At 67.2% G+C, this 50,276-nt stretch carries 43 protein-coding genes and 2 pseudogenes (1 of these 45 only partly in view); 33 read left to right on the forward strand and 12 right to left on the reverse strand.

Features of this window, described 5'->3' with window-relative positions; genetic code table 11:
- The 21 genes and pseudogenes from mraZ to D1832_RS06430 form a co-directional block, all read left to right on the forward strand.
- On the forward strand, window positions 1–256 hold the 3' portion of the coding sequence (gene mraZ / locus D1832_RS06330; protein ID WP_118913114.1) for a division/cell wall cluster transcriptional repressor MraZ. 176 nt of this gene lie to the left of the window's left edge; only the last 256 of its 432 coding nucleotides appear in the window; the start codon falls outside the window, past its left edge; the stop codon is at window positions 254–256.
- A 152-nt stretch (window positions 257–408) separates the two neighbouring features.
- Complete coding sequence (rsmH, locus tag D1832_RS06335; protein WP_225911182.1) at window positions 409–1,380, forward strand: 16S rRNA (cytosine(1402)-N(4))-methyltransferase RsmH; 972 nt, start codon at window positions 409–411, stop codon at window positions 1,378–1,380.
- Complete coding sequence (ftsL, locus tag D1832_RS15310; RefSeq protein WP_182434690.1) at window positions 1,377–2,081, forward strand: cell division protein FtsL; 705 nt, start codon at window positions 1,377–1,379, stop codon at window positions 2,079–2,081. Before rsmH ends, ftsL begins: the two co-directional genes overlap by 4 nt.
- Window positions 2,082–2,163: 82 nt before the next feature.
- Window positions 2,164–3,975 carry a peptidoglycan D,D-transpeptidase FtsI family protein gene (locus tag D1832_RS06345; protein WP_241510900.1) on the forward strand — a complete coding sequence of 604 codons (1,812 nt, stop codon included), beginning with the start codon at window positions 2,164–2,166 and terminating at the stop codon, window positions 3,973–3,975.
- Window positions 3,972–5,384: a UDP-N-acetylmuramoyl-tripeptide--D-alanyl-D-alanine ligase gene (locus D1832_RS06350; protein WP_118913116.1), complete on the forward strand. Its 1,413-nt coding sequence runs from the start codon at window positions 3,972–3,974 to the stop codon at window positions 5,382–5,384. The genes D1832_RS06345 and D1832_RS06350 overlap by 4 nt, the downstream gene beginning before the upstream one ends.
- Complete coding sequence (gene mraY, locus D1832_RS06355; RefSeq protein ID WP_047311435.1) at window positions 5,381–6,469, forward strand: phospho-N-acetylmuramoyl-pentapeptide-transferase; 1,089 nt, start codon at window positions 5,381–5,383, stop codon at window positions 6,467–6,469. Before D1832_RS06350 ends, mraY begins: the two co-directional genes overlap by 4 nt.
- Window positions 6,466–7,971: a UDP-N-acetylmuramoyl-L-alanine--D-glutamate ligase gene (gene murD, locus D1832_RS06360; RefSeq protein WP_415557195.1), complete on the forward strand. Its 1,506-nt coding sequence runs from the start codon at window positions 6,466–6,468 to the stop codon at window positions 7,969–7,971. The genes mraY and murD overlap by 4 nt, the downstream gene beginning before the upstream one ends.
- Window positions 7,968–9,233, forward strand: coding sequence for a putative lipid II flippase FtsW (gene ftsW, locus D1832_RS06365; protein WP_118913118.1), 1,266 nt, complete (start codon window positions 7,968–7,970; stop codon window positions 9,231–9,233). The genes murD and ftsW overlap by 4 nt, the downstream gene beginning before the upstream one ends.
- Window positions 9,230–10,333 carry an undecaprenyldiphospho-muramoylpentapeptide beta-N-acetylglucosaminyltransferase gene (gene murG, locus D1832_RS06370; RefSeq protein ID WP_118913119.1) on the forward strand — a complete coding sequence of 368 codons (1,104 nt, stop codon included), beginning with the start codon at window positions 9,230–9,232 and terminating at the stop codon, window positions 10,331–10,333. The genes ftsW and murG overlap by 4 nt, the downstream gene beginning before the upstream one ends.
- Window positions 10,330–11,772, forward strand: coding sequence for a UDP-N-acetylmuramate--L-alanine ligase (murC, locus tag D1832_RS06375; protein WP_241510896.1), 1,443 nt, complete (start codon window positions 10,330–10,332; stop codon window positions 11,770–11,772). The genes murG and murC overlap by 4 nt, the downstream gene beginning before the upstream one ends.
- Window positions 11,773–12,082: 310 nt before the next feature.
- Window positions 12,083–13,335, forward strand: a pseudogene (gene ftsZ, locus D1832_RS06380) (cell division protein FtsZ).
- 15 nt (window positions 13,336–13,350) lie between these two features.
- Entirely contained in the window at window positions 13,351–14,091 is a 741-nt protein-coding gene (gene pgeF / locus D1832_RS06385; protein WP_118913120.1) for a peptidoglycan editing factor PgeF, read from the forward strand.
- The gene (locus D1832_RS06390) at window positions 14,088–14,813 is read left to right on the forward strand and encodes a YggS family pyridoxal phosphate-dependent enzyme (RefSeq protein ID WP_182434692.1); all 726 of its coding nucleotides are present in this window, start codon (window positions 14,088–14,090) and stop codon (window positions 14,811–14,813) included. The genes pgeF and D1832_RS06390 overlap by 4 nt, the downstream gene beginning before the upstream one ends.
- A gap of 72 nt (window positions 14,814–14,885) precedes the next feature.
- On the forward strand, window positions 14,886–15,389 hold the full coding sequence (locus D1832_RS06395; RefSeq protein WP_118913122.1) for a cell division protein SepF: 504 nt from the start codon (window positions 14,886–14,888) through the stop codon (window positions 15,387–15,389).
- Between the two features lie 103 nt (window positions 15,390–15,492).
- On the forward strand, window positions 15,493–15,771 hold the full coding sequence (locus tag D1832_RS06400) for a YggT family protein (RefSeq protein ID WP_118913123.1): 279 nt from the start codon (window positions 15,493–15,495) through the stop codon (window positions 15,769–15,771).
- Between the two features lie 94 nt (window positions 15,772–15,865).
- Window positions 15,866–17,023, forward strand: coding sequence for a DivIVA domain-containing protein (locus D1832_RS06405; RefSeq protein WP_118913124.1), 1,158 nt, complete (start codon window positions 15,866–15,868; stop codon window positions 17,021–17,023).
- A 240-nt stretch (window positions 17,024–17,263) separates the two neighbouring features.
- Window positions 17,264–17,686: a TraR/DksA family transcriptional regulator gene (locus D1832_RS06410; RefSeq protein ID WP_118913125.1), complete on the forward strand. Its 423-nt coding sequence runs from the start codon at window positions 17,264–17,266 to the stop codon at window positions 17,684–17,686.
- The gene (lspA, locus tag D1832_RS06415; protein WP_206609361.1) at window positions 17,659–18,258 is read left to right on the forward strand and encodes a signal peptidase II; all 600 of its coding nucleotides are present in this window, start codon (window positions 17,659–17,661) and stop codon (window positions 18,256–18,258) included. The genes D1832_RS06410 and lspA overlap by 28 nt, the downstream gene beginning before the upstream one ends.
- A complete protein-coding gene (locus D1832_RS06420; RefSeq protein WP_118913127.1) occupies window positions 18,255–19,184 on the forward strand; it encodes an RluA family pseudouridine synthase in 930 nt (309 codons plus the stop codon). Before lspA ends, D1832_RS06420 begins: the two co-directional genes overlap by 4 nt.
- A 127-nt stretch (window positions 19,185–19,311) precedes the next feature.
- Window positions 19,312–22,860, forward strand: coding sequence for a DNA polymerase III subunit alpha (dnaE, locus tag D1832_RS06425; RefSeq protein WP_118913128.1), 3,549 nt, complete (start codon window positions 19,312–19,314; stop codon window positions 22,858–22,860).
- A 23-nt stretch (window positions 22,861–22,883) separates the two neighbouring features.
- Window positions 22,884–25,010 (forward strand): S9 family peptidase, encoded by a 2,127-nt coding sequence (locus D1832_RS06430; protein ID WP_118913129.1) that lies wholly within the window; start codon window positions 22,884–22,886, stop codon window positions 25,008–25,010.
- 9 nt (window positions 25,011–25,019) lie between these two features.
- Here the strand turns inward: D1832_RS06430 and D1832_RS06435 are convergent, their stop codons facing one another.
- The 4 genes and pseudogenes from D1832_RS06435 to glnA form a co-directional block, all read right to left on the reverse strand.
- Entirely contained in the window at window positions 25,020–25,823 is an 804-nt protein-coding gene (locus D1832_RS06435; protein ID WP_118913130.1) for an alpha/beta hydrolase, read from the reverse strand.
- Window positions 25,820–26,293, reverse strand: coding sequence for an SRPBCC family protein (locus D1832_RS06440; RefSeq protein ID WP_118913157.1), 474 nt, complete (start codon window positions 26,291–26,293; stop codon window positions 25,820–25,822). The genes D1832_RS06435 and D1832_RS06440 overlap by 4 nt, the downstream gene beginning before the upstream one ends.
- A gap of 46 nt (window positions 26,294–26,339) precedes the next feature.
- Entirely contained in the window at window positions 26,340–27,188 is an 849-nt protein-coding gene (locus D1832_RS06445; RefSeq protein WP_118913131.1) for an alpha/beta fold hydrolase, read from the reverse strand.
- Window positions 27,189–27,417: 229 nt separating this feature from the next.
- Window positions 27,418–28,841 (reverse strand): annotated as a pseudogene (gene glnA / locus D1832_RS06450) (type I glutamate--ammonia ligase).
- 251 nt (window positions 28,842–29,092) lie between these two features.
- Between glnA and D1832_RS06455 the strand changes: the two are divergent.
- Window positions 29,093–29,509, forward strand: a complete 417-nt coding sequence (locus tag D1832_RS06455) for an RDD family protein (RefSeq protein ID WP_118913132.1) — start codon at window positions 29,093–29,095, stop codon at window positions 29,507–29,509.
- Between the two features lie 78 nt (window positions 29,510–29,587).
- Here D1832_RS06455 and D1832_RS06460 read toward each other — a convergent pair whose 3' ends face one another.
- From D1832_RS06460 to lipB, 3 genes are all read right to left on the reverse strand, one after another.
- Window positions 29,588–30,364 (reverse strand): DUF4191 domain-containing protein, encoded by a 777-nt coding sequence (locus tag D1832_RS06460; protein WP_118913133.1) that lies wholly within the window; start codon window positions 30,362–30,364, stop codon window positions 29,588–29,590.
- A 5-nt stretch (window positions 30,365–30,369) separates the two neighbouring features.
- Window positions 30,370–31,395 carry a lipoyl synthase gene (gene lipA, locus D1832_RS06465; RefSeq protein WP_047311455.1) on the reverse strand — a complete coding sequence of 342 codons (1,026 nt, stop codon included), beginning with the start codon at window positions 31,393–31,395 and terminating at the stop codon, window positions 30,370–30,372.
- Window positions 31,396–31,483: 88 nt separating this feature from the next.
- Window positions 31,484–32,125, reverse strand: a complete 642-nt coding sequence (gene lipB, locus D1832_RS06470; RefSeq protein WP_118913134.1) for a lipoyl(octanoyl) transferase LipB — start codon at window positions 32,123–32,125, stop codon at window positions 31,484–31,486.
- A gap of 140 nt (window positions 32,126–32,265) precedes the next feature.
- On the opposite strand from lipB, the gene D1832_RS06475 reads away from it, so the two are divergent.
- Complete coding sequence (locus tag D1832_RS06475) at window positions 32,266–33,798, forward strand: serine/threonine-protein kinase (protein ID WP_182434693.1); 1,533 nt, start codon at window positions 32,266–32,268, stop codon at window positions 33,796–33,798.
- Here D1832_RS06475 and D1832_RS06480 read toward each other — a convergent pair.
- The 3 genes from D1832_RS06480 to D1832_RS06490 form a co-directional block, all read right to left on the reverse strand.
- The gene (locus tag D1832_RS06480) at window positions 33,776–34,699 is read right to left on the reverse strand and encodes a TIGR01777 family oxidoreductase (RefSeq protein WP_118913136.1); all 924 of its coding nucleotides are present in this window, start codon (window positions 34,697–34,699) and stop codon (window positions 33,776–33,778) included. The two genes, D1832_RS06475 and D1832_RS06480, sit on opposite strands and share 23 nt — an antisense overlap.
- Window positions 34,700–34,729: 30 nt before the next feature.
- Window positions 34,730–36,583 carry a 2-oxoglutarate dehydrogenase, E2 component, dihydrolipoamide succinyltransferase gene (sucB, locus tag D1832_RS06485; RefSeq protein ID WP_118913137.1) on the reverse strand — a complete coding sequence of 618 codons (1,854 nt, stop codon included), beginning with the start codon at window positions 36,581–36,583 and terminating at the stop codon, window positions 34,730–34,732.
- Window positions 36,584–36,784: 201 nt separating this feature from the next.
- Window positions 36,785–38,269, reverse strand: a complete 1,485-nt coding sequence (locus tag D1832_RS06490) for a leucyl aminopeptidase (RefSeq protein ID WP_118913138.1) — start codon at window positions 38,267–38,269, stop codon at window positions 36,785–36,787.
- A gap of 116 nt (window positions 38,270–38,385) precedes the next feature.
- Between D1832_RS06490 and gcvT the strand changes: the two genes are divergently transcribed.
- Window positions 38,386–39,489 (forward strand): glycine cleavage system aminomethyltransferase GcvT, encoded by a 1,104-nt coding sequence (gene gcvT, locus D1832_RS06495; protein WP_118913139.1) that lies wholly within the window; start codon window positions 38,386–38,388, stop codon window positions 39,487–39,489.
- 90 nt (window positions 39,490–39,579) lie between these two features.
- Here the strand turns inward: gcvT and D1832_RS06500 are convergent, their stop codons facing one another.
- Window positions 39,580–40,167: a DUF937 domain-containing protein gene (locus D1832_RS06500; RefSeq protein WP_118913140.1), complete on the reverse strand. Its 588-nt coding sequence runs from the start codon at window positions 40,165–40,167 to the stop codon at window positions 39,580–39,582.
- Between the two features lie 78 nt (window positions 40,168–40,245).
- Here D1832_RS06500 and D1832_RS06505 point away from each other — a divergent pair, with 78 nt between their 5' ends.
- Window positions 40,246–40,428 carry a hypothetical protein gene (locus D1832_RS06505; protein WP_118913141.1) on the forward strand — a complete coding sequence of 61 codons (183 nt, stop codon included), beginning with the start codon at window positions 40,246–40,248 and terminating at the stop codon, window positions 40,426–40,428.
- A 4-nt stretch (window positions 40,429–40,432) separates the two neighbouring features.
- Here D1832_RS06505 and D1832_RS06510 read toward each other — a convergent pair whose 3' ends face one another.
- The gene (locus D1832_RS06510) at window positions 40,433–41,038 is read right to left on the reverse strand and encodes a DUF3043 domain-containing protein (protein WP_182434694.1); all 606 of its coding nucleotides are present in this window, start codon (window positions 41,036–41,038) and stop codon (window positions 40,433–40,435) included.
- A gap of 72 nt (window positions 41,039–41,110) precedes the next feature.
- Here D1832_RS06510 and D1832_RS06515 point away from each other — a divergent pair, with 72 nt between their 5' ends.
- The 8 genes from D1832_RS06515 (at window position 41,111) to D1832_RS06550 (ending at window position 48,798) form a co-directional block, all read left to right on the forward strand.
- A complete protein-coding gene (locus D1832_RS06515) occupies window positions 41,111–42,478 on the forward strand; it encodes a dipeptidase (protein ID WP_274541952.1) in 1,368 nt (455 codons plus the stop codon).
- A gap of 14 nt (window positions 42,479–42,492) precedes the next feature.
- On the forward strand, window positions 42,493–43,188 hold the full coding sequence (locus tag D1832_RS06520) for a M50 family metallopeptidase (RefSeq protein ID WP_182434695.1): 696 nt from the start codon (window positions 42,493–42,495) through the stop codon (window positions 43,186–43,188).
- A gap of 115 nt (window positions 43,189–43,303) precedes the next feature.
- Complete coding sequence (gene erpA, locus D1832_RS06525; protein ID WP_118913144.1) at window positions 43,304–43,666, forward strand: iron-sulfur cluster insertion protein ErpA; 363 nt, start codon at window positions 43,304–43,306, stop codon at window positions 43,664–43,666.
- Window positions 43,667–43,994: 328 nt separating this feature from the next.
- Window positions 43,995–44,981 (forward strand): carbohydrate kinase family protein, encoded by a 987-nt coding sequence (locus D1832_RS06530; protein WP_241510897.1) that lies wholly within the window; start codon window positions 43,995–43,997, stop codon window positions 44,979–44,981.
- Window positions 44,978–45,670 carry a leucyl/phenylalanyl-tRNA--protein transferase gene (gene aat, locus D1832_RS06535; RefSeq protein ID WP_241510898.1) on the forward strand — a complete coding sequence of 231 codons (693 nt, stop codon included), beginning with the start codon at window positions 44,978–44,980 and terminating at the stop codon, window positions 45,668–45,670. The genes D1832_RS06530 and aat overlap by 4 nt, the downstream gene beginning before the upstream one ends.
- 100 nt (window positions 45,671–45,770) lie before the next feature.
- A complete protein-coding gene (ctaC, locus tag D1832_RS06540; protein WP_241510899.1) occupies window positions 45,771–46,676 on the forward strand; it encodes an aa3-type cytochrome oxidase subunit II in 906 nt (301 codons plus the stop codon).
- The gene (gene ctaD, locus D1832_RS06545) at window positions 46,676–48,400 is read left to right on the forward strand and encodes an aa3-type cytochrome oxidase subunit I (protein ID WP_118913146.1); all 1,725 of its coding nucleotides are present in this window, start codon (window positions 46,676–46,678) and stop codon (window positions 48,398–48,400) included. Before ctaC ends, ctaD begins: the two co-directional genes overlap by 1 nt.
- Window positions 48,397–48,798 (forward strand): cytochrome c oxidase subunit 4, encoded by a 402-nt coding sequence (locus D1832_RS06550; RefSeq protein ID WP_118913147.1) that lies wholly within the window; start codon window positions 48,397–48,399, stop codon window positions 48,796–48,798. The genes ctaD and D1832_RS06550 overlap by 4 nt, the downstream gene beginning before the upstream one ends.
- Window positions 48,799–50,276 lie beyond the last annotated feature (1,478 nt).

Genomic DNA, 50,276 nt, shown 5'->3' on the forward strand with positions numbered 1-50,276 from the left:
TGTCACCTCGCGTGCGGTGCGTGATTACCAGCGCGTCCTGCTCTCGGGGGCCTCCGACGAGATCCCTGACAAGCAAGGACGCGTGACGATCCCGCAGCTGCTTCGTGACTACGCAGGTCTGTCGAAGGAATGCACGGTGATCGGTGCGGGTAACCGCATCGAGATCTGGGACACGCAGGCGTGGAACGACTACCTCGCCGGCGCGGAACAGCCGTTCGCCGACCAGGCGGAAGAGGTCGTTCCGGGGTTGCTGTAGCCCTCTGCGTCCAGGTCTCCGGCCGCTGCTTTCCGGCACACCTTCCCCGGTGCCGGAGCGCAGCGGCGGGGGCCCTGGACGCAGAGTCGCAGCGGCCCGACCACCACGCACGAGGACCGACGTCCGACGACCCGAGCACTGAGGGAGTGAACATGCGAGACGAGTTCGCGCCCGCCGCCGATCGTCACGTTCCCGTCATGCTCGCCGAGATTCTCGACGTTCTCGCCCCGGCCCTCGAGCGTCCGGGAGCTCTGTACGTCGACGGCACGCTCGGGATGGGTGGCCACGCCGAAGCCGTCCTCGAACGCTTCCCCGAGGCAAGCGTCGTCGGAATCGACCGTGACGCGCAGGCCCTTGAACTCGCCGGCGAGCGTCTGGCTCGCTTCGGTGAGCGCTTCCGCGGCGTTCACGCCGTCAACACGGAGCTCGCAGACGTCCTCGACGGGCCGGCCGACGCGATGCTCTTCGACCTCGGCGTCTCCAGTTTCCAGCTCGACGAACTCGAGCGAGGCTTCTCCTACCGCGCTGACGCGCCCCTCGACATGAGGATGGACCAGTCGAGTGCGGGGCAGACGGCGGCCGACGTCCTCAACACCTACTCGCAGGACGAGCTCGAGCGCATCCTGCGCGTCTACGGCGAGGAACGCTATGCGCGCAAGATCGCTCACGCCGTCGTCAAGGAACGGGAGAAGCAGGCGTGGACCACCTCCGCGCGGCTCGTCGAGATGCTCCGCTCCGTCATTCCGTCTGCCTCGCAGCGTCAGAGCGGTCACCCCGCCAAGCGCACCTTCCAGGCTTTGCGCATCGAGGTCAACGACGAACTGCGTGGCTGGGAGAACACGGTCGACACCGCGCTCGACACCCTCGCCGTCGACGGTCGACTCGCCGTCCTGTCGTTCCACTCCCTCGAAGACCGCATCACCAAGCAGGCCTTCGCTCGGGCGTGCCGTTCCACCGCACCGGCAGGGCTTCCGGTGGAGCTGCCCGAGCACCTTCCCGAGTTCGAGCTGCTCCTGCGTGGCGCCTCGACTCCCTCGGCAACCGAACTGGAGCACAACTCGCGTTCCGCCTCGGTGAAACTCCGTGCCATCCGTCGTACCCGACCGAAAGGAAGCCAGTCATGAGCCAACTGGCCGCCCCCTCCCGCGCACCCCGTTCCACGCGCGCGAGTTCCCGACCGGCACGCACGACGAGGCGCCCGGCGCCCGCGTCTCGCGCGGCGGCCGTTCGTCCGGTGCGTGCCCGGACGGAGACCGTCGCGGGCAAGCGTCCGGTCTCGGGTTTCATGGCGCTCGTCTTCGTCTTCGCGTTCGTTTCGGCGCTGTCGTTGCTCCTGCTCAACACGATGCGCGCGGAGCAGTCCTTCACGCTCAACAAGCTGCGCAGTGATGTCGCGACGCTCGACGACCGTCAGCAGGGTCTCGACAGCGAGATTTCCGCGGTCTCCGCACCCGAGCACCTTGCGGTGAAGGCCGAGGAGTACGGCATGGTCCGGGCCGAGCAGGTGCGCTACGTGAACCGCACCACGGGCAAGCAGGTCGGCGTGGCGACTTCGGGCCAGGCAGGTCAGCGTCTTAGTGTGAACACGCTGTCGACGACCCCCGCGAGCAAGGCGGCGGCCGACGTGCTCGACAGCGGCACCATCGGACTGCACATCACGGATCCGGTGGCCAAGGCGAAGGCCGCGGCGGACGCGAAGGCCAAGGCCGACGCCGCCAAGGCGAAGGCTGAGGCGGATGCGAAGGCCAAGCAGGCCAAGTCCAAGGACGCCAAGGCGAAGGGCAGCGACGCGAAGTCCGACGCCACGAGCACGACCGGGAAGTAAGAGCAAGAGCTTTCGTCCGCGACGAGGGGAACCCGTGGAACAACGTCGCAGGCCGGCGCCCTCGAAGGCGCGTCCGGTGCGTATGTCGCGACCGGCCGAGGCGCGTCTGCGCGCCGTCGGTCACCCCCGTCGTCGTACCCGCACGATGCTGGCCGTCTTCGCCATCATCCTGTCGTTGTTCACCTGGCAGCTCGTCAAGGTTCAGTGGATCCAGGCGGACGAGATCGCGCAGAAGGCCACCAACAACCGTCTGACGACATCGAAGGTCCCCGCCGCCCGCGGTGAGATCACGGATTCCGCCGGGACGGTGCTCGCACGCAGCGTGGAGCGTCGCGACGTCGCCGGTGACCCGGTGGCCGCGAAGTCGTTCCGGGAGCGCTCGACCAACGGCAAGCCCAAGGGCATCGACGGCGTCTCCCAGGAATTGGCTCGCATCCTCGGGGGAGACGCAGCCGAGATCCGGGCCACGTTCGAGCGCGCCGATGCCCGCGACACTCGGTTCGTCTACCTCGCCAAGGACATCAGCCCCGCTCAGTGGAGCCAGATCCGGGCGCTCGACCTGCCCGGAATCACGTCCGAGCAGGTGCAGAAGCGCGAGTACCCGCAAGGCACGGCCCTCGCTCCGTTGCTCGGTTCGGTCAACGCACAGGACGTGCCCGGTGGCGGTATCGAGCAGATGCTCAACACGACCTTGCAGGGCAAGGCCGGCCTGCACCAGGTCGAGCGTGCACGCAACGGCTCCGAGATCGCGACGGGTGAGAACCTCGACCGCAAGCCGGTTGCGGGCCGTGGTGCCAAGCTGACGATCGACAGCGACCTGCAGTGGTTCGCGCAGAACGAACTCGCCGCACAGGTGAAGTCGTCGAAGGCGGTCTCGGGCGAGATCGTCGTCGCGGACAAGGCGGGGAACATTCTCGTGGCGGCGAGCTACCCGAGCTTCGACAACAACGACATGTCGACGGCCAAGTCCGAGAACCTGCAGAACCGTGCCTTCACGGACACCTTCGAGCCCGGCTCCACGCAGAAGATGGTGACTGCCGGCGCCGTCCTCGAGGAAGGCATCATGACGCCGAAGTCGCATGTCGAGGTGCCGCCGAGCCTGAAACGCGCGGGACGTCCTTTCCACGACTCGCACCCACACCCCACCGAGTACCTGACGTTTGCCGGTGTCATCGCGCAGTCCTCGAACATCGGCACGATCCTCGCGGGGGAGAAGCTGCCCAAGGAAAAGCTGTACACCTACATGAAGAAGTTCGGCCTCGGGGAGGCCACCGGGATCGGTTTCCCCGGCGAGTCCACGGGCATCGTGCCGAAGGTCTCGACCTGGAAGGGCGACACCTGGTACACGATCATGTTCGGTCAGGGGCTCGCGAGCAGCGCTGTGCAGCAGGTCGGGCTGTTCCAGGCGATCGCCAACGGTGGAGTGCGTGAGCCGCTCAAGCTCGTCTCCGAGGTTCAAGGCGGCGACGGTGCGATGCAGCCCTACACGGACGAGCGGAAGTCGACGCGCGTTTTCAGCGCGAAGACCTCGAAGGAACTCGTCGGCATGATGCAGGGTGTCGTGACGAAGGACGGCAGCGCGCCGAAGGCGGCCGTCCCGGGCTACGACGTCGCAGGCAAGACGTCGACGGCCGAGCGCTACGACTCGGTGAAGGGTGGCTACGACGGCGTGACCGCAGGTTTCATCGGTATGGCGCCGGCCAAGGATCCGCAGCTCATCGTGTCGGTGACGCTGCAGCGTCCGCAGGCGGGAACGTTCGGTGGTGACCTAGCGGCCCCCGTGTTTTCCAAGGTGATGGCCGAGGCGCTGCGCCAGCGTAAAATACCGCCGAACAAGAGCGACAAGCTTCCGTTCCCGATCAAATACCGCTCAGAGGAGTCGACGTCCAAGTGATCGAATTTTCGCTCGACGAGATCGCACGCATCACCGGAGGTCACCTCGTCGGTGCCGACGCCACGGTGAGCGCATCCGTCGTCACGGACTCCCGCGAGTGCGTGCCGGGCAGCCTGTACGTCGCTCGCGTCGGTGAGCACGCGGACGGGCACGATTACGCCTCGGCCGCACGGGACACCGGTGCCGTCGGCGTGCTCGGTGAGCGTGCTGTCGACATCCTGCCGACCGTCGTCGTCGAGAATTCGGAGCTTGCCTTCGCCAAACTGGCACGCGGCGTCGTGGATGCGATTGCCGACCTCGAGATCGTGGGCATCACGGGGTCGTCCGGCAAGACCTCGACCAAGGATCTCCTCGGGGCCGTCCTTGCCCGGTTCGGCCCGACGGTGGCACCTCACGGCTCGCTCAACTCGGAGGTCGGTGTTCCCCTCACGGTGTGCCGGCTCGGTTCGAACAGCCGTTACCTCGTGGCGGAGATGGGTGCCTCCGGCGTCGGTCACATCGAGTACCTGACGAAGATCGCCCCGCCGAAGGTGGGCATCGTCCTCAACGTCGGCAAGGCGCACATGGGTGAGTTCGGATCCGTCGACGCGATTGCGCAGACCAAGGGTGAACTCGTCGAAGCCCTGCCCGAGGACGGTTTCGCCGTGCTCAACGTCGACGACGAGCGCGTGCGCGCCATGGCGTCACGGACGAAGGCCACGGTGGTCCTCGTCGGTCTCGGAGAGGACGCCGACTACCGCGCGACGAACGTCGAGGTCGACACCTCAGGTCGCGCCTCCTACGACCTCACGTGCCCGGCCGGTACGGCGCGTGTGCGCCTTGCCGTGTTCGGTGAGCACCAGGTCGGCAACTCGCTCAGCGTCATTGCAGCGGCTGTCAGCCTGGGGCTCGATCTCGACACCGTGGTGGAGGCGCTGGCCGCCGCCGGAGCGACCTCTCGCTGGCGCATGGAGGTTCACGAACTGCCGGGCGACATCACGCTCGTCAACGACGCCTACAACGCCAACCCCGACTCGATGCGTGCCGCGATGCGCTCGCTGGCCCACATGGGACGCGAGCGTCACAGCATCGCCGTGCTCGGTGAGATGCGTGAGCTGGGGGAGAGCTCCTTCGACGAACACGCCGGTGTGGGTCGTGAGATCGCGGCCCTCGGGATCGACGAGGTCTACGTGATCGGCGCGGGTGCCGCGCCCATCGCCGTCGGGGCACGTGAGGCCGGAATGGCGGCCGAGCGCGTCCACGAGGTCGAGAACGCGGACGCGGCGCACGACGCACTCGTGCGCGATCTGAGCGCGGGCCGCATCCTGCTGCTGAAGTCGAGTCGTGACTCGGGTTTGCGTCTGCTGGGCGATAGGTTGGTCGAGGAAGCCGGAACGTCCGCGTTTCCCGCAACGGAGGTGACCGCATGAAGGGCGTCCTCATCGCGGCCATCGTGTCGCTCGTCGTCGGGCTTTTCGGCACCCCCATGTTCATCAAGTTCCTGGTGCGCAAGGGGTACGGCCAGTTCATTCGTGACGACGGCCCCACGACGCACCACACGAAGCGTGGAACGCCGACGATGGGTGGAGCGGTCATCATCGCCGCGAGCCTTCTCGCCTACGGAATGGCCCACCTCGTCACCATGACGCCCGTGACGGCCAGCGGCATGCTCGTGCTGTTCCTCATGACGGGCCTCGGGCTCGTCGGTTTTGCGGACGACGCGATCAAGATCACCAAGCAGCGATCTCTGGGTCTGACGTCCGTGCAGAAGCTGCTCGGCCAGACGCTCGTGGCGGTCATCTTCGCGGTGTTGGCCCTTCAGTTCCGCAACGACGCCGGCCTCACCCCCGCCAGCTACAACATCTCCTTCGCACGCGACTCGAACGTCTCGCTCGCCCTCGGCGGCACGGTCGTCAGTCTCATTCTGTTCGTCATCTGGGCGAACCTGCTCATCGCAGGGACGTCGAACGGCGTCAACCTCACGGACGGGCTGGACGGTCTGGCCACCGGCGCCAGCGTTATGGTGTTCGGCGCGTACGTGCTCATCGCGATCTGGCAGTTCAACCAGAACTGCCAGAACGGCCTCGCCTCCAACGCCGCCAAGTGTTACGACGTGCGTGATCCCCACGACCTCGCCGTCGTCGCCGCAGCCCTCATGGGTGCCTGTTTCGGCTTCCTGTGGTGGAACGCGACACCGGCCAAGATCTTCATGGGTGACACCGGCTCGCTCGCCCTCGGTGGCGCACTCGCCGGCCTGGCCATCACGACGCGCACCGAGTTCCTCGTCGTCATCCTGGCGGGCCTGTTCGTCCTCGAGACCCTCTCGGTCATCCTTCAGGTCGGGTCGTTCAAGTTGCGCCGCAAACGCATCTTCCGGATGGCGCCGTTGCACCACCACTTTGAGATGGTGGGCTGGAACGAGATCACGGTCGTCATCCGCTTCTGGATCATCGCCGGCCTGTGCGTGGCCTTCGGCCTCGGAATCTTCTACGCGGAATGGAACGTCAACCAGTGACCGACAACGAGCTGTGGCCGCTCGACCCGAGTTACGAACCGCTCGGGGGCGAGCGTGATCTGACGCATCGTGACGCCGACTGGTCCGGCCTCTCGGTCCTCGTCGTCGGACTCGGCGTCAGTGGCTTCGCCGCCGCCGATGCGCTGCTCGAACGAGGGGCGAACGTGCGCGTCGTCTCTCGCGACAAGACCGACGTCATGGCCGAACGGGCCCAGATACTCGAGGTGCTCGGCGCCGAGATCGCGTTCGGTGCGGAGTACATGACGAGTGCGCCCCAGGGCACGCAGCTCGTCGTCACCTCGCCCGGCGTCCCTCCCACCGATCCGCTCCTGACGGACGCCGCGGATCGCGGCATCCCCGTCTGGGGGGAGGTCGAGCTCGCGTGGCGCATGCGCCCGCGTGAGGGCGCGGCCCCGTGGATCACCATCACCGGGACGAACGGCAAGACGACCGCCGTCACGATGCTGGAGTCGATCCTGCAGGCCCAAGGTCTGCGCGCTGTGGCCGCGGGCAACGTCGGCATGCCGATCATGGAGGCCATCCTCGATCCGCAGCCGTTCGACGTCATCGCCGTCGAACTGTCGACGTTCCAGTTGCACTGGTCGCGCAGCGTCTCGCCGTTCGCGTCGTGCCTGCTCAACGTCGCGCCCGACCACGTCGACTGGCACGGCTCGTTCGAGGAGTACCGCCGGCAGAAGGGACGCGTTTTCGAGCGCACCCAGGCTGCCTGCGTCTACAACGTCGACGACCCGACGACGGAGGCGCTCCTCGAGGAAGCTGAGGTCGTCGAGGGCTGTCGTGCCATCGGCTTCACGCTCGGCACACCGGCTCCGTCGATGGTCGGAATCGTCGAGGACGTGCTCGCCGACCGCGCCTTCGTCGAGGAACGCCGCACGAGCGCGGCGGAACTGGCCGTCCTGCGTGATCTCGGCCCGAACGCGGCGGCGCCGCACTACGTCGCGGACGCACTGGCCGCAGCAGCGCTCGCCCGTAGTTACGGCGTCTCACCCGCCGCCGTGCGCAAGGGGCTCATGGACTACTCGCCGCAGCCGCACCGTATGGCGCTCGTCGCGACGCTCGACGGCGTGCGGTACGTCAACGACTCCAAGGCCACCAACCCGCCGGCCGCGGCCGCGTCGCTGACGGCGTACGAACCTGTCGTCTGGATCGCCGGCGGCCTGCTCAAGGGCGCCGATGTGAGCGAACTGGTCCGCGACAACGCGACGCGTCTTCGCGGGGCTGTGCTCATGGGACGTGACCGGGACGCCATCGCACGTGCTCTTGCCGAGCACGCCCCCGACGTTCCCGTGGCGATCGTCGAGGAGAGCGAACCCGAGGCCGCGATGACGCAGGCGCTCGAACACGCGCGAGGCATGGCACAGTCGGGGGACACCGTCCTGCTTGCCCCGGCTGCAGCTTCGTTGGACATGTACGCCTCCTACGGTGCGCGCGGTGACGCGTTCACCCGCATCGTCGAATCCCTGGGTGGCGCTGACGCATGACGACCCGCACACCCTGGCGTGAGGAGACCTCACAGGACGTGTGGGGTGAGCGACTGCGACGGCGACTGGGCTGGCTCGAGTCGCCTCTCGCGACGTACTACCTGCTGCTCGGCTCCACGTCGGTGCTCGTCGTGCTGGGCCTCGTCATGGTGCTGTCCGCCTCGAGCGTCCAGTCGTACATGCGCGGTGGATCGGTTTTCTCGCAGTTCACCAACCAGTTGATGTTCGCCGTCATCGGCCTCGTGGCTGCGGCGGTGTTCAGTCGGCTGCCGACACCGTTCCTCAAGAAGGTCGCCGGCATCTTCTTCCTGCTCGCCGCAGCGATGCAGGCCGCCGTGATGATTCCCGGCGTCGGAGTCGAGGTCCTGGGCAACCGGAACTGGCTTCAGGTCGGTGGGCTGCGAATCCAACCGTCGGAGATCGGCAAGATCGCCATGATCCTCGTCGTCGCCGTCATCCTCGACAACCGTCGGGCTCAGCTGTACGACTTCAAGAAGTCGGTGTTGCCGACGTTCTGGTTCGCAGGTCTGCTCGGCGGTCTCGTCATGGCCGGGCGCGACCTCGGCACGACGATGGTCTTCGCCGTCATCTACCTGGGGATGCTGTGGGCCGCGGGTGCCAGGGGATCCTGGTTCGCCTGGCTGGGCCTGGGTATCGCGGTGCTCCTTCCCGTCGCGGTCATGACGAGCGGTAACCGCACCTCGCGCATCGGTGCGTGGCTCGGTGGCTGTGACGCTCCGAGCGACATCGATGTCGCTGCCTGCTACCAGAAGATCCACGGCTCCTGGGCTCTGGCCGACGGTGGCCTGTGGGGCCTCGGCCCCGGCGCCTCGCGCGAGAAGTGGGGCTGGCTGCCGGAGGCGCACAACGACTTCATCTTCGCGATCATCGGCGAGGAGCTGGGCCTGCCTGGCACGCTCGCCGTCCTCGCGCTCTACCTCGTCTTCGCGTACGCCTGCTACCGCCTCATCGCGCAGTCCACCGACATGTTCGTGCGCGTCGCCACCGCAGGCATCATGATGTGGATCTGCTTCCAGGCCGTCGTCAACATCGGCTCCGTTCTCGGCCTCCTGCCGATCGTGGGTGTGCCGTTGCCCCTCGTCAGCGCCGGTGGTTCCGCTCTCGTCATGACGCTCGTGGGCATCGGGATCCTTCTGTCGTTCGCACGCCGCGAACCACGGGCTGCCGAAGCCCTGCGCGCCAAGCCCCGTCTCGTCCGCCGCACGATGGCGGTCCTGCCCAACCGAAAGGGTCGCTCATGACCACCCTCGATCGCGTTCTGCTCGCCGGTGGTGGCACCGCCGGTCACGTCTCTCCGTTGTTGGCCACCGCGGAGGAGATCACCCGCCGTCACCCCGATGCGGTCGTCACGGCTGTCGGCTCGCCAGGTGGGCTCGAGGAACGCCTCGTGCCCGAACGTGGATTCGCGCTCGCGTTCGTGCCGAAGGTGGCCTTCCCGCGCCGCCCGAACGGCGCAGCCCTTCGCTTCCCGGCCGCCTTCCGTGGCGCACTGCGCGAGGCCGATCGTCTCGTCGAGACGCACCGCCCCCAGGTGATCGTCGGGTTCGGCGGGTACGTCTCGACGCCGATGTACCTCGCGGCTCGCAAGGCCGGCGTGCCCTTCGTCATCCACGAGCAGAACGCCCGCCCGGGTCTGGCGAACAAGCTCGGCGCGCGCTGGGCCGAGCACGTCGCGATAACCTTCCCCTCGACGCCGATGAAGGACGCCGAGATCGTCGGTATGCCGCTGCGCCGAGAGATCACCGAGATCAAGCCGGCCATGTTGCGTGCGGAGGGTCTCGAGCACTTCGGCCTCGAGCCGGGCCGCCCGACCGTGCTCGTCACCGGTGGCTCGCTCGGTGCAGTGAGCCTCAACGAGGCCTTCCGCGCTCGTGTCGAGCAGCTCACCGACGCCGGCATCCAGATCCTCCACGTCACCGGACGGGGCAAGGGCTTCGGGGTTCCCGAAGAGACGGGCGGTGCCCGTTACGTCGTCGTCGAGTACGTCGACCGCATGGATCTCGCCTACAGCGCCGCCGATCTCGTCGTGACGCGCAGCGGCGCCGGCATGGTGAGCGAACTGACGACGGTCGGCCTGCCCGCCGTCTACGTGCCGCTTCCCATCGGCAACGGAGAGCAGAAGCTGAACAGCCGCGACGTCGTGGCGGCCGGCGGCGGCATCGTCGTCGACAACGACGACTTCACGCCGGCCTGGATCGACGAGAACCTCGTGCCGCTCGTGCGTAACGAGGAGCGCCTCGCGGCAATGCGCCGCGCAGCCGCCGGTCAGGGCCACGCCGATGCCGCGGGCAAGCTCGTCGACCTCGTCGAGGACGCCGCCTCGACGTCGAAGGGGGCATGAGCATGGGCAACGGTGTGAACGAGAGGTTCGATTTCTCCGAGTCCCTGCCCAACCTCGCCGACGTCCCGCACGTGCACATGATCGCCGTGGGCGGCTCAGGTATGTCCGGCGTTGCGAGGCTCTTCCTGGCTGATGGTGTGCAGCTCAGCGGATCCGACAACGTGGAGCTCCCGGTGCTCGACGACCTGCGTGCCCAGGGTGCTCGTATCGCTGTCGGGTACGCGGCAGCGAACGTCGCCGAGGTGCCGGACGGCGCCGTGGTCGTCGTCTCGAGCGCGATCAACGAATTGAACCCCGAACTCGTCGAGGTGCGCCGCCGCGGGCTGCGCGTCCTCCACCGTTCGCAGGGTCTGGCCATGCTCATGCAAGGCCGCCGAGGTCTCGCCGTCGCCGGCGCGAACGGCAAGACGACGACGAGTGGCATGGCCACCGCAGCGCTCGCCGCGCTCGGGGAGAAACCGTCGTTCGCAATCGGCGCCAACGTGGCCGGCCTCGGGGTCAACGCGGCACCGGGGGAGGGCGACGTGTTCGTCGTCGAGGCAGACGAGAGCGATGGTTCCTTCGTCGTCTATCACCCGGACGTCGCGATCGTGACGAACATCAAGGACGATCACCTCGACTTCTACGGCACGTCCGCGAACCTCGCGAAGGCGTACGAGATCTTCGCGGCAACCATCGCGACCGACGGTCTTCTCGTGGCCTGCGCCGACGACGACGGCAGCCGCGCGCTGGCGGACGAACGTCGCGAGGCGGGAGCGCGCGTGCTCACGTACGGGCGCAGCGACGACGCGGATGTGCGCATCGTGAGTGAACACGGTGCCGGATTCGCCTGGGGTGCTCGTGTGGCACTTCCCGGCGGGCGGGAGGTCGATCTTGCTCTCGAGGTGCCCGGCGCACACAACGTCCTCAACGCCACCGGCGTCCTCACGGCCCTCGTCGAGGGGCTGGGCATCGATGCCGAGCGCGCGGCGCACTCGCTCAGTGCCTTCCGCGGAACGTCGCGCCGCTTCGAGCCCCGCGGCGAGGCCGCGGGCGTGCGGGTCGTCGACGACTACGCCCACAATCCCGGCAAGCTCGAAGCGCTCGTGCGCACCGCTGACGCCCTCAAGGAGTCGGGCCGGCTCTTCGTCGTGTTCCAACCGCACCTGTACTCGCGGACGCAGAACGCCGCTCTCGGTCTCGCGGAGGCGCTCGACGGTGCCGACCGTGCTCTCGTCCTCGACGTGTACGGGGCTCGTGAGCAGCCGGTCGAGGGTGTCTCGGGTCGCCTCATCACCGATGCGATGACGTCGGGTGTCGCGACGTTCACGCCGACGGCCGACGATGCGCTCGCCGTGCTTCTGGAGGAAGTTCGCTCGGGCGACCTCGTCGTGACCGTCGGCGCCGGTGACATCACGAACTTGGGCCCACGCATCCTCGAGAGCCTCGAGCGGCGCTAACCCTCAACTTGATGATGACACCCTCTTTTCCCGTAGTGACGGGGAAAGAGGGTGTCTTCGTCGCGGATGTCCGGGGGAGGTGGCCTCGGCGGCGGATCGCGTTGGCCTGCGCGGGCGAACCGGTACTTCGCGGGTAACGTTCAACGGGATGTTGAAGTGTTCGCCAAGTGGTCGACGGTTCGCGTAGCATCGAGTTCGCATACCCGCACCCGCGTTCGAAAGGCCCCTCCCCGTGGCAACTCCCCAGAACTACCTGGCCGTCATCAAGGTCGTCGGTATCGGCGGCGGTGGCGTCAACGCCATCAACCGGATGATCGAAGTCGGGCTCAAGGGAGTCGAGTTCATCGCGATCAACACCGACGCCCAGGCGCTGCTCATGAGCGATGCAGACGTGAAGCTCGACGTGGGCCGCGAGCTCACGCGGGGTCTGGGCGCCGGCGCGACCCGGAGGTCGGCCGCAAGGCCGCCGAGGACCACGCCGAGGAGATCGAAGAGGTCCTCAAGGGCGCCGACATGGTTTTCGTCACTGCGGGTGAGGGTGGCGGTACCGGTACCGGTGGCGCCCCCGTCGTCGCGAAGATCGCCAAGGGCCTCGGTGCGCTGACCATCGGTGTCGTCACGCGTCCGTTCACCTTCGAGGGCCGTCGCCGCGCCAACCAGGCCGAGCTCGGCATCAACGCGCTGCGCGAAGAGGTCGACACCCTCATCGTCATCCCGAACGATCGCCTCCTGTCGATCTCCGACCGCGCCGTGTCGATGCTCGACGCGTTCCGTTCGGCCGACCAGGTTCTCCTCTCGGGTGTTCAGGGCATCACCGACCTCATCACGACGCCGGGTCTGATCAACCTCGACTTCGCCGACGTCAAGTCCGTCATGCAAGGCGCCGGTTCTGCCCTCATGGGCATCGGCTCGGCTCGCGGCGAGGACCGTGCGGTCCAGGCCGCGGAGCTCGCGATCTCCAGCCCGCTGCTCGAGGCGAGCATCGACGGTGCGCACGGTGTGCTTCTGTCGGTCCAGGGTGGCTCCGACCTCGGTCTGTTCGAGATCAACGAGGCCGCGCGCCTCGTGCAGGAGGCCGCCCACCCGGAGGCCAACATCATCTTCGGTGCCGTCATCGACGACGCCCTCGGCGACGAGGTCCGCGTCACCGTCATCGCGGCGGGCTTCGACGGCGGCGCTCCGCAGAAGCGCTCGGACGAGTCGCAGCGCTCCGGTGGCAACGCCGGTGGCGGCGCTCAGCGTCAGCAGCAGTCGTCGATGACGCAGGCGCCGTCCGCGGCCCCGGCTCAGCAGACGCAGCAGCCGGCGGCCCCCCAGACGATCCAGCCGGCCACGGTGCCGGGTACGACGTCGGGCCCGACGCGCGTGTCGGCTCCGCCGGCGCGTCAGCAGCACGGCCAGGAGGCCGGTCAGGACGACTCGGGTCAGTCCGGCTCCGAGCAGCGTCAGGGCAGCTCCGCAGCGGGCACCCAGACGCAGGGTCAGCAGCAGGTCGCGCGTCCTCCCAAGGAGGTCACCTTCGAGGACCGTGACGACCTGGACGTCCCCGACTTCCTCAAGTGAGAAAGGCCCCGGTCGATGTTCTACTGGCACGACCGGCGTGACCTGCCGCAAGGCAACCTGGAACGGTGCTTCACCGACTCCCTCTCGGGTGTCAGCGAGGCGCCGTTCTCGGCGCTGAACCTCGGCCTTCACGTCGGTGACGACGAAGCGCACGTTCGCGAGAACCGTGACCTCCTGTCCGCGGAACTCGGGGGCGTTCCCATCGCCTGGATGAACCAGGTTCACGGACGCGATGTCGTCGAGGTGACGCCCGATTCGCTCGGGGAGGTCCACGCCGTCGATGCCATGGTCACCAACTCGTCGGATCTCGCGCTCGCGGTCATGGTGGCGGACTGCGTCCCGGTTCTCCTCGAAGATGCCGAGGCAGGTGTGCTCGGCGTTGCTCATGCCGGGCGCCCCGGCATGCTCGCAGGCGTCGTGCCCGCGGCTGTTGCTGCCATGCGTGACCTGGGGGCCACATCGGTGCGCGCCACGCTCGGCCCGTCCGTGTGCGGACGCTGTTACGAGGTGCCGCACGAGATGTACGACGGTGCTCGGACGCAGTACCCCACGAGCGCCGCGATCACGCGCTGGGGCACCCCGGCCATCGACGTCGCCTCCGGTGTGGCGTCACAACTCGCCGAGCTCGACGTGCCGTTCGAGTGGATCGCCGGGTGCACCGTCGAGGACGAGCGGCTCTTCTCCTACCGCCGTGACGGACGGACAGGCCGCGTCGCCGGTGTCATCGTCCGCCGAGACGGATCGGAGGCGGCGTGATCGAGGTCGACGACGAGCGTCGGGCGGAACTCGCCACCCGGCTCGAGCAAGTGCGTGAGCGCATCACGTCGGCCACCCGTGACGCAGGGCGCGACGAAGAGCCGACCCTCGTCGTGGTGACGAAGTTCTTCCCGGTCTCGGATCTCGTCGCGCTCGCCGAGTTGGGCGTCACCGACGTCGGGGAGAGCCGCGAGCAGGAACTGCACGAGAAGGTCGACTCGCTGCGTGAAGAGCGCCCCGATCTTCTCAAGGCTCCGACCCGGCACTTCATCGGCCAGTTGCAGAGCAAGAAGGCCAAGCGCGTCGCCTCGCTCGTCGACGTCGTGCAGTCCCTCGACCGGCCCAAGCTCGTCCCGCTGCTCGGCGCTGCGGGTGCGGAGCGCGACACGCCGCTCGAGGTTCTCCTCCAGGTTGATCTCGAGGAGAACTCGCAAGGACGTGGGGGCGTGGCGCCCGCTGAGCTCGCCGCTCTGGCCGACGAGGTGGCCCAGGCGTCAGGGTTGACGTTGAGCGGCCTCATGGCCGTTGCCCCGCGCGGCGAGGAGCCTGAGCGCGCTTTCGAGCGGCTTGCCGCCCTGCGCGAGAGCTTCCTCGCAGACCACCCCGCGGCGCGCGTGTTGTCGGCGGGGATGTCGGGCGATCTGGAGGCCGCGGTGAAAATCGGCGCGACACACCTGCGTGTCGGTAGCGCAATACTCGGTTCACGCCCTGCTGCCAGGTAACTTCGAACGCGACACCGACGAGCACGTGGTGCCCTTCCGCAGGGGCCAGGGCGGACCAAGGAGCAACAAGTTATGAGTGGCGCACTGCGCAAGACGATGGAATACCTCGGCCTGTCCGACACCGACCCTCATGCAGCCCGGAACGTCGACGCCTATGGCGACGAGTACGACGCCGCCTACGACGAGCGTGACCCGGAGACGTACGAGGCGTACGAGCGTCGCACTCCCGCCGAGGTCACGCCGCTGCGGCCCGAGGTGGCCCACCACGACATCCCGGACATGGAGGCCTCGAGCATGAGCCGCATCACGACGATCCACCCTCGCACCTACAACGAGGCGAAGGAGATCGGCGAGGCCTTCCGCGACAACGTTCCGGTCATCATGAACCTCTCGGACATGGACGACACGGACGCCAAGCGACTCGTCGACTTCGCCGCCGGCCTCGTCTTCGGCCTGCACGGCTCGATCGAGCGCGTCACGAGCAAGGTCTTCCTCCTGTCCCCGGAGAACGTCGAGGTCTCGACCTCCGGCCCCGAGGTCGCCAAGGCGACGCGAGGCCTGTTCAACCAGAGCTGACACCCGGCGTCCGACGTCGGTGGGGCCGCGTCTTCCCGAACCGGGAAGACGCGGCCCTGCTCGTACGTTGACCCAATCGACCCGATGACCATGCGGAGGAAACATGGACGTTGTTCGCCACTCCGTGGCCACGTTGCTCGATCTGTACTTCGTCGTGCTCATCGCACGACTGGTCTTCGACTGGATCCAGCTCTTCGCGCGCGAATGGCGCCCGAAGGGACCGGTTCTCGTCGTCGCGGAGTTCGTCTACACGCTGACGGACCCGCCCCTGAAGGCCATCCGGAAGGTGGTTCCGCCCCTGCGTTTGGGAGGCATCGCCCTCGATCTGGCCTTCATCATCCTGGCCCTGGCTGTGCAAGTGGCCGCGAATCTCCTAAGGTGAGCGTAGGAGTATTGTCGATTGCCCGGCTTCCGTGCCGGGCATGATCCGTAGCCACAGGGTGTGCCCGTGGCTCGAGCGTTACTGAGGTGAACACATGGCGCTGACGCCAGAAGACGTCGTGAAGAAGGAGTTCTCGAAACCCAAGGGCTTCGGGCGCAGCGGTTACGACGAGATTCAGGTCGACGACTTTCTCGACGAGATTGTCGTCGAGTTGCGCCGACTGAACGCTGAGAACGACACCCTGAGCGACAAGCTCGACGACTGCCGTCGCGGGCAGGGCGGGGCCGAGTCCGACGCCACGATGGCCGGGCAGCCCGCTACGCGCGGTGCTGCAGCCGTCCCGGCGCTCACGCCGGTTGCCGGGGGGCAGGGCTCGTCCGACGCGGACAAGGCTGAGATCGAGCGTCTCAAGGCCGAACTCGCCAAGGCCCGTGAGACGTCGTCCACGTCGCAGCAGCCCGTCAAGAGCGACACGTCCGGTTCCGACGCCCTGAACAAGCAGGTCGGCGATCTGACGAGCGAGCGCGACGCGGCGAAGGAAGCTGCGGAGACCGCTCGTCGTGAGGTGGCCGCGGCTCAGTCCGAGCTCGAGGCGGCGCGCAAGCGTGTCAGTGAACTCGAGAACGAACTGCGCTCGACGAAGAACCAGCAGCAGAACGACTCGGCCGCCCTGGCGGCCCCGAGCGACAACGGCGCAAAGGCGGGTGCCGGCGACGCCGCGGGCGTCCTCGCCCTCGCCCAGCGTCTGCACGACCAGCACGTCAAGGACGGCGAGAACGAGCGCGACCGCCTGCTGAGCGAGGCGAAGGCCCACCATGAGAAGGTCGTCGGGGAGGCCAACTCGAAGAGCGAAGAGCTCCTCAGCTCGGCCAAGAAGCGCCACGACGAGCTCGTGACGACCGGCCAGAAGCAGCATGACGACCTGGTCAGCAAGGGCCAGAAGCAGCACGACGACCTCGTGAGCAAGGGCCAGAAGCAGCACGACGACCTCGTGAGCAAGGGCCAGAAGCAGCACGATGACCTGGTGCGCACCGGTACCGAGAAGTCGACGAGCCTCGTGTCGGAGGCCGAGGAGCGCCGTAAGGGCATCCTGGCCGACCTCGAGACCCGCCGCACGTCGCTCACCGGCGAGATCGATCGTCTCAAGGGCTTCGAGACGGACTACCGTTCGAACCTCAAGGGTTACCTCAGCGAGCAGCTTCGCAAGCTCGACGAGAAGGAAACGCAGTCGCCCGCCGACAAGCGTCAGTGATCTCGGGACGAGGGGCCCCGACACCACCCGGTGTCGGGGCCCCTCGTCATGTTCGGTCACGCGGGTAGCGACGGGCGTGACGGCCAGTTCCCCACGCCGGGGTGGATTACTTGTCGGTTAGGCGAATTCGTCGGCGGATCACGCACGACGCCTCAACTTGTGCCCTATCCTCTGACCTTAATCAGGCTCGCTCGGAGCATCGTGCGCCGGGCGAGCCACCACCAAGGGGAAGAGAAGACGATGGCAACCAAGGACGCTGCGGCTTCGGCGCAGGATCTGGCCGTGAAGGCCGAGGAAGAGCCCTGGACCGACGCTGAGCTGGTCGAGGTGCGCGAGGAACTCGAGGCTGAGGTCGCGCGCGTGCGAGCCGAACTCGAGAGCCTGGCCAGCGACCTCGAGGGGCTGCTGCGCAACCCGGGTGACGGCGCCGGCGATGACGAGGCCGACGTGGGTAACGCGAACTTCGAGCGCGACCACGAAATCTCGCTGGCCCGCAAGTCCGCCGAGGTGCTCGAACAGAACGAGAAGGCCCTGGCCCGCATCGACGACGGCACCTACGGCGTGTGCGAATCGTGCGGCGGTGCGATCGGCAAACTTCGACTTCAAGCCTTCCCGCGTGCGACCCTATGCCTGTCATGCAAGCAGAAGCAGGAGCGTCGCTGAGTTCCGCGACCACACCCGACCACCCTCGAACGCCCCGCGGGGCGTCGACGAGGCACCTCGCCGTCCTCGGCCTGGCGGCAGCCACGGCCTACGGCATCGACCAGGCGACGAAGGCGTGGGCGCTCGACGCCCTGGCCGACGGGCACCCGCGTGAAGTGATCGGGTCGTTCCTGCGATTCCAGCTCACGCACAACCCGGGGGCTGCCTTCAGCCTCGGCACGAACTCGACGATCTTCATCACCGCGATCGCGGTAGCCGTCGTCATCGCGGTGCTCGTCACGGCGCGCAAGCTGCGCAGCACGGGCTGGGCTCTCGCGTTCGGTCTCATCGTCGGGGGAGCGGTGGGTAACCTCACCGACCGCTTCTTCCGTCCGCCGGGCGGCGGCAAGGGGTACGTCGTCGACTTCCTCCAACTGCCGAACTGGCCGATCTTCAACGTGGCCGACATCGCGATCTGCACGGCTGCGGCCCTCGTCGTCGTGCTGACGTTCCGCGGCGTCGGCCTGGACGGCATCCGTGACCGTGATCGAGAGAGAGAAACCGAGAACGACGGGAACGAGGACGCAGCATGAGCGAGGTCAAGGCGCTTCCGGTTCCCGAAGGGCTCGAAGGGGAACGCGTCGACGCGGCCATCGCCCGCCTGCTCGGCTTCTCACGGACTCGGGCGGCAGAGCTGGCTGCCGAGGGCGCTGTGAGCGTCGACGGCAAGGTCGTCGCCAAGTCCGAGCGTGTGAGCGCCGGCTCCTGGCTCGAGGTGACGATGCCCGAGCGCACCGGCCCCCGCGAGGCCAAGCCGCGGGTCGAGGCGATCCCCGGTATGCGCATCGTCCATGACGACTCGGAGATCGTCGTCGTCGACAAGCCTGCGGGCGTCGCAGCGCACCCGAGCGTCGGCTGGGACGGACCCGACGTCGTGGGCGGTCTCGCCGCCGCCGGTTACCGCATCTCGACGTCCGGTGCGCCCGAGCGTCAGGGCATCGTCCAGCGCCTCGACGTGGGCACGAGCGGCCTCATGGTCGTGGCCAAGAGTGAGCGCGCCTACACGCTGCTCAAGCAGGCGTTCCGCGACCGCACGGTCGTCAAGACATACCACACCCTCGTTCAGGGGCTCCCGGACCCGATCGAGGGCACGATCAGCGCGCCGATCGGGCGTCACCCCGGCCACGACTACAAGTTCGCCGTGATGAACTCCGGCCGGGCTTCGGTCACCCACTACGAGCTTCTCGAGGCCTTCCGTTCGGCGTCGCTGCTCGAGGTGCACCTCGAGACGGGGCGCACGCACCAGATTCGCGTGCACTTCTCCGCGATGCACCACCCGTGCGTCGGCGACCCGCTGTACGGCAGCGACCCCAAACTCGCCAAGACCCTGCGTCTGGACCGCCAGTGGCTGCACGCCGTCGAGCTCGGTTTCGAGCACCCAGGCAGCGGTGAGCACGTGACGTTCACCTCGCCGTACCCCGAGGATCTGGCGCGCGCGCTCGACCTCATCAGGGGCTGAACAACGCACTTGCCCGTGTTCGCGGGGGTCGTCACGAGGGTCGTGCGCTCGTGGTCGATCCGCCGTGAGCGAACGCCGCGCTCAGCGCACAGGCGGTTGTCGGTGGCCGGTCGTAGACTCGTCCCCGATGTCCAGTCAGTCGCGCAGCTTCGTCCACCTGCACAACCACACCGAGTACTCGATGCTCGACGGTGCAGCCCGTATCGATGACATGTTCGCCCGTGCCCAGGAGTTCGGCATGCCGGCGATCGCCACCACCGACCACGGGTACCTCTTCGGTGCCTACGAGTTCTGGTCGAAGTCGCGCAAGTACGACGTGAAGCCCATCATCGGGCTCGAGGCCTACCTCACGCCGGGTACGCACCGCACCGACCGCACGCGTACGACCTGGGGCGAGCGCGGCCAGGAGGCCGACGACGTCTCGAACCGCGGTCTCTACACCCACATGACGTTGCTGGCGAAGAACAACGACGGCATGCACAACCTGTTCCGCATGGGTTCGCAGGCCTCACTCGATCAGGTCTACTCGAAGTACCCGCGCCTCGACCGCGAGTTGCTGCAGCAGTACGGCAAGGGTCTCATCGGCACGACGGGCTGCCCCTCGGGCGAGATCCAGACCCGCCTGCGCCTCGGGCAGTACGACAAGGCCGTCGAGGCGGCCGCCGAGTTCCGTGACATCTTCGGCGAGGGCAACTTCTACTGCGAGCTCATGGAGCACGACCTCGACGTCGACATCGAACGTCGGGTGCGCAGCGACCTGCTCAAGCTGGCGAAGGACCTGGGCCTGCCGCTGCTCGCGACGAACGACCTGCACTACACGAACAAGGAGGACGCGGTTCACCACGATGCGCTGCTGTGCATCAACTCCGGTTCGCGTCTGACCGACCCTAACCGCTTCAAGTTCGGCTCGCACGAGTTCTACCTCAAGTCGGCCGACGAGATGCGTCACCTCTTCCGCGACCACCCGGACGCGTGCGACAACACGCTGCTCATCGCCGAGCAGTGCGAAGTCTCCTTCACCGAGGGCGAAGGCCGCTACATGCCGCGCTTCCCGTGCCCCGAGGGGGAGGACGAGACGTCGTGGTTCATCAAGGAGGTCGAGAGCGGCCTCAAGCGGCGCTTCCCCGAAGGGGTGCCGGACTACGCGATCAAGCAGGCTCGCTACGAGCAGGACGTCATCGTCGGCAAGGGCTACCCGGGCTACTTCCTCGTCGTCGCTGACTTCATCAACTGGGCCAAGGACAACGGCATCCGCGTGGGGCCGGGGCGTGGTTCGGGTGCAGGTTCGATGTGCGCCTACGCCATGGGCATCACCGACCTCGACCCGATCCCGCACGGTCTGATCTTCGAGCGCTTCCTCAACCCCGAGCGAAAGTCGATGCCCGACTTCGACGTCGACTTCGACGAGCGCCGGCGCTCCGAGGTGATCCGTTACGTCGTCGACAAGTACGGAGACGACCGCGTCTCGTACATCGTCACGTACGGCACGATCAAGGCGAAGCAGGCCGTCAAGGACGCCTCGCGCGTCATGGACTTCCCGTTCACCGTCGGTGAGCAGATGACGAAGGCGATGCCCGCCGACGTCATGGGTAAGGGCGTGCCGCTCGCGAAGATGTACGACACCGAGCACGCGCGCTACGCCGAGGGCGGCGAGTTCCGCGCGCTCATCGAGTCCGACCCGATGTTCAAGAACATCTTCGATGCCGGTGTCGGCCTCGAAGGGCTGAAGCGTCAGTGGGGCGTGCACGCGGCCGGCGTCATCATGTCGAGCGAGCCGCTCATGGACGTCATCCCGATCATGCGGCGCCTCCAGGACGGGGCCGTCATCACGCAGTTCGACTACCCGAGCTGCGAGACGCTCGGCCTGGTCAAGATGGACTTCCTCGGTCTGCGAAACCTCACGATCCTCGACGACGCCCTGAAGAACATCCAGGCCAACCGCGACGAGGAGGTCGACCTCGACGCGCTGAGCAAGGACATGACGGACGCGCGCACGTACGACCTGTTGGCGCGGGGTGACACGCTCGGTGTCTTCCAGCTCGACGGCGGCGGCATGCGCCAGCTGCTGCGTCTCATGCAGCCGGACAACTTCGAAGACATCTCCGCTGCTCTCGCGCTCTATCGTCCGGGCCCGATGGGCGCCAATGCCCACACCAACTTCGCGCTGCGCAAGAACGGGCGCCAGCCGATCGACTACATCCACCCCGAGCTGACGGACGCCCTCGAGCCGATCCTCAACATGACCTACGGCCTGATCATCTATCAGGAGCAGGTCATGGAGATCGCCCAGAAGCTGGCCGGTTACACCCTCGGCAACGCCGACCTGCTGCGTCGAGCCATGGGTAAGAAGAAGAAGGAAGTGCTCGACGCCGAGTACGTCAACTTCGAGAAGGGCATGCTCGACAACGGCTTCTCCGTAGAGTCGGTGCAGACGCTGTGGAGCATCCTCCTGCCGTTCTCCGACTACGCGTTCAACAAGGCGCACACGGCCGCCTACGGGCTTGTGTCGTACTGGACCGGCTACCTCAAGGCCAACTACCCGGCCGAGTACATGGCCGCGCTCCTGACGAGCGTGCGCGACGACAAGGACAAGTCGGCGCTGTACCTCAACGAGTGCCGACACATGGGCATCAAGGTGCTGCCGCCCGACGTCAACGAGTCCATCGGTAACTTCGCCGCTGTGGGTGAGGACATCCGCTTCGGTCTCGAGGCGATCCGCAACGTCGGTTCGAACGTTGTCTCCGCCATCGTCGCGACGCGTGAGGAGAAGGGACGCTTCACCTCCTTCGAGGACTTCTTGCGCAAGTGCCCGGCGACGGTCCTCAACAAGCGCACCGTCGAGTCGCTCGTCAAGGCCGGCGCCTTCGACGACCTCGGCCACCCGCGTCAGGGCCTCGTGCAGATTCACGAGTCGTACGTCGACGCCCTCATCGAGGAGAAGCGCAAGGAGGAACACGGCCAGGATTCGCTGTTCGCCGGCTTCGGTGACGACGCGCCGGGCATCGAGTTCGCAGCCCTGCCGCAGATCCCGCCGATCGAGTGGGACAAGCAGACGAAGCTCGCGTTCGAGCGCGAGATGCTCGGCCTGTACGTCTCCGACCACCCGTTGTTCGGCATCGAGGCTGCGCTGTCGCAGTTCTCGGACACGTCCGTCGCAAAGCTCCTCGGTGAGGACTCGCTGCCCGACGGGGCCATGGTGACGATTGCCGGTCTCATCACGGGTCTGCAGGTCAAGCGCACGAAGAAGGGCGACCTGTGGGCCATCGCCACGGTCGAGGACATGGACGGAGCCATCGAGTGCCTGTTCTTCCCCTCGACCTACGCCACGGTCTCCACGATGCTCAGTCAGGATGTCGTGTGCGCCGTCAAGGGCCGCGTCAACCGTCGTGACGAGTCGGTCGCGCTCAACGCGATGGAACTCACGCTGCCGGAGCTCACGGACGGCCCACGCGGCCCGGTGACCCTCCACTTGCCCTATGCCCGCGCCACGCAGGGCCTCGTCGAGCGGCTCAAGGAGGTACTCGGCGAGCACCCCGGCATCACGGAGGTGCACCTGCGCCTCACCCGGCCCGGTCGCACGCTTACGGTCAAGCTCGACGACAGTCTGCGCGTCAATGCGACCCCGGCCCTGTTCGGCGACCTCAAGGCGCTGCTGGGCCCCGCCTGCCTCGGCTGAGCCGACGACGAAGAGAAGGAAACATGACGACGAACGGCCCCAGCGCACCCCAGGCGAAGCGGGTGCCGCACGAGCGCATCCACCACGGCGACGTCTTCGTCGACGACTACGAGTGGTTGCGCGACAAGTCCGACCCCGAGGTCATCGCGCACCTCAACGCGGAGAACGGCTACACCGACGCCGTCCTCGCGCCGCAGCAGGAGTTGCGCGACCGGATCTTCGCCGAGATCAAGGGGCGTACCAAGGAGACGGATCTGTCGATCCCGGTGCGTGACAAGGACTGGTGGTATTACGCCCGCACGGTGGAGGGCCAGCAGTACGGCATCAGTTGCCGAGCACCGTACCGCGAGGGCGACAGCCGTCCTGTGCCGACGCCCGAGGCATCGCTTCCGGGGGAGCAGGTGCTCCTCGACGGCAACGTCGAGGCCGCGGGCAAGGACTTCTACTCGGTCGGTGGGCTGGCTCTCAGCCCCGACCAGAACCGTCTCGCGGCGCTCATGGACTTCGAGGGCGACGAGCGCTACAAGATCAGCGTGCGCACGATCTCCACGGGTGAGGTTCTCGAGGAGAGCGTCACCGGGGTCGGCTACGGCCTCGTCTGGGCCGCCGACGGTGAGTCGTACTACTACACGCGCGTCGACGAGGCGTGGCGGCCCTTCCAGGTGTGGCACCACGTCGTCGGTGAGGACCCGAGCGCGGACACGCTCCTGTTCACCGAGGAGGACGCCTCGTACTGGGTCGGCATCGGGGGAACGCACGACGACCGGTGGCTCGTCCTGTCGCTCGGTTCGAAGGACACCGCGGAATTCCACCTGCTCGACCTGCAGGACGTCGAGGCAGGTCTGCGCGTCGTTCAGCCGCGCACTCCGGGGCTCGACTACGACATCGAGATCGACGGTCAGCGCCTCTACATCGTGCACAATCGCGACCGCGTCGACTACGACGTCTCCTGGGCGCCCCTCGCGACGCCGGGAATCGAGCACTGGCAGCTGCTCCTCGAAGGAGGAGAGGGCGAGCGCCTCATGGGCGTCTCCGCGTTCCGCGACTTCGTGCTCGTCGGGCTGCGTTCCGGTGGCCTCGCCACGGTCAAGCTGCTGCCCAAGGAGGGCGACGGTTTCGGCGTCCTACGTGACCTGCCGTTCTCCGGCGAGCTGATGTCCGTGGGCGTCGGCGCCAACCCCACCTACGAGGCGACGACGCTCATGGTGGCCACCGAGTCGTTCGTCGAGCCGCGCTCGGTCTACGACTGGGACACGACGACCGACGAGGTCACGCTGCTCAAGCGCCGTGAGGTGCTCGGTGGCCACGAGCCGTCCGACTATCAGCAGCACCGTCTGTGGGCCACGGCCCCGGACGGGGCACAGGTGCCGATCTCGCTCGTGGCGCACAAGGACGTCGAGGCCGACGGCACCAACCCTGTGCTCCTCTACGGCTACGGCTCCTACGAGTCGTCGATCGATCCGTACTTCTCGGTGCTACGTCTCAGCCTCCTGCAGCGTGGTGTCGTCTTCGCCATCGCCCACGTGCGTGGCGGTGGTGAGATGGGCCGATCCTGGTACCTCGACGGCCGGTTGGAGCACAAGAGAAACACGTTCGACGACTTCGTCGCGTGTGGGCGTCACCTCGTCGACACGGGTTGGGCTTCGCCGGATCGCCTCGCTGCAGAGGGGGGTTCCGCCGGTGGTCTGCTCATCGGCGCGGTGATCAACGAGGCACCGGAGCTGTTTTGCGCGGTCGTCACGCAGGTGCCGTTCGTCGATGCCCTGACGACGACGCTCGATCCGTCGATGCCGTTGACGCAGGGGGAGTGGGAGGAGTGGGGCAACCCGCTCGCCGATGCCGAGGTGTACGCGTACATGAAGTCGTACGCGCCGTACGAGAACGTGCGTGCCGAGCGCTACCCGGCCGTGCTCGCCACGACGAGCCTCAACGACACGCGCGTGTTCTTCGTCGAACCGGCCAAGTGGGTGCAGCAGCTGCGTCGCACCGTGACGAGTGACCAGAGCGAGCGTCCGATCCTGCTCAAGACGGAGATGGTGGCCGGCCACGGCGGTGTGAGCGGCCGGTACGAGTCGTGGAAGGAAGCCGCGTTCGAAACGGCCTACCTGCTCGATCGCCTCGGCGCGACGAAGATCGTGTACGGCGGCTGACGCGGGGCGTCAGCTCGCCGGAAGGCGGAAGAACACGCGGGCTTCGTCCGCGATGCGCTCGACGAGGTGGCTCTCGCTCACGAGACCGTGACCCAAGGCCTCGAACTCGAGGAGCCGGGACGGCACGCGGGCTCGCGTGCAGGCGGCGTGCAAGGTTCTCGCTTCGGGAGCGAGGCTGTCGTCCGTGCCGACCGCGACGAGGGTGCGTGGCAACCGACGAGCGTCCTGGTCGAGGCGAAGCCCTGCGTGTTCGTCGCCCAGCCATTGGGCGAACGCGTGGCTCATGAGGCCGGAGTCGGGTCCGGCCGGCGCGTTCGGAGCGAGCGAGCCGAGCGTGAGGTCGAGGTTGGGGTTGGTGAGCAGCAGACCGTCGACGCACTCGGGCCATTCCTCACCGGCCCGCGCTGTGGCGACAGCGAGTGCGCCACCGGCCGAATCGCCCGCCAGAACGCTCACACCGGTGTTCTCTTCCCTCAGTACCGCCTGCACGGCCGCGATGGCGTGAGCAAACGTGTTCTCGGGGGCGAGGGGGTAATCGATGGCGATGACCCCGTGGGCCAACCGCATCGCGAGCAGGCGGCAGTACCCGTCCTGGAGCTCGACGTCCCCGAAGAGGCCGTAGCCGCCGTGGAGGAAGAAGAACGTCGTCGCGGAGGCGTGGATGGTACTGGGCAGGTAGCGACGAACCCGGACGCCGGCGACCGAGTCGTCCGCGATCTGACCGTCGAAGGCTTGCCCCACCCGTTGTGCGGCACGCGCCCGCGCTCGGCGACGCAGTTCGCCGATGTCGTACAGGCGCGCACCGTCGTTCATGCGCTCGGACCGGCCTTCGACGTTTCGACACTCGCCTTGATGCGCTTGAGCGTGGCGTTCATTCCGGCGACGAGGTTGGCCTCGAAGTCGGCTTCGCCGCCGAGCACCTTGTCGATGAGGACGCGCGAGATCTGGGTGGTGCCGCGAGTGGGAACGTCACGTCGCTCGACGAGGCGGGTGCGCTCACCCTCGGGAACGAGCGTGAAGCTCCACTCCGTGTTGTTGTCGAGCACGCGGAAGGCGACACGCTGCTGGTGGCTGAAGTCGGTGACCTTGGACCGAGTGGGCCACCACAGCTCGCCGTCACGGTTGATGTTGAGCATGAAGGTACCCTGACGAATCGGTCCGCGCGCGATGACCTTGCGGCACTGGGGCGACCACTGCGGCATCCGGCGTAGGTCGCTGACGACCTCCCAGACACGCTCCACAGGAGCATCGATGATCACATCGGATTCAAGATTCTCAGCCATGAGGCCACCGTAGCGCGACGCCAAGAACGTGCTCGCCTCGGATCGGTTACCGCGGGGTAGTAGGAGTTCCTTCGGCTCGGCGCAGGATGACGTCGGCAACCGCTGCCGGGCACTGGCTCGGGAGCCAGTGATTCGCCCCTTCGAGGACGACGAGCTCGTACGGTGCCTCGACGTGGTTGCCGCAGGCTCGAACGCCCGCCTCGTCGATGAAATCGTCGCCGGTGCTCCACACCATCGTCGTGGGAACCCGGACCGCTGGGCAGCTCTGACTGGAGAAAGGCAATCCGCGGTACCACCCGAGACCGCCGGGCAACGCGCCGTCATCGACGATCTCGGTGCGGAAGCGGGCAACCTCGTCGGGCGTCATGCCACCCGCGCGCATCGCCCGGTCCATGACGCCTCCCGCCCGACGTGCGAGGAGCTCGGGGACCTTCGGGAGCTGGAAGGCTCCCATGTACCAGGAGCGCGCGAGCTGACGCCCGCGCATGGCGCGCAGGAACGCTTCGGGGTGGGGGACGGAGATCGCCGTGAGGGTGCGGATCCTGTCGGGATGGTGCGCGGTCACCGTCCAGGCCACCGCGGAGCCCCAGTCGTGACCGACGAGGTGGACGGGTGCGCCGAGCGTGTCGATGAGCGCCACGACATCCTGGGCGAGCCGCGGCATCGCGTAGTCACGACGCCGCCGCGGGCGAGCGCCGGGGGAGTAGCCCCGCTGATCCGGAGCAATCGTCCGATAGCCGGCCTCGTTGAGGCGCGCCGTCAATCCTCGCCACGACGACGCCCGCTCGGGAAATCCGTGAAGCAGCACGACGATCTCGCCGTCCAGCGGCCCCTCGTCGACGACGTCGAACGTCAGAGCGTGGTTACGGAAACTCGTCACCCGAGAAGAAGACATGGAGCCCAGACTGGCACGGCTCGGAGCGGTCGGGGCGGTTCTGTAGACGATGCGCGGCGTATGTGACGCCGAACGTCTACAGAATGGGGGCTTCCTAAGGGATCTTCGGGGCGGATGGCGATGTCTTTTGACGACATCTGATCCCGCACCGTTACGGACGAAGGCCAGGAGTGTCCGGCTCGCTGGCGCTCGCCGGGCTCTCCTGGCCCTCAACCTCCACTACGCGGAATCAGATGTCGTAGTACATCTCGAACTCGTGCGGGTGCGGACGGAACCGGATCGGGTCGACCTCGTTGAGGCGCTTGTACTCGATCCACGTCTGGATGAGGTCCTCCGTGAACACGTCGCCCTCGAGCAGGTACTCGTGGTCGGCCTCGAGCGCGTCGAGAACGGCCGGCAGCGACGCCGGAACCTGCTCGATCGCGTCGTGCTCCTCGGGCGGAAGCTCGTAGAGGTCCTTGTCCACCGGCTCCGGCGGCTCGATGCGTTTCTTGATGCCGTCCAGACCAGCCATGAGCTGCGCCGCAAAGCACAGGTACGGGTTCGCCGACGGGTCCGGCACGCGGAACTCGACACGCTTCGCCTTCGGCGACGTACCCGTGATCGGGATACGCACACACGCCGAACGGTTACGCGCGGAGTACACGAGGTTCACGGGAGCCTCGTAACCCGGCACGAGGCGGTGGTAGGAGTTCATCGACGGGTTCGTGAACGCCAGCAGCGACGGAGCGTGCTTGAGCAGACCACCGATGTACCAGCGGGCGATGTCCGACAGGCCGCCGTAGCCGCGCTCATCGTAGAACAGCGGCTCGCCGTCCTTCCACAGCGACTGGTGCGTGTGCATACCCGAACCGTTGTCACCGAACAGCGGCTTCGGCATGAACGTCGCCGACTTGCCGTTCGCGAACGCCGTGTTCTTGATGACGTACTTGAACTTCATGACGTCATCACCCGACTGCAGCAGGGTGTTGAACTTGTAGTTGATCTCCATCTGGCCGGCGTGCCGACCTCGTGGTGGCTGCGCTCGACCTCGAGGCCGACCTCGTGCAGCTTCAGCACCATCTCGTCGCGCAGGTCGGCGAAGTGGTCGACCGGCGGGACGGGGAAGTAACCTCCCTTGTACCGGGTCTTGTACCCCAGGTTGCCGCCCTCTTCGACGCGGCCCGTGTTCCAGGCCGCCTCGATCGAATCGATGTAGTAGTAGCCGGCGTTCTGCTTCGTCTCGAAACGCACGTCGTCGAAGACGTAGAACTCGGCCTCGGCGCCGAAGAACGCCGTGTCGGCGATCCCCGTCGACTTGAGGTAGGCCTCGGCCTTCGCCGCGATGTTGCGCGGGTCGCGCGAGTACTGCTCGCCCGTGAACGGATCCACGATCGAGAAGTTGATGATGAGCGTCTTTTCCTTGCGGTACGGGTCGACGAACGCCGTCTTGAGGTCCGGCACGAGCTTCATGTCCGACTCGTGGATCGCCTGGAAACCGCGGATGGACGAGCCGTCGAACATCTGGCCCTCTTCGATCGCGTCGGCGTCGAAGCTCTCGGCCGGGATGTTGAAGTGCTGCATGACCCCGGGGAGGTCGCAGAATCGGATGTCGATGAACTTGACATCCTCGTCCTTGATGAATTTCAAAGCCTCGTCAGCGGTCTGGAACATTGATCCTCCTGATCGGATGGGCGAGACCGGTCGGCGTCGCACCGCGTGTTCACCACGACAGTAGTCGGGGGGAGTTTCCCTCTCGTGGCTTCAATGTTTCAGCGGTGTTACACACGTGCCGATCTGTCGAAGTGTCCGGGACGCGTCCCGGACGCACGGATTAAACCTATCGGTAGGCACGGCCCTAGGGTTGGAGCAACACAGATCGTGCCTCACAGTGCGAGACGATCAGGTCCGGAAAAGGAGAGACGATGACGAGCCCCGAGGCCCACACCGACCCCGCCGCAGGGCGCCCCGTCGAGGGGCCGGGTTCACTGGGACGCTTCCTTCCCCGTATCGGCGCACTGCTCATCGACTGGTTCCTGTGCTCCCTGATCGCGGCGGCATTCCTCGACTACCGCTGGGGCGGCTCCGGCGCCGAGGGGTTCAAGCCGCTCCTCGTCTTCGCGATCGAGAACTTCCTGCTCGTGAGCACCATCGGCATGACGATCGGTCACCGCATCTTCGGGCTCGTCGTCCAGCGTCCGGATGCAACGCCTCCCGGTCTGGTCTCCGGCGCCGTGCGCACCGTCCTGCTGTGCCTCGTCATACCCGCCGTCGTCACCGACGGTTACGGACGAGGACTGCACGACAAGATCGCGGGAACGCTCATCCTGCGCACTCGCTGACGCGTCGCCGCCTGCTGAACAACGAAGGCTCCTTCCCCAAACGGGGGAAGGAGCCTTCGTCGCGTTCGAATCGAGCGGTCAGCGTCCGCGCATGGCCGCACGGTTGACGCGCGGCTTGTTCGGGTCGACGCCGGCGGGCACTCCCGGCTTGAGTCCGCCGAGGGCGCGCAGGCGCTTCGTCACCTGGCCGGACTCGTCGTCGGTGAGCACCTTGGGGAGCTTCTGCATGTCCTTCGTCAGACGCTCGACGGGGACGGCCTCGTCGTCCGTGCCGACGCGGATCGTGTGCACCGGAACCTCGGGACCGAGCACGCGGCTCGTGCGCTTGCTCTCCTGGGCGAGGAGGCGGGTTGCGCCGCCCTTGGGGCCCTCGGCCACGAGCACGACGCCCGGCTTGCCGACGGCGCGGTACACCATCGCGGCGCTCGAGAGATCCTTGACCTGACGGCTGCGACCCATGTCGGCGCCGACCGGCTCCTGCTCGACGAACCAACCGCGACGAAGCGACGACATCGCCGCCGCGCTTGCACCCGGCTGACCCGAGATCGACTTGTAGATCGCGGTGTTCGCGCGGCGCGCCAGCACCACCATCGCTGCGAGCAGACCGAACAGCAGCCCCAGGATGCCGAAGTAGATCGGGTGGCCGAAACCGAAACCGATCGCGAGGAACACGAGGAAGACGAGGGCGAAAGCCCCCACCATCCACGGGATCAGCGCCGGGTCGTTCGCGCGCGTCGTCTCGAAGACCTGCTTGAACTGGGACGAGCGACCGGGAGCCTTGCTCGCTCCCGCCTCACCGCGACCGCGCCGGAAGCGTGACTTCTTGGGCTCGTTCGAGCCGGAGGATGTTGCCATGCCGATCAGGATACGTCGGAGCGCGTGCGCTCGACCAACGACGCCGCCTCCTGGCGGGCCGGGGACGATGCCGCTTCGGCGAGGTGCTGGAGGTTCTCCGGCAGGGCCTGGCCGCGCTTGGCCATGACCTGTGCGTAGAGGCGTCCGGCACGGTAGGACGAACGCACGAGCGGGCCGGCCATGACGCCGGAGAATCCAATCTCCTCGGCGCGGTCGCTCCAGTGGACGAACTCCTCGGGCTTGACCCACCGGTCGATCGGGTGGTGCAGCTTCGAAGGACGCAGGTACTGCGTGATCGTGATGATGTCGCAGCCGGCCTCGTGCAGATCCTGCAGGGCCTGGTCGATCTCGTGCTCCTCCTCACCCATGCCGAGGATGAGGTTCGACTTCGTCACGAGCTCCTGCTCGCGCGCCATCGTCAGCACCTTGAGCGACTTCTCGTAGGTGAAGGCCGGGCGGATGCGGCGGAAGATGCGCGGCACCGTCTCGAGGTTGTGTGCGAACACCTCGGGGCGTGCATCGAAGACCTTGCCGACGAGCTCCGGCACGGCGCCGAAGTCGGGAGGGAGGATCTCGACGCCCGTGTTGGGGTTGAGTTCGTGGATGAGACGCACGGTGTCGCCGTAGAGCTGCGCAGCGCCGTCCTTGAGGTCGTCGCGGGCCACACCGGTGACGGTGGCGTAGCGCAGGCCCATCTCGCGCACCGACTCCGCGACGCGGCGCGGCTCGTCGAGGTCCAGGGGACCGGGCTTGCCGGTGGCGATGTCGCAGAAGTCGCAACGACGCGTGCAGGTGTCACCACCGATGAGGAACGTGGCCTCGCGGTCTTCCCAACACTCGAAGATGTTCGGACAGCCGGCTTCCTGGCACACGGTGTGCAGGCCCTCGCCCTTGACGAGCTTCTGAAGCGAGTTGTACTCCGGGCCCATCTTGGCGGTGGTACGGATCCAACTCGGCTTGCGTTCGATGGGGGTCTCGGCGTTGCGCGCCTCGACGCGCAACAGACGACGGCCTTCGGGCGCGACGGTCAAGACACTGACTCCTTGCGGTGGTTTGGCATGGCCTTTCCAGCACAACAGCCTACGCCTGCCGGAACTTCCCGAGCGACTTCGAGAGTCGTCACGAACGATGCCGGGGCGACAGAAGATCAGGCAGACGCGCCTCGACGAGGGGAAGCACCTCACGCACGGGTACGTCGCGGCCGAGCTCCTCGCTCAGGGTGGTCACCCCGGCGTCGGAAATGCCGCACGGAACGATGGTCTGCGTCCAGCCGAGATCGCAGTTCGCATTGAGGGAGAAACCGTGCATCGTGGCGCGCTTCGAGACGCGCACGCCGATGGCGCCGATCTTGCGGTCGGGACCCTTGTCGTCGGCGAGCACCCAGGTACCTGTGCGACCCTCGACGGTGGTGGCCTCGACCCCGAGGTCAGCGCACACACCGATCATGAGCTGCTCGATGCGGCGCACGTGCGCCACGACGTCGATGGGGATGGGCAGCGCGAAGATCGGGTACCCGACGAGCTGACCCGGGCCGTGCCACGTGATCTTGCCGCCGCGGTCGACGTCGACGACGGGCGTGCCGTCGAAGGGACGCTCGTGCGCCTCGGTGCGCTTGCCGGCGGTGTAGACGGGGGTGTGTTCGAGCAGGAGAACCGTGTCCTCGCCACCCGCAACGACCTCGGCGTGAATCTCCCGTTGTTTGCTCCAACCGGCCTCGTAATCGACGAAATCAGGATCGAAGCCGAGGTGGATGACGCGCATGAGGGGAGCCTACGCCCGGGTTCATGACAGGGCTCTCGGAGGGGGTTGTGGATAACTTCTGCGCCGCTCGCCGCGATCTTGGCAGGCTGAAAACGGCGACCCGATCGGGCGTCAGATCGCAACGGAGCAAGGAGGCCGTCATGACGCAGGAGCCACGGCTCGAGGGCTACACGGTGGAGGAGTTCATCGGTGCGGGCGGCAGTGCAGATGTCTGGCGCGTCACCGCACCCGGCGGTGCGAGCCTCGCGGCGAAGGTGTTCCGCGAAACCGGTGAGGCCTCCGGACGCGCCGAGTGGCGCAGCATGCGTCGTCATGCCGGGGATCACGTCGTGCCGGTTGTCGACTTCCTCCGCGACGACGACGGGCGCAGCGTTCTGCTCATGCCGTACCTGCCGGGCGGGAGCTTGCACGACGTCGTCGTCGGTCGCGGCGGACTCACGGCGGGGGAGTGCGTGACGGCGCTCGCGCCCATCGCAGGAGCGCTCTCGCGCATTCACGATGGTGGGTGCGTCCATGGTGACGTCACCCCGCGCAACGTCTTGTTCGACGATGTCGGACGACCATTGCTGAGTGATCTCGGTGCCTCACGTGTCGCTGCGCTGCCCGGGGAAGCTGAATGGGGCAGCGCGGGTTTCGTCGCCCCCGAGGTTCTTGAGGGGCATGCTCCTGCGGCGTCGAGCGACGTGTTCTCCCTAGCTGCCGTTGCGTGGTTCGCGCTCGTCGGGGAGGCGCCCGCGCCCGCGTCGCTTCGACCGCCGCTGAGCGAACTCGTGCCTGACGTTCCGGAGCCCCTGGAGCGCCTCGTCGCGGCCGGTCTGGCCCTCACTCCGTCGGCTCGTCCGTACTCCGACGACGTGGCTCGCAAGCTACTCGAGGCTGCCGACCCGGTGGCTGTGCCCGTCGATCGGTCGCTGCCTAGAGCGCCCGGGGCGGATGCGCCGGCCGAATCGATCACACGTCGTCTGCGGGAAGAAGCGCAGAAGCGACAGCTCGCGGAAGGGCCGCAGACGCGCCGAGAGGCAGGCCGGGGCCGCCGTCACGGGGAGAGCCCACAACGGGGGAGGTTGCTTCTCGTCGGTGCACTGGCGGTGGGTGTGACGCTGGTGGCCGGAGCCGCTCTGTGGCCCACGGATGATGCTCCCGACTCGGTGGAGGCTCCGGCACGAGGCGCCGCGGCGGAACACTCGCCGTACGCCGCGCGGGGCACAACCTCCGAGCCGAGAGCGACGACGTCGACGGCGCGCCCCTCGGCCTCCGGCAAGGCGAGCACCGCCTCGAAGGACTCGTCGAGTGCCACCTCGCACCCACCGACCCGCGGCGAGGTGGAGGCACTGCTCGCCTGTCGCGCCGAGGCCTGGAACAGCGTCGATCAGCGCCGGCTCGAGCGATGCCTGGCGCCGAAGTCGCCGGCGCTGACGAGCGACAGCGCGGCCCTACGCCAAGCGCAGCGTGACGGCATCGTCTATTCGGGGGTCTCCTACCGCGTCGCGAGCTACACCCCCAAGACAGGCGCTGCCGGGACGGCCGGAGCCACCGCAACAGTCACGCGCTCGGGCTACACGGTGACCCATGGCAACGACCGGTCGCGCAGGGCGAGTCAATCCACTCAGGTGGAGCTGCGCCTCGTGAGCGATGCCGGGCAGTGGCGGATCAGTGAGTGGAGTGGTCGCTGAGATCGGCCGCGAGGCGGTCGAGGACCTGATCGAGGTTGGAATCCATCCATGTGAAGCCGGACGCCTGCAGGACGGCCGGGCGCACTCTCGTCGAGGCGGTGAGCTGGGTCGACATCTCGCCCAGAACTGCGCGCAGTGCGAACTCCGGCGCCGGCACCACGGCTGGGCGGCGCATCGAGCGACCCAGCGCCTTGGCGACACCGGCCTGGCGGCACGCGAGTGGCGCCGCGAGGTTGACCGGTCCCGTGATGTCCGGGTGGTCGATGAGGTGGGCCAGGGCGCGCACTTCGTCACGCAGGCTGATCCAGCTCCACCACTGACGACCGGAGCCCAACGGGCCGAGCACGCCGAACTTGGCCGGAAGGGCCATCTGGGCGAAGGCCCCGCCCTGTGCGGAGACGACGAGCGTCGTGCGGGCGAACGCAACGTTGTGGCCGTCGCTCGTAGCCCGCTCGGCACACCCTTCCCAGTCGACGACGAGGTCGGCCAGGAAGTCCGACCCGGCTGACGAGGTCTCGTCGAGGACCTCCTCGCCGCGGTCGCCGTAGAAGCCCATCGCCGAGCCGGAGACGAGGCGCTTCGGCGTGCAGTGGGCCAGCGCCTCGACGAGCGTCGCCGTTGTGTCGATGCGAGAGTCCCGTAGGGCTTTCTTGTACGAAGCCGTCCAGCGATGGTCACCGATGCCGGCACCCGCGAGATTGACCACGACATCGACATCGTTCAAGGCGGCGGCCAACTCGTCCACCGGTTCACCGGGGGCGGGCAGCGCGACCTCGTACGGCGGCACGGGGTGCCTGCGCACGAGTCGCACGACAGTCTCCCCGCGTTTGCGCAGAAATGCAGACAGCGCACCGCCGATCAATCCGGAGGAACCGGTGATGGCGATGCGCTGCCTGGTCATGGTTCAGGTTAAGCCGTCGGACCGCCTGAGTCACACCTCGAAGGCGCCCTCTTCCAGACGGGCCTTGACGGCCGAGAGGAAGCGACCGGCGTCCGCGCCGTCGACCACGCGGTGGTCGTAGGTGAGGACGAGGTACATCATCTGGCGGACCGCGATGGAGTCGTTGCCGAACTCGTCCGTGACGACAACCGGGCGCTTCGTCATCGCGCCGGTGCCGAGGATGGCGACCTGCGGCTGGTTGATGATCGGCGTGTCGAGGAGCGAACCGTTCGAGCCGATGTTGGAGATGGTGAACGTGCCACCACCCAACTCGTCCGGCGTGACCTTGTTGTCACGCGTACGCGCGGCAAGGTCGGCGATCTTCTTCGCGATGCCGGCGATCGACAGGTCGCCGGCGTCCTTGACGACCGGCACGAGCAGGCCGCGCGGCGTGTCAACCGCAATGCCGATGTGCTCGGCGTTGTGGTAGACGATGTTCTCGCCGTCGACCGAGGAGTTGACCTGCGGGAAAGCCTTGAGTGCCTCGACGACCGCCGTCGTGATGAACGGCAGGTAGGAGAGGTTGACGCCCTCGCGGGACTTGAAGTTCTCCTTGTTGCGCGCACGCGTGGCGGCGACCTTGGTCATGTCGACCTCGACGACGGCCGTGAGCTGCGCCGACGTGGCGAGCGACTCGACCATGCGCTGGGCGATGACCTTGCGCAGACGCGACATCTTCTCGGTCGTGCCGCGCTTGGCCTGGGCCTCGGCGGACGCCTGGGGAGCGGCCTGCGGCGTGGCCGAAGCTGCGGGAGCAGCGGCAGCCGACTCCTGTGCGGGGGCCGGTGCCTCTTCCTTGGGCGCCGAAGCGGCCTTGGCGGCGTCGAGGACGTCCTGCTTACGGATACGACCGCCGACACCGGTGCCCTTGATGGACGACAGGTCGATGTTGTTCTCGGCCGCGATCTTGCGCACGAGCGGCGTGACGTACGTGCCGGAGTTGTCGACCTTCGTCGAGGCCTCCTGCTGCTTGTCACCCTGGTCGCCGGAGGAAGACTCCTTGGCGGGAGCCTCCTGCTTCGGCTCTTCCTTCGGCTCGTCCTTGGCCTCGGGAGCCTTCTCGGGCTCGGAGGTCTCGGACTTGTCCTCGGCAGCCTCGACGGCCTCGTCCTGCTTCTCGGAGTCGACGGACTCCTGCGGCTGCTCGGCCTTCTCCTCGGACTCGGCCGAGTCGTCGGACGAACCGCCCGCCTCGCCACCGATGACGGCGAGGTCGGCGCCGACCGGCACCGTCTCGTCCTCGGAAACCAGGATCTTCGTCAGCTTGCCCGCCACGGGGGAGGGAACCTCGGTGTCGACCTTGTCCGTGGAGACCTCGAGCAGCGGCTCGTCGACGGCGACATCGTCACCCTCGGCCTTGAGCCAGCGCGTGATGGTGCCCTCGGTGACGGACTCGCCGAGCGCCGGCATCGTCACCTTCTCGCCACCGGAGACCTCGCCGCCGGAGGAGGCAGCTTCCTGCTTGGGCTCTTCGGACTTCTGCTCCTCGTCGGAGGACTTGGACTCCTTCTCGGAGGAGGTCTCCTCAGCAGCTTCCTCGGTCTTCTCCTCGCCCTTGTCCTCGGCCTCGGCCGAGTCGTCGGAGGAGTCGGAACCGCCGGAGGCCTCACCGTCGCCGACGACGGCGAGGTCAGCGCCGACCGGCACCGTCTCGTCCTCTTCGACGAGGATCTCCTGCAGCGTGCCGGCAACTGGGGACGGAATCTCGGTGTCGACCTTGTCCGTGGAGACCTCGAGCAGCGGCTCGTCAACGGCAACGGTGTCACCGACGTTCTTCAGCCAACGGGTCACGGTGCCTTCGGTCACCGACTCGCCGAGGGCCGGCATGGTCACGCGGTCAGACATGGGTGGAGGTCTCCTCAATCCAAATTGCACGTTTGGGGTCGCGGATGAAGTTGTCGACTCCGGGGGCGGGTCGCGAAACGGGCTCCCGATCAGACCCCATCTTGTCACTGTCGAGCGAGGTTGCGGAAACCCGGGCCAGTACCCGTCAGTAGGAAGTTGGGCTTCCTCGGAACGGCCCGGGTTCGCGCGGGGAGGGCCGCGTCAGGACGCGGCGACCTCGAGCAGCGTGCGCACGGCAAAGCCGGTGCCGCCCTTGGGGGTGAAGCCGTAGGCGCCGCCCTCGTTGAACGCCGGAGCGGCGATGTCGAGGTGCACCCAGTCGATCTGCTCACCGTTCTTCTCGCCGACGAACTCCTTGAGGAACATGGCGGCCGTGATGAGCCCGCCCATGCGCTCGCCGGTGTGCTTGAGGTCGGCGACCTCGGAGTTGATGCTCGGGCGCAGGTGGTCGAGCAGCGGCATCGGCCACATGTGCTCGCCCACGCGGTCGGAGGCGGAGATGACGTCGTCCCGGACCTCGTCGTTGTTGCCGACGACCGCGGCCGTGCGGTTGCCGAGAGCGAGCACCGCAGCGCCCGTGAGGGTGGCGATGTCGATGATGAGATCGGGCTCCTCGGCGCTGGCGTAGCAGAGGCCGTCGGCCATGACGAGGCGACCTTCGGCGTCGGTGTTGTCGATCTCCACCGTCGTGCCGTCGTGCATGCGGATGACGTCACCGGGGCGCTGGGCGTCGGCGCCGGTCATGTTCTCGGCGAGGCACAGGTAGCCGGTGATGGCGACCGGCAGTTCGAGTTCGGCGGCAGCTTCGACGAAGGCAGCGACGGCGGCGGCGCCGGCCATGTCGCACTTCATCGTCACCATGCCGTTGGCGGGCTTGATGCACAGGCCGCCGGAGTCGAACGTGATGCCCTTGCCGACGATCGAGATGTGGCGCTTGGCGTTGTTCGGCTTGTACGTGAGGGTGACCAGACGCGGCGGGCGCGCCGATCCGCGCCCGACGCCGATGAGGCCGCCGCACTCGGCCTTGGCGAGGGCCTTCTCGTCCATGACGGCGACCTTGACCTTCGAGCTCGCGAGGCGCTTGCGCACGATCTCGGCGAACGAACCGGGGTAGAGGTCGAGCGGCGGCATGTTGACGAGGTCACGGGCCCAGTTCTGCGCGTTGGCGCGGATCGTCGCGTCGGCGACGGCCTGCGTCAGGCCCTTCTCCTTGGCGTCGGCGACGAGGATCTTCACGTCGTCGACGGGCTTCGTCGGCTCCTTCTTGTACTCGCCGTACACATAAGCGCCCAGGAGGACGCCCTCGGTGACGGCGCCGACGGCCTCGGCGTGGCTCGCGGGGAAGGCGAAGACGGCGCTCTCGACGTCCGTGAGCGCGCGGGCAGCGCTACCGGCGGCGTCACGCTGCGCGCCGATGTCGGTGAGGGCATCGTCGCGCTCCTGGCCGGAACCGACGGCCAGCACGAGGCCCTCGGTACCGGCGATTCCGGCGAGGCGCACGACCTCGTCGGCGCCCGCCTTGGCCTTGAGGGTGCCGAGGGCGGCGTTGACGGCCTTCACGGTCTCGGCGGAGACGCCCTGCGGGTCGACGACACGGGCTCCGTCCTTCGACTTCGCGGTGAGGACGACGAGGACGTCGGCCTTGGACGCGGCGGTGGCCTTGTCGCTGAGGTTCACGGTGGTCACGTGAAGTGCCTTTCTCTTGCGAATGATCGACCCGCGAGGGGTCGCGAACTGCTCCTCGTCGACCCTAGCGGCCCCATCCGCCCCGGACGATCGTCCGGGGCGATAGGTTCGGTTGTATGAGTGAAGCGAAACTGTCCCCGCTCGACGAGCGCCACCGCGCCCTGGGGGCCAAGATGGCCGACTTCGGTGGGTGGGCCATGCCGATCGAGTACCCCGGCGGCGGCGTCGTGCGCGAGCACACGGCCGTGCGCGAGCGTGTCGGCATCTTCGACGTCAGCCACCTCGGGAAGGCGACGGTCCAGGGCGAGGGGGCCCTCGACTTCGTGAACGCATGCCTGTCCAACGACCTGCGCAAGATCGAACCCGGCAAGGCTCAGTACACGATGTGCTGCGACGAGTCCGGCGGCGTCGTCGACGACCTCATCGTCTACGTCAAGGCCGAGGACGACCTGTTCCTCATCCCCAACGCCGCCAACACCGCCGAGGTCGTGCGTCGTCTCGCCGAGGCCGCCCCGGAGGGCATCAACGTGCGCGACGCGCACGAGGAGTTCGCGGTCCTCGCCGTTCAGGGACCCAAGTCGGACGAGGTCGTCTCGGCGCTGGGCCTGCCGGTCGACCACGACTACATGAGCTTCGACGAGGCCGAGTGGGAGGGCCGCCCGCTCACCGTCTGCCGCACCGGCTACACGGGTGAGCGCGGCTACGAACTCGTCAGCCGCTGGGAGGACGCCCTCGCCCTGTGGGACGCACTCCTCGAAGCAGCCGCTCCCTACGAGGGCCTGCCCTGCGGGCTCGGCGCTCGCGACACGCTGCGCACCGAGATGGGCTACCCGCTGCACGGTCAGGACCTGTCGCTTGAGATCACACCCGTCCAGGCTCGCGCTGGCTGGGCCGTCGGATGGAAGAAGGACTCCTTCTGGGGTAAGGACGCGCTCGCGAAGGAGAAGGCCGAGGGTCCGCGTCGCATTTCGCGCGGCCTCAAGCTGACCGGTCGCGGCATCCCGCGTGCCCACTGCGTCGTGCGCAGCACCGAGGGCGAGGAACTCGGTGAGGTCACCTCGGGCACGTTCTCGCCCACGCTCGGCCAGGGCGTCGCGCTCGCGCTGATGCTCCCGGACGTCGCCGAGGGTGACACCGTGGCCGTCGACGTGCGCGGTCGTCTCCTCGAGGCCGTCGTGACGAAGCCGCCGTTCGTCGAGGTCCAGACGCGCTCCAACTGACCCCGCGCCGACGCCGTTCGGCGCACTCACGACGAAGCGGCCGCTCCCCTCGCCAAGGGAGCGGCCGCTTCGCTGTGATCGGGTTCGGCGTCAGATACGTGTGCCGCCACCGAGGACGTTGCCGAGGATGTCGCCCCAGTTCGGGCCCGCTTGCTGCTGGGGTTGAGCCTGCTGGCTCCCCTGTCCGGCCGACTGGGCACCCGGCACGGAGCCACCGAGAACGCCCGAGAGGATCTGCGTCAGGATGTCGGCGCTGGAACCGGCGCCGGCCGAGGCGTTGGTGCCCGCGCCTCCACCGAGAACCCGCTTGGCGAGGTAGGAGATGACGATCGGCGCGATGATCGGTATGAGTCGTCGCACGAGGTCGTTGCTCGTGCCCGGCAGACCGCCGAGCTGGTTGACGACGGCGTCCTGCTGGTCGCCGAAGACGTGCTGGGCGATCTTGGCGCCGTCGTCCGTATTCACCTCGTCGAGCGTGGGGGAGGAGTCGACGTGGCCGCCGAGCGCGTCGAGCAGGGCGCTCTGCCCGCCGGGGTGCTGGATGTTGGCCTCCATGCCGCCGAGGAGGGCAGGCACGACGCTGCGCACGGCGGCCTCGGTTTCCTCAGGGCTCGCGCCCACCTGCTCGGCGAGCTGATCGATCGGAAGCTCGGACAGGATCTCGGACGTAGCGGACATGTGCGTCTCCTTCGAAGATCGGTTTCTCCGTCACCCTAGTGCCGCCGTCGACGCGGCACGGCTCGTAGGCTCACAGGCATGGACGAGTGGAACTGGACCAGTGAGACGTCCGCCCGTGCCGGCGGACCCTTCTCCTCCCAGGAGGACGCCGAGGCCTGGCTGTCGCAGACATGGCAAGACCTCCTCGACGAGGGTGTCGAGGAGGTCACGCTCATGAATGGTGAGGAGGCCGTCTACGGGCCGATGCCGCTGAACGACTGAGGCGTCAGTCGATCTTCTCGCCGCGCTTGACGGCGGGCCGGGGGAAGCGGCCGCGGCGGATCTGCATGGCGCGCATGATGGCGTAGCCGGCGCCGCCGCGCGGTGCTGCGCCGAACTTCTGGATGAGGCGCTTCTTCGTGCTGCGCCACATGAAGATCGCGTCGAAGAGGGCGATGAGCAGCACGGCCCACACGATGATGAGCCCAAGAGACTGGATCGACGGGTTGGGCACGAACATGACGATGACCGCGACGAGCATGAGCGGAAGTGCGATCTCACCGATGTTGAGGCGTGAGTCGACGCGGTCGCGGATGTAGCGCTTCCCCGGGCCGCGGTCGCGGGCGGGAAGGGCGCTGTCGTCGCCCCGCTCGGCTGCGGCGCGCTGGGCGAGGCGCGCCTCGCGGGCGCGCTGCTTGTTCGCCGCTTTGGCGGCCTTGCGGTCGGTCTCCACGAGGGGGCGGCGACGCGCTGCCTCTTGATCCTTGCGCTTGGGCGTCGGGCGGTTCTTGGCGCCCGGACGCTCCTTCACCGGGGAAACGGGGGTTTCCGCCGTCGTGGAGGCTTCGACGCGTGTAGCGCCCTGGGTCGTGGTCTTGTCTCGTCCGAACACCCGATCATGGTAGGTCACCCTCGGCGCGCGGGATCGGACGACTCGCTCGCCGCGGACGATACCGTGGCCGGTGTGAACACGAATGACACCGTCGTCGACCTCGAGCAGCTGCGCGAACGCGTCCGTTCCCTCATGCCGAAGGTCGTCGAGGACCTCAAGGATCTGACCCGCATCCCGAGTGTTTCGCTCGGCTCCTTCGACCAGACGCAGGTTGCTCGTTCGGCCGAGGCCGTCGCCGAGCTGTTCGCTGCGGAGGGCATGGACGTGAAGGTGGTGGCCGAGGGTGGACGCCCCGCCGTCATCGCCCACAAGAGCGGCCCGGCCGGAGCCCCGAGGGTTCTCATGTACGCCCACCACGACGTGCAGCCGCCGGGCGCGGACGCAGATTGGGACACGCCGCCGTTCGAGCCGACCGAACGCGCCGGTCGTCTCTACGGCCGCGGCGCGGCGGACGACAAGGCCGGTGTCATGGCGCACCTGGCCGCAGTCCGCGCGTGGGGAGACGACCTTCCCTGCGACGTCACCCTGTTCATCGAGGGGGAGGAGGAGATCGCCTCCGACTCCCTGCCGGCCCTGCTGGAGAAGTACGCCGACGAGTTGCGCTCCGACGCGCTCGTCCTCGCCGACTCCGCGAACTGGGCCGTCGGTACGCCTGCCCTCACGACAACGCTGCGCGGCACGGTGCGTGCGGTCGTCACCGTCCGCACGTTGAAGCACTCGGTTCACTCGGGGATGTTCGGCGGAGCCGCGCCCGACGCCCTCACGACGATGTGCCGCCTCATGGCCGAGTTGCATGACGCAGAAGGCAACGTCGCGGTACCTGGTCTCGATGCGTCCGAGCACACCGAGATCGAGTACGACGCCGACCAACTGCGCTCGGACGCCGGCATGCTGCCCGGCACGCAACTCATCGGCACGGGTCCGCTCACGTCTCGCCTGTGGCTCAAGCCTAGTATCACGGTCATCGGCATCGATGCCCCGGGCGTTGACGTGGCGAGCAACACCCTCACCGCGAGTGCGCGCGCCAAGCTCTCCCTGCGCGTCGCGCCAAGCCAGGATCCGCAGGCGGCCTTCGACGCGCTGAAGAAGCACCTCGAAGACGCGGCGCCGTGGGGCGCCGAGGTCAACGTCGAACTCGACGAGTTGGGTGCGGGCTTCTCCGCCGACGCGAACGGTCCGGTCTACGAGGAGGCGCGTGCGGCCTTCGCGGACGCCTGGCAGAACGAGCCGGTGGACGTCGGCATCGGCGGTTCCATTCCCTTCGTGTCCCTCTTCGCCGAGATGATGCCCGACGCGGCACTCCTCGTCACGGGCGTGGAGGACCCGGACACGCGCGCACACGGCGCCAACGAGTCGCTCCACCTCGGCGAGTTCGAGAAGGTCTGCCTCGCCGAGACCGTCCTCCTGCAGCGGATCGCCCGACGCCTCGGATCTGAGTGAACCTCCACTCGAGCGTGAGCCTCACCCTCGCCCCCTCCGCGGTGGACGAGAGTGAGGCTCTCCTGTGGGTGGCCCTCGTCGTCGGGATCGCCCTCGCGCTCGTGCCGTCGACGTATCGGTGGGGTCGCCATGGGGTCACAGCCGTCCACGAGGCGGGGCACGCGCTTGTCGCGCTGCTCGCCGGACGACGGCTTCGTTCGATCCGACTCCACCGTGACTCCTCGGGAGAAACGGTGAGTGTCGGACGTTCCGGCGGACCCGGTGTCGTCCTCACCCTCCTCGCGGGCTACCCGGCGCCCTCCCTCGTCGGGCTCAGCGGGGTGTGGGCCGCCCGACACGACCACGTCGAGGCCTGGGTACTCGTGCTCCTCGTCGTGCTCGGAGGGACGCTGTTCCTGCTGCGCAATGTCTTCGGCGTCGTCGTCATGCTCGCCGTGCTGGCCGGTCTCGTCGCCCTGCGCCGCTGGGCCGAACCCGAGCAGGCGCTCGCGGCGTGCGCGCTCGTGTCCGCCTTCCTGCTCGCTGCCGGTCTGCGTGGGGCACTCGAACTTTTCGCCTCCCGCGTCGGAGGCAACGACGCCTCCGCGCTCGCCCAAGCCACCCACCTGCCCGCTGCTCTATGGAAGACGACCTTCGTCGCTGTGGCCCTGGCTGCCGCGGTCGCAGGCGCCTGGGTGCTCGGCCTCCAGTGGCCCGCGGTTTCCGGATGACCACCCCGGCGGGCGTACAGTGGTACACCGGGAACACGCACGCGCGTGCCGCTGTTGCCCTACACACGGCCTGGAGACCACCAGGACCGAGGACGTGAGAGAGGATCGATCCACGATGACTGTGGAGACGAACACCCAGACCGAAACCGGTACGCACGGCGTCAACCTGAGCGACGTCGCGGCCTCCAAGGTGAAGAGCCTGCTCGAGCAGGAAGGACGCGACGACCTGCGTCTGCGCGTCGGCGTCCAGCCCGGCGGGTGCTCCGGCCTGATCTACCAGCTCTACTTCGACGAGCGCACCCTCGACGGTGATCTCGTGCGCGACTTCGACGGTGTCGAGGTCGTCGTCGACCGCATGAGCGCGCCCTACCTCGAAGGCGCCTCCATCGACTTCTCCGACACCATCGAGAAGCAGGGCTTCACCATCGACAACCCCAACGCCGGCAGCTCCTGCGCCTGCGGCGACAGCTTCAGCTGATCCTTCCCTCGCTGCGTTGTCCGGTCTGAACCCCTCGCAAGCTCGGAGTTCAGCCTCGGTGCGACACAGCTTCGGGCACGACGCGCGAAAGCCCACCCCTTGTGAGTTTGCAAGCTCACTCCCACCGGGGTGGGCTTTTCGCGCGTCGTGGCGTCCGCTTCCAGCGTGGTCCTGTTCGTGACGAGGGCCGTACTGAATTCGTCCGAGGGCGGTCGCTCGTGCGGCAAACGCGCGTTCGGTCGACCCGGGGGCGTCCCAGTGCGCGTCAGCGTCGGCGATTTTCGACGACGTGGGCGCCCGTCCGCGCACCCGCGATAGGTTGGCCCACGTGAAGATCGCAGTGACGGGTTCCATCGCAACCGACCACCTCATGACGTTCGACGGGCGCTTCGCCGACTCGCTCGTCGTCGAGCAACTCGACAAGATCTCGGTGTCGTTCCTCGTGAACGACCTGCAGATCCGGCGCGGGGGAGTGGCCGGCAACATCGCCTTCGGCCTGGGCAACCTGGGCCTCCGCCCCGTCCTCATCGGTTGCGTCGGCGCGGACTTCGCTGATTACGGCTCCTGGCTCGAGCGCCACGGCGTCGACATTTCCGAGGTGCGCACGTCGGAGACGCACCACACCGCACGTTTCGTGTGCACGACCGATCGCGACATGGCCCAGATGGCCTCGTTCTACCCCGGCGCGATGTCCGAAGGGCGCGAAGTCGAGATCGGCCCCATCTCCGAACGCCACGACGGCTTCGACCTCGTTCTCATCGGCGCCCACGACCCCGAGGGCATGCGCCGCAACACCGAGGAATGCCGACGCCGCGGCCTCCCGTTCGTTGCTGATCCCTCGCAGCAGCTCGCCTTCGCCGACGGCCCCTTCATCCGCGAGATCATCGACGGTGCCGACTACCTGTTCACCAACGAGTACGAGTCGCACCTGACCGAGCAGAAGACCGGTTGGAGCGGCGAGGAGATCCTCGAGCGCGTCGGTGTGCGCGTCGTGACGAAGGGCAAGGACGGCGCCACCATCCTGCGCAAGGGAGAGGAGCCGATTCACGTCGACGTCGCCGCCATCTCGGGGGCCGTCGACCCGACGGGCGTCGGCGACGCCTTCCGCGCCGGATTCCTTGCCGGGCTGTCGTGGGAGCTCGACCTCGCCCGATGCGCGCAGGTCGGCTCGGTCCTGGCCGCGCACGTCATCGAGACCGTCGGCACCCAGGAGTACGTCCTTCGCCAGGAGACCTTCCTCGAGCGTCTGCGCGCGGCGTACGGCGACGATGCCGTGGCCGACGTCCAGGCGCACCTGAGCTGCCGTCGTCCTTGAACCCACTCGACCTCACGAGCGAGTGGGATTTCTCGCTCGCCCGTTTCGACCTCGACGACGACCTCGTCGCGCTGGGCGCCGACCTCGCCCCGGGCACGATCGTTGCGGCCTACGCGCACGGCGTCTTTCCCATGGGGCTGGGGGAGGGCGGTGCCCCACCGATGGGGTGGTGGTCCCCGCAGGAGCGGGGCGTCCTGGAACGCGACGCCTTCCACGCCTCCCGGTCACTGCGCCGTTCGGCACGTGCCTTCGAGGTGAGCTTCGACCGCAACTTCGCGGGCGTCATCGCAGGGTGCGCCGATCCTTCCCGTGACGGCGCCTGGATCACGTCCGAGATCGCGGCCGCGTACACGCGCCTGCACGAACTCGGGGTCGCGCACTCCGTCGAGGTCTGGGACGACGGCTCCCTCGTCGGGGGCCTCTACGGTCTGGCCATCGGAGGGCTGTTCGCAGGGGAGTCGATGTTCCACCGCGCGACCGACGCCTCGAAGGTCGCTCTCGGCGCGCTCGCGCACGCCGTCTACGAGCGTGACGACGTGCCGAGGCTCATCGACGTCCAGTGGCGCACGCCGCACCTCGGCAGTCTCGGGGTCACGGAAATCGCACGTGACGCGTACCGTGCTCGGCTGCCCCAGCTCGTCCACGCCCCGCCAATCGCGGCGTTCGGCGGCTCGGGCCGCGGCCGTTAGTGAATCGTTAACGCCCAGTACCGACCCCCACCCTCAGTGCCACCTGTGCCTGGGATAAGGTCTTACCGTGCCTGGTTTGGATCTGCGGAAGGTGGACGCTGTGCGTCGGCCCCTTGAAAAGACGAGCCCAGCGCGGCGTCGTCGGATTGCTGCTGTTGGTCTCGGTGGAGCTGCGCTGCTCCTGTCGGCGTGTTCGCCGCGCGTCGAGCGCGGTTACCTGCCGCACGGCGTCACGAAGAACGCCAACGAGGTCATCGACTTCTGGCTCGGTACTTGGTACTGGACCTTGGCTGTCGGTGTCCTCGTCTGGGGCCTGATCTTCTGGTGCATCGTGCGCTACCGCCGTCGCAAGAGCGACACCGGTTTCCCGGCGCAGATGCAGTACAACGTGCCGCTGGAGATTCTCTACACGGTCGTGCCGATCGTCATGGTCGCCGTGCTCTTCGGCAAGACCGTCGGCCTCGAGAACAAGCTCCTCGACACGTCGCAGAAGCCTGACGTCACGATCAACGTCGTCGGCAAGCAGTGGAGCTGGGACTTCAACTACGCCGACGAGAAGGTCTACGAGACCGGCGTCATGGCGGACATGAAGGCCGGCAAGCCGGGCGCCGAGAAGGGTCTGCCCACGCTGTACCTGCCCGTGAACAAGCGCGTCGAGTTCGTGCTCACCACGCGTGACGTCATCCACACGTTCTGGGTGCCGCAGTTCATGCAGAAGCTCGACATGATCCCGAGCCGCGTGAACCGCTTCGCCGTCGACACGACGGAGGAGGGCACGTTCAAGGGCAAGTGTGCCGAGCTCTGCGGTGCGTACCACTCGCAGATGCTCTTCAACGTCAAGGTCGTCTCCCAGGAGGAGTACGACAAGCACATGGACGACCTTCGCAAGCAGGGTAAGACGGGCTTCCTGTCCAACTCCCTCAACCGCGCCAGCGTCGACCCGAAGGACCAGCAGTTCCTGCCGGACGGTCTGGACTCGTCCGACATCGTCAAGGAGGGCAAGTAATGGCATCCGTCGCCACCCCAGCGGCTGGAACCGCGGAGCGCCCCGATGGACGGCGCCCTGAGGACTTCCACGCAGGCCGCACGGTTGTGAAGTGGATCACGACGACCGACCACAAGGTCATCGGCAACCTCTACTTCATCACCTCGTTCATCTTCTTCCTCATGGGCGGCGCCATGGCGCTGGTCATCCGCGCTGAACTGTGGGAGCCCGGCCTCCAGGTCGTGGACAACCCCGAGCAGTTCAACCAGATGTTCACCATGCACGGCACGATCATGCTGCTCATGTTCGCGACGCCGCTCTTCTCGGGCTTCGCGAACGCGCTCATGCCGCTGCAGATCGGTGCACCCGACGTCGCGTTCCCGCGACTCAACATGTTCGCTTACTGGCTCTACCTCTTCGGCAGCCTCATCGCTGTCGGCGGCTTCCTCACGCCGCAGGGTGCAGCCTCGTTCGGTTGGTTCGCGTACGCGCCGCTGTCGAGCTCGACGTTCAGCCCCGGCCTCGGTGGAAACCTCTGGGTCTACGGCCTCGCGCTGACCGGTTTCGCCTCGATCATGGGTGCGGTCAACTTCGTCACGACGATCGTGTGCATGCGTGCACCGGGTATGACGATGTTCCGCATGTCGATCTTCACGTGGACGGTGCTCATCACCTCGATCCTCGTGCTCCTCGTCTTCCCGGTTCTCGCCGCCGCTCTGTTCGGCCTCGGCCTCGACCGCACCATGGGTGCCCACGTCTTCGACTCGGAGACGGCCGGCGCCATGCTGTGGCAGCACATGTTCTGGTTCTTCGGTCACCCCGAGGTCTACATCATCGCGCTGCCTTTCTTCGGCATCATTTCCGAGATCCTGCCGGTGTTCTCGCGCAAGCCGATCTTCGGTTACAAGACGCTCGTCTTCGCGACGATCGCCATCGCGGCCCTCTCGGTCTCGGTGTGGGCTCACCACATGTACGCAACCGGTCAGGTGCTCCTGCCGTTCTTCGCGGTCATGACGATGCTCATCGCCGTGCCGACCGGTGTGAAGTTCTTCAACTGGATCGGCACCATGTGGGGCGGTTCGCTCACCTTCGAGAACCCGATGCTGTGGGCGCTGGGCTTCCTCGTGACCTTCCTCTTCGGTGGTCTCACCGGTGTCATCCTCGCCAGCCCGGCGCTGGACTTCCACCTGTCCGACTCCTATTTCGTGGTCGCGCACTTCCACTACGTCATCTTCGGCACCGTGGTGTTCGCGATGTTCGCCGGCTACTTCTTCTGGTGGCCGAAGTTCACGGGTCGCATGCTCAACGAGACCCTCGGCAAGATTCAGTTCTGGATGCTCTTTGTCGGCTTCCACATGACGTTCCTCATCCAGCACGTCCTGGGTGTCGAGGGCATGCCACGTCGTTACGCGGACTACCTGCCGGAGGACGGCTTCCAGTTCATGAACCAGGTCTCGACCGTCGGTTCGTTCCTGCTCGGCGCGTCGATGATCCCCTTCCTCTACAACGTGTACATCACGTGGAAGAAGGCGCCGATCGTGAGCGAGGACGACCCGTGGGGCTTCGGCGCGTCGCTCGAGTGGGCCACCTCGTGCCCCCCGCCGCGTCACAACTTCAACAGCATCCCGCGTATCCGTTCCGAGCGTCCGGCGTTCGACCTGCACCACCCCGAGGTCGGTGTCTTCTCGGTGCTGCCTTCGCCTGAGACGGTCAACCAGCTCGACCGAAAGGGCACCAACGCATGAAGACTTCGGCCAAGCTCTTCCTCTACCTCGGACTCTTCTACGTTCCGCTGATCTTCATCTACGGTCACTTCACGGAGTGGTCCGAGCCGGTCGGCGCCGTGGGTCTGGCCCTCAGCGCCGGGTTCGGCCTCATGATCGCGGGTTACTTCGCGATGACCGACCGCAAGATGGACCTCGACCCGAGCGACAAGCCCGAGGGTGAGATCAACGAGGTCTCCGGCGAGGTCGGCTTCTTCTCGCCGTACTCGTGGTGGCCGCTGTGGCTGGCCGCGTCGATTTCACTCCTCGCCCTCGGCCTGGCCGTCGGTTGGTGGATCGTCTTCGTCGCAGCTCCGCTGGTCGCCCTGGCCGTCGTCGGTTGGGTGTTCGAGTACTTCAGCGGAGAGCACGCGATCTGATCGCTTCCTCGCAAACGAAGGGCCGTACAGTTCTGAACTGTGCGGCCCTTCGGCATGCCTGGTCGCGAGAGCAAGTGTGAAGCGACATCGGCCTCGTACAAGCTGTGGGTTTGAGGTCAGAAGCGCGCTGAAGGGTGGTCTGCGAAATCTGACCAAAAACTTACCGTTCGTTTCGGCCACCTCGTGACGATGCCGGGTGAGACTCGACGAGTCCCATCAACTCGTGGAGGTTGCCATGTCCGAGCGTTTCACGCACCGTGAAGTCCGAGGAGATGCTGCGCCGCTCAACGGCGGCACCCCGAAGGGGAAGCGGCGAGTTCAGCCCGCGCCGGTAGCGCTGTGGACCTCTACCGCGCGCGGACGCGCTTTGGGCCGATGGGCGACGGCGTGCTGCGCTGCGGTCGTGCTCACGGGGTGCAGTGGGGAATCGGGGCCGGCCGCGTCGAGCGGGGACGTGGCACCGTCCGACATATCTCGAATCGCTTCCGGAAACGCATCGTCCTCCAAGACGACCAGCGCACCATCGAGTACGTCATCGAACACGAATGGCCAGAGTCGTGAGCTCGTCGTCCCGGACGCAGCCAAGGCCCACACCCACGAAGGTGCCAAGGCGTTTGTGAAGTTCTACTGGGAGACGTTGGGAAGCCTGGACAAACGTCCGAAGTCCGGCGTGATTCCCAGGCTATCGGCTAGCTCATGTGAGGCGTGCAAGATGCAAGAAGAGGCTGTCCGAGCTCTGCTGCACACTGATGCTCATTACGAGGTGAAGTCTGATGTGATCAGCCGACTGACGGTGCGCCCCGATTCGACAGCCGACTCCGTTGTTGTTCGATTTCACGAACGCTCGACGGGGCGCGTCCGAGTCGAAGGGGAGGAGCGATCGGCTGAGGGTGACATAGATCAGGACTCCGCTATGCGGGTTGATTGGACTCCCCGCGGCTGGGTGATTGGGGAAGTGGGTGCAAAGTAGGCGCGGAGGGCTAATTGCAGCGGGCTTAGTTATTGGGTTACCTACACTCGGACTAGTTCCAGATGCAGTCGCAGCGGGTCCTTGTCGCGCAAGTCGTGGGTGCATGACGAAAAGTGGAATTACGGTCGTAGTCACAACTCCTGGGGTCGCTGTACGGAAGGCTGGCACCCTGCCGGAGCGTTCCCGTGTGGGCCTTCCGTCGCATGCCGGTCGAGGGTCACCGAAGATAACTCCAACCCTATTGAGTACGCGTGGTGCGAGGGGAACTATTCGGCTGCCTTCGGGTGTTGGCCTGCAGAGTGCAGCAGAGTTGCCGCTGATCACGGAGGACCCGTGCATTACGGCTGACACCGTGGCGAAGTATTCATGCGTCCGTACGAGGATGAGCGGCGTTGAGGCGGGCGTCGACGGGCGTGTCAGATGGTCTGTGTAAGCCGTACCGAGAGGAACGGTAAGAATCATGACCATGACCGACGAGAAGAACCCAGGCGAGCCCTCGGGCCAGGAC

The organism is Dermacoccus abyssi, from assembly GCF_003515945.1.
Lineage (GTDB): Bacteria > Actinomycetota > Actinomycetes > Actinomycetales > Dermatophilaceae > Dermacoccus > Dermacoccus abyssi.

Bases quoted from the DNA above. Each gene is read 5' to 3' on its own strand.
- rsmH (WP_225911182.1), top strand. From the start codon at position 409: ATGCGAGACGAGTTCGCGCCCGCCGCCGATCGTCACGTTCCCGTCATG.
- ftsL (WP_182434690.1), top strand. From the start codon at position 1,377: ATGAGCCAACTGGCCGCCCCCTCCCGCGCACCCCGTTCCACGCGCGCG.
- D1832_RS06345 (WP_241510900.1), top strand. From the start codon at position 2,164: ATGTCGCGACCGGCCGAGGCGCGTCTGCGCGCCGTCGGTCACCCCCGT.
- mraY (WP_047311435.1), top strand. From the start codon at position 5,381: ATGAAGGGCGTCCTCATCGCGGCCATCGTGTCGCTCGTCGTCGGGCTT.
- ftsW (WP_118913118.1), top strand. From the start codon at position 7,968: ATGACGACCCGCACACCCTGGCGTGAGGAGACCTCACAGGACGTGTGG.
- murG (WP_118913119.1), top strand. From the start codon at position 9,230: ATGACCACCCTCGATCGCGTTCTGCTCGCCGGTGGTGGCACCGCCGGT.
- murC (WP_241510896.1), top strand. From the start codon at position 10,330: ATGAGCATGGGCAACGGTGTGAACGAGAGGTTCGATTTCTCCGAGTCC.
- pgeF (WP_118913120.1), top strand. From the start codon at position 13,351: ATGTTCTACTGGCACGACCGGCGTGACCTGCCGCAAGGCAACCTGGAA.
- D1832_RS06395 (WP_118913122.1), top strand. From the start codon at position 14,886: ATGAGTGGCGCACTGCGCAAGACGATGGAATACCTCGGCCTGTCCGAC.
- D1832_RS06400 (WP_118913123.1), top strand. From the start codon at position 15,493: ATGGACGTTGTTCGCCACTCCGTGGCCACGTTGCTCGATCTGTACTTC.
- D1832_RS06405 (WP_118913124.1), top strand. From the start codon at position 15,866: ATGGCGCTGACGCCAGAAGACGTCGTGAAGAAGGAGTTCTCGAAACCC.
- D1832_RS06410 (WP_118913125.1), top strand. From the start codon at position 17,264: ATGGCAACCAAGGACGCTGCGGCTTCGGCGCAGGATCTGGCCGTGAAG.
- lspA (WP_206609361.1), top strand. From the start codon at position 17,659: ATGCAAGCAGAAGCAGGAGCGTCGCTGAGTTCCGCGACCACACCCGAC.
- D1832_RS06420 (WP_118913127.1), top strand. From the start codon at position 18,255: ATGAGCGAGGTCAAGGCGCTTCCGGTTCCCGAAGGGCTCGAAGGGGAA.
- dnaE (WP_118913128.1), top strand. From the start codon at position 19,312: ATGTCCAGTCAGTCGCGCAGCTTCGTCCACCTGCACAACCACACCGAG.
- D1832_RS06430 (WP_118913129.1), top strand. From the start codon at position 22,884: ATGACGACGAACGGCCCCAGCGCACCCCAGGCGAAGCGGGTGCCGCAC.
- D1832_RS06435 (WP_118913130.1), bottom strand. From the start codon at position 25,823: ATGAACGACGGTGCGCGCCTGTACGACATCGGCGAACTGCGTCGCCGA.
- D1832_RS06440 (WP_118913157.1), bottom strand. From the start codon at position 26,293: ATGGCTGAGAATCTTGAATCCGATGTGATCATCGATGCTCCTGTGGAG.
- D1832_RS06445 (WP_118913131.1), bottom strand. From the start codon at position 27,188: ATGTCTTCTTCTCGGGTGACGAGTTTCCGTAACCACGCTCTGACGTTC.
- D1832_RS06455 (WP_118913132.1), top strand. From the start codon at position 29,093: ATGACGAGCCCCGAGGCCCACACCGACCCCGCCGCAGGGCGCCCCGTC.
- D1832_RS06460 (WP_118913133.1), bottom strand. From the start codon at position 30,364: ATGGCAACATCCTCCGGCTCGAACGAGCCCAAGAAGTCACGCTTCCGG.
- lipB (WP_118913134.1), bottom strand. From the start codon at position 32,125: ATGCGCGTCATCCACCTCGGCTTCGATCCTGATTTCGTCGATTACGAG.
- D1832_RS06475 (WP_182434693.1), top strand. From the start codon at position 32,266: ATGACGCAGGAGCCACGGCTCGAGGGCTACACGGTGGAGGAGTTCATC.
- D1832_RS06480 (WP_118913136.1), bottom strand. From the start codon at position 34,699: ATGACCAGGCAGCGCATCGCCATCACCGGTTCCTCCGGATTGATCGGC.
- sucB (WP_118913137.1), bottom strand. From the start codon at position 36,583: ATGTCTGACCGCGTGACCATGCCGGCCCTCGGCGAGTCGGTGACCGAA.
- gcvT (WP_118913139.1), top strand. From the start codon at position 38,386: ATGAGTGAAGCGAAACTGTCCCCGCTCGACGAGCGCCACCGCGCCCTG.
- D1832_RS06500 (WP_118913140.1), bottom strand. From the start codon at position 40,167: ATGTCCGCTACGTCCGAGATCCTGTCCGAGCTTCCGATCGATCAGCTC.
- D1832_RS06505 (WP_118913141.1), top strand. From the start codon at position 40,246: ATGGACGAGTGGAACTGGACCAGTGAGACGTCCGCCCGTGCCGGCGGA.
- erpA (WP_118913144.1), top strand. From the start codon at position 43,304: ATGACTGTGGAGACGAACACCCAGACCGAAACCGGTACGCACGGCGTC.
- ctaD (WP_118913146.1), top strand. From the start codon at position 46,676: ATGGCATCCGTCGCCACCCCAGCGGCTGGAACCGCGGAGCGCCCCGAT.
- D1832_RS06550 (WP_118913147.1), top strand. From the start codon at position 48,397: ATGAAGACTTCGGCCAAGCTCTTCCTCTACCTCGGACTCTTCTACGTT.